Raw genomic sequence first — 57,671 nt, 5'->3', positions numbered from 1 at the left:
CACGATGGTAAAAATCTCTGCAGGGGTGGGTCCGCAATATCCACAAGTCGTCGTTCTGTTCGGCGCCACTGGCGATCTGGCGAGACGCAAACTCTTGCCAGGCCTGTTCCATTTGTCCAGCGCCGGATTCATTCCAGGATGCAGGATCATTGCCGTCGCGCTCGACAACATTCAGGTCGACGAATTTCGCCGCACGGCGCGAGCAGCGCTCGACGAATTTTCATCTCGCAAGGTCGCCGAGAGGGAGTGGGACACGTTCGCCGCCAATCTGGATTACGTGCCGCTGACAGCGGGCGCGGAAGCGCTCAAGACTGCAGTGCTGAACGCCGAGCTGAGCTTCGATGGCGAGTGCCGGCGGCTGCACTACCTGAGCGTGCCACCGAACGCCGCGCTTTCCGCGGTCGGCATGCTCAAGGAAGCGGGCCTCGTGGAGCGCTCCCGGATCATCATGGAAAAACCATTCGGAACGGATCTGAAAAGTTCGGTGTCGCTCAATGCCCGTTTGCATGAAGTCTTCGAAGAAGAACAGATCTTCCGGATCGATCATTTTCTGGGGAAGGAACCCGCCCAGAACATCCTCGCTTTCCGCTTCGCGAACGGCCTGTTCGAGCCGATCTGGAATCGCAACTTCATCGACCACGTTCAGATCGATGTGCCCGAAACGCTGGGCCTCGGCAAGCGCGCCGGCTTCTATGAACAGACCGGCGCATTTCGCGACATGGTCGTCACTCACCTCTTTCAAATTCTCGCGTTCATGGCAATGGAGCCGCCCACGTCGCTGGAACCGTCACCCATCAGCGAGGAAAAGAACAAGGTTTTTCGTAGCATGTTGCCGATTCAACCAACCGATGTCGTCCGCGGGCAATACACCGGTTATCGGTCCGAGGAAGGGGTCGGTCCGGAATCGGAAACCGAAACATTCATTGCGTTGAAATGTTCCATCGACAACTGGCGCTGGGCCGGCGTGCCGTTTTATCTGCGCACGGGAAAGCGGCTGGCCGAGGGGCAACGGATCATTTCCATCGCGTTTCGCGAGCCGCCGAAGAGCATGTTTCCGGCAGGGTCCGGCGTCGGTTCGCAAGGGCCGGATCATCTGACGTTCGACTTGGCCGACGCCTCGAAAATGTCGCTCTCGTTTTATGGCAAACGTCCGGGTCCGGGGATGCGGTTGGACAAACTCAGCTTGCAATTCGCGATGCGCGATACCGGTCTGATCGGTGACGTACTGGAGGCTTACGAGCGCTTGATCCTCGACGCCATGCGCGGAGACCGAACGCTTTTCACGACCGCCGAGGGCATCGAGCGGCTGTGGGAAGTCTCGACTGCCTTGCTTGAATCTCCACCACCGGTTCGCTTCTATGCTCCTGGCTCATGGGGGCCGAATGCCATCCACCAACTCGTCGCCCCACGTGCGTGGCGGCTTCCGTTCGAGCGCGCGTGGCGGGATCCAAACGCGTTGGGCAGTTGAGTTAAACGACTCCGCGTTTTGTTCGATCTTTTCCCTAGCTAAGCGACGAACCATGACCAAACCAATATCGCTGGGATTCGTAAGAAGTGGTGACATCACGAAGTTGATGCTCCGGCGGCTAAATGATCTCAAAGATGTGAGGCAGGAAGCGAAGGGAATATGGACGGCGAGCTACTCAAGAGCCAATCGACTGAAACATTGACATATCATTTACGGAACCTAATTTTCAGGTCTGTTTGCTGGGCGGTTTCAAAGGTGAAGTACAACGAGGGGTTTAGTGCTTGAGCTTGCTTTCGTCGCATTGGAAGGCGGACGCTCGCCGCAATCGAAATTGAGGGGTTCTGTCGCAGTAAGCCGATCTGCTATGGTGATCGTCCCCGAGACGAACGATGTAACGAATGATCAAGACTCCGAATGCCCCCGTGAGCAAAGGCGCTCAAACGGCCGTACTACCCGCTGGACATAATGCTGACATGCGTACGTTGGTACGTTGCCTACCCGCTGAGTCTGCGTCATCTGGAAGAGATGATGTCCGAGCGGGCAGTGTCGGTTGACCATTCGACGGTGCACCGGTGGGCCATCAAGCTGCTGCCCGCGCTCGGAAAGGCGTTCGGACCGCGCAAGCAAGGGATTGGCAGGAGTTGGCGAATGGACGAGACCTACATCAAGGTCAAAGGCGAATGGAAGTACTTGTACCGGGCTGTCGACAAAGCTGGCGACACAATTGACTTCCTGTTCCGCGCCAAGCGGGACAAGGCTGCCGCCCGGCGCTATTTTTAAAAGGCGATCGCTGGAAACGGCGTACCGGAGACGGTGACGAGCGACAAGAGCGGGGCGAATCTTGCAGGGTTAAATGCGATCAATGCTGGTCGCGAAATACCGATCAAAATTCGACAATCGAAGTATCTGAATAACGTGGTGGAGCAGGACCGTCGAGCGATCAAACGCATCGTACGACCAATGCTAGGATTCAAGAGTTTTCGTTGCACCCATGTCATTTTAGACGGTATCGAACTCATGCACATGATAGCGAAAGGACAGATGAAGAGTGACGGTGGACGCCATCGTTCAGTCGCCGAGCTGTTCTACGATCTTGCGAACTAAGCAATCCTCTCCGTTCGGTCTCGACTCTTCCGAATTTCCTTACTGCGACAGAACCGGTTGTTGACCGTCCCGCATTTCATGTTCATCCGGGAAGTCCTCGGGTCGGATCGCATCTTGTTCTCTGTGACTACGTATCTTACTTTGACCGGTGCGCGCGAGTGGACTTGAAACGATGACCCAATACGATATCGTTAAACCCAGCAGCTTAGCAAGCCTTATGATCGGGCCCGTGATCAGGCAACCCAACTCGACATCGACGTGGCGCTATCCTGGTTTGACCAGCTGAACGTCTCACACCCGATATCCGACAACTGGACCACGTGTCCCCGCCTGCTGGCCACAGCAATCGCACTCAATCGATACGGCGGGTACCGGTCGAATTGGATCCAGGCGTTGCCTACGTACTCCGTCGGTTCGACGCTCGTCCCGTCGTCGCTGAATTTCAGCGCGAGAAAGTCGAACGGATTCGGGCCGTTCGGTTTCACCCGGGCGCCGGCGCCCGGTATCTGATTGATATGGACGCCGAATACCCGGTTTCCCCGGGCAATGCTGCGGAAGATTTCATAGCGCACCCATTCTTGCGAAAAGGTTGCAGTGCCGATCAGCACACAGGTTGCCGATGTCCCCTCAAGCCCGTTGTCGATGAGATTCTTGACCGCAAGCTCGCCGCTCTTGCTCGCGTTGTTCCATGTTGCCAGGTCGAAAAATCCGGCCTCGCTGCCGTTCATCGACCGGAAGTGTTGTCGAACGACCGTGGCCCGGGCACTGGCTATATCGTCGTGGTCAAAGCAGAAATACACGCGTCTTGTCATTGGGCCTCACACGCGGGGCGCGGTCGAACGATGTCGGGTTGTCTGAGTTGTTGGTGTTCGCCGACCTTCCGACTTGTCCGGTTCGAGCAATCCGTTCTACGTCTCGGATTTGACGGCGAGCATGCGCGGCAACAGATTCCACTGAAGCTTGAGGCCTGTCGTGCTGAACAGGATCAACAGCCCGCCCGCAATCTGTGTCGCGGTAAGCAGGTGGCCGAAAAACAGGTAATCGCACAGCGCCGCGGACAACGGATAGATAAACGACAACACCGCAATCGATGGCACGCTCAGTTTTTGATAGGCCGAAAACACCAGCGAATACAGCAGGAACGTGTGAACCACGCCGAGCGCAACGAGCCAGCCCCACGCGCCCACGTCCTTAGGTAGATCGTGCAAATGGGCGAACGGCAGGGTCAGCAGCGCGCCCACGCCGGTCTGCACCATGACGATGAACGGCGTTGGCAGGCCCGAGAGCCGCTTCGTCAATAGAACCGTTCCCGAATACATCACCGTCGCCGCGATCACCAGCGCAATGCCGCCAAGCTGCCTGATGTCGAGCGTGGCGACGGCCGAAGCGGGGTTCACCAGAATGACGAAGCCGACGAAGGCAAGGGCGGTCCATCCGACGTCCTTGCGCGTGATTCGCTGCCGCATGAACAGCGCGGCGCCGATCAGGATCAGGAACGGATTGACGTGATACACGATCGTTGCAAAGCCGATCGTCACCAGCGAGAACGCCTTGAACAGCAACACCCAGTTCACCACCATCAGGACGCCTGCCGCGACCGTGATCGCGAGCAGGCGAGGCGCGAAGTAACGCTTGCAGATCATCCGTCGATACCAGCAAAACGGCAGCAGGCACGCGAACCCCGCCGCGCACCGGACGAACACGACGTTTTCCGCGCTTTGACCGGACTTCAGGACGCACACGCCGATCGTGCCTGAAATCGTCATGGCGACGATCATTTCTATCCAGCCCTGATGTCGTTCGATTTCCGGCTTCAACTGTTTTCCCCATTCATTTGATTTGACTCTAGGGCCAACGCACATACACCGACCAACAAATAGATTTGATTGCTATCATTCAGAACGCGCATAGGGAGAACGCCGTGAAACCTCAGGATATTGATATCGACCTGGTACGTGCCTTCATCGCGGTCTCCGAGACCCGCAACTTCACGCAAGCCGCCCAGCGTCTGCACCGGACGCAATCGGCGGTGAGCATGAAGATCAAGCGTCTCGAAGAGCAGGTCGGACAGCGGCTGTTCGAACGCGATACCACGACCGTGACGCTTTCAGCCATCGGCGAGCGCTTCGTGGGCCTCGCGCAACGCCTGATCGAAGTGCACGAGCAGACCTTTTTCGCACTCAATCACGCGCTCGCAGCGGGCAAACTGACCCTCGCGACCTCCGAGACCTACGCGTCGTGCCTGCTGCCGCCAATCCTTGCGGAAGTGAGCGAGACGTTTCCGAACATCGAAATCGAGATCCGCTGCGGTCATAGCTGGAAAATGCTCGAATCGATCGATTCCGCCGATATCGACCTGGTGATCGCGACGCGGTATCCGAAGCGCCAGGACGGGATTCCGCTGACCCGTGAACGGCTGCTGTGGGTGAGCAAGGCCGACAGCGAGGTTCATCTCTCCAATCCGGTGCCGCTCGCCATGTTCCCCGACGGTTGTCTATACCGCCGGGCCGCGCTTGCAGCACTGGATGCGGCCGGCCGTGCCTGGCGTGTCGCGTTCACGAGCCTGAACCACGAAGGCCTGGTGGCCGCCGTGGCTGCGGGAAGCGCTGTGTCCGTGATGATCGAAAGTGCGGTCGGGCGGCAACTGCGCGTCCTGAAGCCGGCGCAAGGCTTTCCGGCTCTCGCACCCACGGAAGTCGAACTGTATTCGCGCGGGTCCGGCATTTCGCCCGTGGCCAAGCACGTCGCGGAAACGATTCGCCGCCATTTCGCCGTCACGCAATCCGCGCGTGAGCTGGCTTCTATCGAGGCGCTCGCAAAATCTCCTGCGCACGCGAAAGCCGTGGCGGGGATCGACTAGCGGACATGACGATCGGATGAGCCGCCGCAATGCCCTCGAACACGTGCCCGATGGCCGTGTGCAAACCCCAGAACTCCTGATAAGGCGGCCAGCGCGGGTCGCCGTGCGCGACGTCCTGTTCGCGCGCATGGGCGGCAGTAGTCCATTGATCGGTCGCCGGATTGCGATGATGAAAATCGTGCTGCGGCAAGTCCCCCGGTAAAACGATCAGCCGGACCGGCAGATGATAGAAAACATGTTCCAGGGTCCACAGCATCCATTGCACGGCGTAATTGATGGTGGATTTTCCCTGGCGAATCGGGACACGGCGTCCGCAAAAACGGCCCCATGAATGCGTGCCATGCACATACTTCGCGCGTAACGTTTTATCCGGCTCGACGAACCATGCATGCTCGCTGATGAATTCGAGCATGACACTGATGTGATAGAAAAACGTGACCGGCAGGAGGGCGCCCACGAGGAGCGCCGTCCACGAATACCAATTCCATGCCGGGCCGCACAGTACCGGAATCCAGCACACGAGCCACAGCCCACGCCGCGACGCGATCGACTTCGCCTGACTCCACAACCGCCCGTGAAGAAACATCAGGTGAAACCTGGGCGCGATCAAGGTCATGGCCAGCCGCGACCATAATCGGCGCGTCGTGCAGCCGGGCTGAAATCCCGCACGATATAAAAACTGCGCCGCCGGGTCGTCGATCGACGTGAACACATCGGACCGGTGATGAAGCAGAAAATGTTCTCGTCTATAGTCCGCCGCCGTCTGTGTCAGCGTCATTGCCACGAATAAATCGGCGACAGCGCGATCAACCTGTCTATTCGACGAAAACTGCGCGTGAATACATTGATGCGCGACCGTGCTGATCATGCGGCGCGCACCGCTCACGGTGAGGGTCCATCCGAGCAGGAGTCCGCCCGCGAAAAGCAGGCCTTTTGCGTGGAATGCCGCCAGCGCAATGGCCAGTCCGGAAACATAGCTCGCGGCGGCACACGCGGCGAAACCCAGCGGGGACGGATGGACGCAGGCGCTTTCGTCCGATAACGGGCGGCCGGTCAGCCAGGTCCAGAAGCCTGACGTCCAGCGCGGAAACACCTGGTAACTTTCGCGGGCGGAATTCATCGTGGCGCGTGCATCAAAGCACGAAGCGTTCGGACAGCCGCCGTTCGGTCTGGAGAAACCGGCTGTAGGCCAATGACTTCTCGTAGAGCGCATCCAGTCCCGAGCGCTGACTGATGGTGATCAGCCAGTCGAAGAAATGACCGATCCCGACATCGCGATAAAAATGCACTTTCGACAACAGCCCGACAATGTCCCGATAGTTGTGCTCCGTGAGGATTCTGGACAAACCCAGAATGCCGTCGAGGAACGCCTGAGACATCGCGGGTCGGTCAATCTTTTCAGATCGTATTGACGGATCAAGACAATTTGGTATCCTAAATATCGAATCGACGTGATCGTTGCCGAGTGCAAAATCGAGGCAAACGTTCAAACGCCGTGCCCGCGAGAAGTTGGTCGCGGAATGCAGGCGCGTTGCATCGAGATGCCAGATTTCACCGGCGCGCATGCGAAACACTTGCTCGTCTTCCGAGTGCAGGCAAGCGTCATTGGTCATGATCGGGACGTGAATGCGCGTCCAGGGGTGACTGCCCGGATCGAACTCCACGAAATCCCGGTGAGGGACCAGGACGCCATCGCCTAGTGAATGAATCCGGACCAGTTTCAGGCGGCGCGTGTCGAACGTGTCCGTGATCCACTGGTTGAGCGTTGGCAGCCCCCGTCCTCGTGATGTCGGTGTTGCGAGCCCGCCGCGATCGGAAACGACGCCGTCGCCATCCGCGCCGGTGTCGTTCCAGATGACGAAGGTCTTCCAGTCGCCTATCCTGAATTCATCATAGTGGGAATCATCCTGAGTAAAATTCAGAATCTTCTGTAATTCGGATTCCGAAATAAATGGCTCAAAGCGTCCAACGATTCGAGAATTCATTGTGTCAGCAGGTCCAGGGAAGCGGTGGAGGGAGGGCGTTCTTGCGTCAGGGTAGTGCAATGGGCCGCCCGACAGAGTCGGTCGGCCCCGGCTCTGGGTACTCAGTCGTTGCGTGGCCGAAGTGCTTCGACTGTGCGTGAGTTCTGAAAACCCACGCCTCTCTCAGGTGCGTCACCTACGCCCTCCAACTGCTCTTTTCGGCCTATCGCACGCATTTCCCGTGCGATGGCGTTCCAGAATTTTTCGAATAACTGCAAGTGCTCGAGAAATCCATTTTGAATGCGCAGCGTTGAATCCGCGTCCGTGCAAAACTGCCGGGCGGCCTGCAATGACTCGATCTTGTGTTCTTTTTCGGTCGCGCCAATATGGGCGTAGAAGTATTCACAGGCCTCGTGGAATTCGTCTTCTTCATTCCAGAGGTGCTTATACAGAGTCGCGCCGTCGTACATGCGGCGCAGCATGGTGAAGGCCTGCCATTCCAGCGCCATCTGGGCGCCTGCGCCCGTGGCGTTGTCGCTGGCGTAGATGCGCTTCTCACCATGGATCAGGGCACGCGTTTCAGGCAACACATCGACATCGCGTTCCACGTTGCGCCAGCTCAGCGCGTCGCCTTCACCCATGACCCGGCCGAGTTCGGCGAGCCAGCCATCGAACAGGACGGAGTGCACCTTGCGAACATCGCCATTGCCCATTTCCGAATAGAGCGTCTTCGCATATTCGGTCTGCGCGTCGACATTGCGCGTGTTGCAGATCATGACTGCGAGCACTTCCGGGAACGCGCGGTTGAATTCGCCGTAATTGCGCGCGAAAACACGGATCTGGCGGACGCTCAGCGGTGCGGCGGTCCATAAGTCGTAGAAGTCGTTATGCAACGCGCCGCTCGCATACACCGTTTTAGCGAGCGTCTGAAGATGATCGGGGGCGACAACGGATTCGTCGGCGGCGTTCAAACCCTGCACATTCCAATCGACCATGACGTGTGACATTACGGGCTCCCAGAGTGGCGAAATGGCGAGGGAATGCATTTCGCTCGATGGCTGAGCGCCAGTTTGTGGATGAATGGTAGGTCTGACTAATGCAAAGTATTGATAGGGCTTATCTGGGATGTGAATCGGCCCGGCCGAGCGCGCGGCGCGGTAGTAGATAGCGCGCTGAATTCATTCAGCCCTGCGTCGTAGCGGGTCGGATTCCCCGGCTTTGCGCCGAGGTCCTCAAACGCCTTGCCCACATCGATAACCCGCCGGCGTGATCGTCACGTTTGCCGGAGGCGACGCCTCCTCACCTTTCGTTTCCGACAGCCAGCCTTCTTGCCGGCCGTATTCCAGGCCGCTGAAGAAATCCTGGCAGATCCAGCCATCGACGGCCCACCATTCTTGAATCGTCTCCGTGGGCAGCACCGCACCGGCCCGGCACTGGTGATGGATGACAAACATGCGGCAGATACGGATGGCGGCTTCGCGGGGCGTAGGGCGGTCGATCATGGGCAAGGGCGTTCATGTTATGACTGCCGGGAGACGGCGGCACTCGGGCGCTTTCCTAGAATACGCGGCGACCAGGCTAACGGATTCCTTTCCATGTACAAAAATTTAACGCGAACGTTTGCGATCGGATGCGCGGCGACGAAATCTGAGCGCAAGCCGCGCGAAGGTCGCTGGTATCGAGGAAAAAACGCGTATTGTCGGCCACCCGCTCGATCATGAAGTCGATGAAAGTCCGCACCCGCATGGGCTGTTCGGTCCGGTGCCCTTAATAGATCGTGATCGTGCCGTATTCGGCAATGTGCTGCGTGAGCAACGCCACGAGCCGGCCGCTGCTTCGCGCAATTGCTGGTGAGGTTGGCTGCTCGGTCAACACGGTGAGGAAGTATCTGGCGGCGCAAGATGCGCCGACATTTAAACCGGCGGCAACGCCTCGGAAATCAATGGTAAAGCCCTTTGAAGGGTATCTGCGCGAGCGGGTCGCGGCTGCGGCACCGGACTGGATCCCGGCCGCGGTGTTGTGGCGTGAGATTCAGTCGATGGGGTTGTTGGCGGCGGCCGAATTGTACGCAAACGTCGTTCGACGGAATTCTGTCAATCCGGAAACCATGTTCAGCAGGGAAGCGCTGATTCGAGTTGACATTGTTAAGCACACTCGGAACGATTTGAAACCGTCAATTCGCGTTTTAAAATTCAAAGCCCGTCCATGAGGTTTTGATCTTATGGAACATTCCCTTCATTCGAGCGCGCCAACCGCGATGATTCGCCCCCGAGGCGCACACCGGTTTGAGGTTTTTAGCCCGAAGCTTAGCCGCAGGCTCACGATCTATCGCCGCGTCGTATTGGATGCGCGGATGCTCATTGAGTCCGATCCATCAGTCGTTACGTTTAGCGAACGTCCGGGGACGGTTTTGATCGGCGAGCGTTACCTTCAAGTCGACTTCTCTGTCCGGTATGCAGACAAAGCCGAGTTATTGATCGCGGCAGATTCGCCTGGAGACGAGGACGCCGATGTTCGTGACACGATTAATACATCGGCATTACCGGCGTTTTATTCCGCACGTGGAACTGGTCGCTGCCCGTATGTGGATCGATAGCTGGCATCGCTTGCTTCCCAGCATCGTAGCGACACGAGGTTTAATCTCGAGGCCCCTTCGCACGGGTATCGAACGGTTCGCAAACAAGCCACAGCAGCTGGTGACGATTGAGCGTGAATTCTCAACGGGTGACCCAACCGTTGCACGCGCAGAAACTTTGTGTAGTTTAGTCCCATGCTCGACAGGTCGCGGCATCCGAAAGTGAAACCGTGAGTAGGTAACGCATCGTCAGGTCTCGACGCATTCGCTGGACGGGTTATATGTCTACGACATTGAAGCATTTTTGACGTGATCCGGTATTAGCAATAACGTTATTTTTTACGCCTGCGTTTAGACGAATGAGGCCGAGGACCGTGGCGCACTGGGAGCTTCGGTTGAGGGGGCGGGGCGCTGTTTGGTGGTTGTTTTGGTTGAGGAGGCGAACTGTTGTTTGTTGGTTGCATGGGGCGAGGCGCAAACTCATGGAACGCTAACCCAATTTTGTGTCCCGCCGCAGAACCACCTAGAACCAGCGCGATAAGGCCAACACACAAGGTCCAAATGTCTTTGTCGCGAGGCGACGATTGACGCGCAAGCACTGGCACATGACCATCCGACCCGCCGTTTGAATTTATTGGAACAGGCGCTTGTACTGTTCCATTCGCGTCGTTCAGTCGCGAGACAGCCGAAACCGGCGGGATTGGAATCGACTCTGACTCCGAAGAGCGGTCGATTGTGGCCGCTATTGACAAGAGCGTCACGACGGCGAGCAGCAGGCTACCTGCCGAGCACAACTCCGCATTGAGTCGAAGTATCGGCCGATATCTCGTCTCACTTTCTTTACTTGCCCGAAGGGTGCGTAGCGAAAACAGAAAGCAAGTTGTCGACGTAACAGCGCAGATGGCAATGCAGATAATCGCCATCGGAACGAAGCCACCGTTACCGTGAATGATCCAAGCCCCGAGCGCTACCAATAGAAGCTTGACGGCATAATAGGATGCGACGAATACTTTGTGCTGCCTGAGTTCGTTGACATAAGACTTGGCATACTTTTTCCATTAGATTCGACATGATTAAGGAGGTTAAATTAAATTCATTATGTTTTAGGGCATGTCCACGCCCCTCTGTTACAGCGCTGCACCCGGTTGAGGGCACGATGAGTTGTCATATCCTGAGTGAGATCATTTTTGAATAACTTTCAGCGAGGCACGTTTCGGTGCTCCTTATTTTCCAATGGATCGCCGTTTGAAATGGCTCGCGCTCATCAATTTGTCTGCGAAGTTAGCATTACACTAGCTCGCCACACCGTTGCGAGTCAGCGCATATACGCTTCTCTTCGTTCATGTTAAGGACCATTTTCACTAGCCGTAGCCGACTTTCGGTTTGCCTAAAGAGTATGCAACTGTTGGAGCGGCTGCCGCGTCCGCAGAAAAGGTGTCGTCGGCGCTATAACCTGACGCGTTCGGTCGCTGAAACACGAACGTATTGACCCCCGACTCGGGCTGATTCTACAAGAGTCTCGGACCGGATGACTGTGGAAAATCCGTTTTACCGTGTCGCGCAGTTTGAATGTCCCGATAAAGCTCCGCGACGTCGCAAATCTGCAACTTTTGTGTATCGGCAACGTCCGCAACTCAACTTAAATGAATCCGCAACCAAAGCGTTCCGGTAGTCGAGAAAGCGTGCATTTCCAAACAAAGCAGGAGTTTTCAGCAACAAGCTTGATCACGGATAATGCAACCGAGCAGTTGCCTGATCACAACCTAAAACTGCGCGCACCGTTCGTACTTTTCGTTCGCTAACCGGATCAATGGCGTTTCGAATGACACTGTTTGACCTGCTCAGTTGATTGATCTGGAAAGGCATGAACGACGCTACCTTCAAAAGTCGGCTTAAACGTCAACGTAGGGACCAAACACTTCCGCTGGGCGTTCTATAAGTTTCAAGTGCTAAGACGGCGCTCGAAAAAAAGCTACCTTGAGCCCCGTTCCAAAGGGAGGATGTTCGACTACGTAAACGATGTCGGCGCAAACGAAGTCCGGCAAAACTCCTCAATTCTCAAGCAACCAAAGGGTCCACTTGGCAACAGGCACTGCCTGACTTGCGCGTTAAGGAAGTGGGAGGTTCACGCGACGGCTCTCGGTAATGCGGTACCAACCTGCGCATTTTAGGGTGATCCACCGTTGGCCTTACTGCTACGCCGACCTCAGGAGATTCGATCATTTAAGAAAGACTGCTCACAAGAATCTCGAGGTACGAGACAAGGAAAGCTATTTCAATGTGTCAATGGACATGGTGCTCCCAAGCCTGCTGCGTCGATTCAGGATGCCGTCACCAGGCGCTTACACTGTTTCTACAGGAACGCCGATGTAAAGGTTGCCATCCCAATCTTGCAAGTATATTCTGAATCGGCCGTTCTAAAACAAACCAATACTGTCGAAAACCGCATTTCAGTGACTCGGCCGAACAAAATGATTAATGCGAAACCGCCGAACCACCTCTATATGAGTAGACACCGTCGAAGCTTGGAATGCAGTTAGCAGACATCTTGGTCGTCAACTAAGCGAAAGGGAACTTAAGAACATGAGAAACGACATCGTACCTGGAGCTCGTTTTCCTGATTACGAGCTGACCGACCACACAGCGACACGGCGCAAGTTGTCCGAACTTCAAGGAACGGACCCCATGATTGTCATACTTAGCCGTGGAGGCTTCTGCCCTAAGGATCGGCGACAGGCCGAAGGACTTATCGACCTGCACCGCGAAATGGAAGTAGGCTATTGCCAACTTGTCACCGTCAGCACGGATAACCTTACTGAGACAAACGAATACCGTAGTGGGGTGGGCGCGCACTGGCCTTTTCTATCCGACGCGGGCCGTATTGTGCAAAAAGACCTCGACATCGCCGAATACACGGACCCGTTGCACGATCCGATGATCCCGCACGTTGTTGTCCTTGAGCCGGATCTCATCGTCTACAAAATCTACAGCGGGTACTGGTTTTTTGGAAGGCCGACGATGGAGGAATTGCGTCAAGATTTGCGCGTTGTTACCAAGAAATGCAGGCCGGATTGGGACATTACGACACCCGAAATGAAACGCGCGTGGCAGGAAGGCCGCAAGGAAAAGTTCTATCCATACGGCAAGACGTACGTCCAAACGCTTCGCGAGCAGGATTGATGTATACACGGGACGCCGTGCGCGCTGCAAAGCAAAGTAGGTTATCTCGCCTCTCCGTTTCCAGGTCACTCTCGATTAAGGGAACACGAAGGAAAAAAACGAGATGACAACCGAGCAAAGGTCATCGTTTTCGGCGATTGAAAAGACGCCGTTCCCCGCAACAATCGACGCGCCGTCACGCCTGCGTTACGCGTTACAGCGGTCGAAGAGACCGAGCAAACGGCATAATGTCATCTCGATGCTAAGAGTGATGCGTGCGAGGCGGGTTCGGTATGGTCGAGGCCAATCGAGATTCGCGATCCAATGGCATTCGTCTCTTCGAAGTACCGCCCCTAGGTCTTACTTCTCTGCGACCACTTGAAGCCGATGAACCTTCACTTCGGAAAACAGCCGTTCGGAATTTGCCACGAGCTCCTGTCCAGCCTCGCCGTTCAAATGCGCTTCACGGGCAACTTCGTCATTGAAGGTATCGAAGACTACATATAAGCCGGGCTCGCCTTCGTCTTTCGCCGCGTGCCACGTCAACGTTCCAGCTTCTCCTCTTACCAGCTTGGCTTCCCCGTTTAGAAACGCCTCGACTTCCGATTCCTGTCCTGGTTTAGCCTTCAGTTCAACAAACAACGCAAAATTAGCCATTTGGATATATCCTCTTTTGTAGTGAATGTTAAGTACATTCGAAGTTACACAATGCATTTATACTGCTCGCACCAGCCACGCTCATTGAGTAGCATCGTGGAGCAAGAGATCCGAAGGATTATACGAAGCAATGGTTCCTCAGATGATCTGCAATGGATCTTATGCTCTGTTTTGCCAAAGATACATCCGCCAAAGCGAGAAGCCGGTTTAACATCTTTGGAGATAATTCACGTTTCTCTCTTATCCCGCTTGCCCGAGATAATGGTTGAGCCGGGACGGTACAAGAACTGAACGAAAGCCCGTCACCAAGGACCACGTATCCAGCCGACACACCGTGCCTATTGAGTGAGTGTTTCTTTCAATATTCTCATGGCGAGATCGCTGCGCTTGCGCATTAACTGTCAATGCTGACCGCTTGTCCCGGTTGCTCTCAGACTGAATCACATCGTCGGGTTGCATTTTAGTCAACGTTGGCACGTCCACAGAAACTAGGGAAACGGCACTACGAATGCCGGCAAGTCTGGCTCCGGCAACACAGCAAGAACCTTCAGCCGCTGCAATGTACGTGTTTGGCCGTTTTTTAAATGCTGGCACAATGCGGACGTGGCATGATCAACATCTCCGGCCATTAGACAACGCAAAACCACCCGGTGCTCTTCGAGCGTGCCAGCCTCGGGATGAAGATTAAATGCTTGAAAAAAAGCATGGTTCACTGTGAGCGGCATGTGTGCATGCCGAACCGTATCAAGAAGCTTGCGATTGCGCGCATACGCTAGACAGTCAACATGCAAAGTGGTTTCAATATGCTGAAGCCTGTCAGCGTCGACTGAATCTGGGCGATTAATTGCTTCTTCAATATCAGCGATGGCTGCGGCCAGCATTTCATGCTGTAGAAACGGCTGGCTCGACCGGAGCGCGGCAGGCTCAAGCAACATGCGCAACTCGTAATCTTGGGCGACTGATCTTGCCGTCAGCGGACCGCATAGCCAGTGGGAATAGGTTGATTTCTCAATCAGTCCGCGATCGCGAAGTCGTGCCAGCGTTTCGCGCACCACGTCCCGGCTTACGTGTAACGTTTCGGCGGCTAGAGTCTCGTCTATCCGAAAATGACCGAAGACAATTGCGACCGAGACCGCCTCCTCCAGTGCCCGATAGATCCGCTCCCCTGTAGTGGGTAAATCTAGAGGTTCGGGCGGAGCATCAAAGCCAAGCGCAGTTTCCGACAATGGCGCGCGAAGCGGTTCGGGCGCCGAGCCGTTCTCATTGGCGACTAGATAGCCGCGTCCATCGAAAGTGAGAAGTAGGCCATCAGAATGCAAAAGCTCGAATGCCTTTCGGACTGGTACGCGACTTGTACCAAAAAGTCGTGCTACCGGTCCTTCAAGCAATACGAGTCCGGGTACGATACGGCCCGCGAGAATCGCCTGCTGAAGGTGGTTTTGGATCAGCCTGTAGCGGTGCCGATTGTCTATATCCGTTGTGCGATTCGACTCGGTGGCGTCGGAAGACGAGTGAACGAAAGGTGTCCGTCTATTCATTGCGTGACATTGTAATTATTGTGCTCGGAGGAACTCGCCCCATCGCCGCACCAGATAGTTTTGTTCGTCCATTACTGAATCCCAGACAGCAATACGGCCCATCCGCGCCGCGTAGTCTCCGCCGTCCCGGAGTTGTCCGGCTAGACTTCGTTGCTGGCCGGTTGGCCCTACGAGGACAGCAGCACGTTTTCCATTGTACCAATACGCCCATTCACCCTCGCTCATATATTGACGAGCACGTTCTGGATTTGAAATGTAATAACCCTGTCTCGCCATCGTCGCGCCTGCCCATCCGTCGAGCCACCAATTCAGATAGTCGTACGCAGCATCCCGTGCACGCCCTTCTACTAACCTGGAGAGGGCAAGCCCACCGAACCAAGCGCGATATCCCTCACGAGGACTGGCCAATTGTGGCTTGAGTCCGGCCCGCTCGAGCTCGAGGATGGCTGGAGACCATATGCTCTGTATGACGACTTGCTTGCGAAGCATTAACTGAGCGGCCTCAGCAAATGTCGACCAGAAGCCGGCAAAGTGCCCGCGTTGTCGATACTGGATCAAAATCTCGATTAGCCCATCGATCTCTTCTATCGAGAGGTTGCCAATGTCTTGGAATTCCATCAGTCCGCTTGCCCGCACGGCGAGCGCCGCGTCTATAGCTCCTATTGCAGGGTCGGCTTGCAGCGCAACGCGCCCTGCGAGTTCGGGAGCAAGAAGCCAAGACCAACTCTCACCTTGATCGATTAGTCTGGAAGGTATCTCGTCAGCAAGGTATGCGAAGCTATCCGCGTTGTGAGTAAGAGGCAGCATACTGATGCGCGCGGAAGCAGTCCGCCCGAGTGTATTGTCGCGTTGCACGTAGAGTCGATCTGCCGGAACGCTACCGGCGGTCGTCCCTGCTCGTCCGGCCAGGTGCCCGGTTCGAGGTAGCGCGTTTACTTCGTCCCATCGATTGATGCGACGAACGTCAATAGGTTGAAGAGCGTGAGCAGGCCAAAGACAGTCAAGACTGTGAAACCACTGATCGTAAACATCGTAGGTCTCGGGGTGCATAACGCCTTCACGTTGCGCAAGCGGTCCGTCAAGCACAATGAAGTTCAGCTTGATTCCGAGGTCCCGCTCCGCCTTTTCGCGGATATGTTCCTGCAACGTGACGGAAGTGCCAATCACACGTAGTTCGACCTTGCTTCCTATGATTGCGGGTGCGCCAATTGAAGCGGATTGACTTTGCGGTGCATGAGCGACGATCAACGGCTGCAATCCTCAAGTTGATGCTGAAAGCGTCGATACGACGCGACGAGGGGGCTAGCTCGAGACCTTCCGCAATAAACACAAGTTGTGACTTTTTGTCGCCGGTCCAATCAGCATCGACGTTTTCTGGGTGTAGCACCGGATATACAATGTGACGAATCGCGTGAAGGACCGCTGGTCTGCCGGACCCTCTTATCCAGAGTAGGCCTTTAACTCGCAAGATGCTATTGCCGTGTCGATTGAGCAGCATGGTAAGCCACAGCGTAAAAACTTCCCAGTCAAGCGGTACATCGAACGTCATACAAAAAGACCTGACTTGTGAAGCGATAAGACCCTCGCGATGTTTATATGGAGCCCGAGACCTCGACGGGGCGGTGCTGCGCGTTGCTTTCCCGATATTTCGGATCATATTCTGGATGTCGCCTGGCTCAAACAAGGACGCGCGTAATACGTCAGCTTTGATGCCCGCCCGTTTGACAACAACGCTTGCGGTCGGATTAAGCTCGGCGAGCATGGCTAAAAGGTCCTCTATGCGTTCCTGGTCAACCAAGTCTGCTTTTCCGACGAGCAGTCGGTCGGCAGCGCTAACCTGATCTAGCCATTCGGGGTGATCTCGTTGTTGCCATCCAAAATTTGAAGCATCGACCACCGTAAGTGTCCCTGCGACGACGAAATGGCTACGAATGACCGGATCGCCGAGTAACGTAGCGACTATCGGCGCTGGGGTCGCAAGTCCACTAGTCTCCAGCACGACTCGAGAGAACGCTGGTACCTCGCCACGCGCGCGGCGAGAAAACAATGTAGCGAGTGCTTCCCGTAATTCACCACGCACAGCACAGCAGAGACAACCGTTGTCCAAAAGGATTGTTTGGGCATCTATCGCACCTACGAGTAGGTGGTCTAAGCCGACTTCTCCGAATTCATTGACGAGTACCGCGGTGTCTCGCGCGGCGTCGCCTTGAAGCAGATCAGCAAGTAGCGTCGATTTGCCGCTACCGAGGAAGCCGGTGACGAGCGTTACTGGGATAACGTCGTAAGCGACGCTCATTTGTCTGCCTCGTCGTCAAAAAGCAAGAGAGGGTCAAGCGATCTGCCAAGCATTTTTTCAGCGACTTTCCATATTTCTGAAAAATCGGCAACCAATTCCGCAGCCTCTGTTGGTGACCGCAGGATAAAAGATTGCCCCTGGAAATCATCCAAGCTCAGCCGAAACGTCGTTAAAATTCTGTTTGCAAGAGAAACTTGCAAATGTCTGCGACGGCGCACATTTGCGCTATCCGCGGGCAGGCCACTGTTTGACCAATGATTGCCGCCTCCCAGCAAACCGCACATGCCGCACATTTTTGACGAGTCCCCTCTAAGGCCTACTTATATACGTACAGGTCTTGTGATCGTTCACGGCATTACATCACCAGAATTTGGCCCCAGCGTCTGGCCGACAAACAGATTACCGCCAGGATCCGAAGCGAGCAACACCGCAGTGGGAGCGACTTCCTCGGCACGTCCGAAGCGACGCAGCGGTAGTTCAGTTGCCTTTGCAGATTTCCAAGCGTCGCTGATACCATCGACAAGAGGCGTCTCGATCGGTCCAGGTGCAATCGCGTTGACAAGTACGTTACCGGGCGCCGCCTCCAGCGCGAGTGACTTGGTAAAGCCGATCACGCCGGCCTTCGCAGCGGCGTAGTGAGTGAGTTCCGCGCCCCCTTTAATGCCAAGTTGCGACGCGATATTTATGATTCGTCCCCAACGCTGGGCGCTCATATCCGGTAGTGCGCGTCTGGAACACAAAAAAACGCTCCTTAAATCGACGCGCAGCATCTCGTCCCACATGGACGTCGTGAGTTCAGTGCAGCGCGCCTGAGTAAGCATCCCTGCATTGTTCACAAGCACGTCGATTCCGCCATATGCGGCGATACAGTGGTCAACAATCGTATTTGCACCATTTTCCTCACCCACGTCTGCGACGACCGTTTCTACCTGAACGCCGAAGCTGCGGCATGCCTCTGCCTGCTTTACCAAGGAGGTCTCGTTGATATCTGCGAGTACTAGACGGGCTCCCGCTTCCGCGTAAGCGCGTGCAATGGCCGCCCCGATACCACTCGCCGCGCCAGTGACAACAGCTCAGCGTCCATCAAGTGAAATGGATAAAGACATATTTTCGCACCCTCTTTTGGGATCAGGTTGGCCACCGCACGGTTAACCCGCCATCGGCGATGATCGATTGCCCAGTAATGTACGAAGCTTCGTCGCTGGTCAGGAAACGAATCAGTGCTGCGATTTCCTGTGGCCTGCCCACTCGTCGAAGCGGGATCGCTTTTGCCACTTCACGCAAGCCCTCCGGTCCTAAAGAATTAACGGAATCGAGCGATTGGGGGGGTTCAATTAGACCGGGAATCACTGCGTTGCAGCGAATGGCACGCGGCGCAAGTTCCATCGCTACAGCGCGGCACAAGCCTGGCACGCCAGACTTGGCCGCGGAATAGTGCGTGTGATTCTCCCAACCGTAGACCCCGCCCGCAATGGATGAGATGGCAACCATTGCGCCTCCATCGGTCATATGGCGTGAAGCAGCGCGGAATGTTCGCATCACTCCAGACAGGTCGACATCCAGCATTTGATGCCACTGCTCGTCGCTCATTTCTGTAAGCGGGGACGACCGCAACAAACCCGCATTCGCGACCGCGTAGTCAATCCGTCCAAAGCGCTCAACCGCCGTGTTGGCAAAGGCTTCGACTTGTTCGGCTGAAGTGACATCGACAGGATACATTACGCAGCGACCTCCGATTTCCTCAACTGATTTAACAGTCAGCTGTGGGTCGTGTGGGTCACCCGGGAAGAAGCCGCCAACGACAGCTACGCCAATTTCAGCATAGGATTTTGCCAAGGCTTGTCCAATGCCACTGGCGGCTCCCGTCACCAATGCAACTTTCATGGTTTTCTCCTGATGAACATTTGGTTTGGACGGGTCGCACGAAGGTCGGTGTCGTCAATTCTGGTTGGCCGAATTGTCCGACCGTAGCAAAGCGAGTCTCACGCTAGACCGGCTATCATCGACTGCCGGCGCACGTCGCTAAAAGCTCAACATGATGGGAGAACGAACGGATGTTGCTACGCGCGCATGCGCTCAACATCGGCCTTTAAAATTTGCGAGGATACCGCCGCAAAAAATCGTCAGCGATTTCATCGCAAGTGCAGAAACGGACGCCATCATGGCTTCGGAAATGCGCGATGAGCCTTTCGAGCATGAGCAATACCTGCGGGCGTCCGGAAACGTCAGGGTGAATGGTGATCGGGAAAACTGCGTATTCGTGCTCTCTGTAGACCCAATCGAATTGGTCACGCCACATCTGCTCGACGTCTCGCGGATTAACGAACCCATGGCTATTCGGCGCCTTCTTGATGAACATCATCGGCGGCAGATCGTCGAGATACCAGTTGGCCGGAACCTCGACAAGATCAGTTTCCTGACCGCGTACAAGCGGCTTCATCCACACGTCGGGGTGCTTGCTATATTTGATCTTTGTCCACGAATCGCCGACTCTAACGTAATAGGGATGGAAGTCGTTATGCATCAGGCTATGATCGTATTTGATACCTTTTTTGATGAGCAGCTCATTGGTGACATTGCTAAATTCCCACCACGGCGCAACGTATCCCGTGGGTCTGCGCCCAGCGAGTTTCGTCACGAGCTCGATGCTACGATCAAGCACAGCTTCTTCCTGTTCGGGTGTCATAGCGATAGGATTTTCATGGCTGTAACCGTGAATGCCGATCTCATGACCTGCATCTGCTACTGCTTTCATTTGCTCGGGAAACGTCTCGATCGAATGCCCCGGAATGAACCACGTCGACTTAATTCTTTCGCGCTCAAACAATTTGAGAATACGCATTGAGCCGACTTCGCCGGCGAACATGCCGCGCGATATATCGTCAGGAGAGTCGTCGCCTCCGTATGAACCGAGCCAACCGGCAACGGCATCGACGTCAACACCGAACGCGACCAAGATTTCTTTTTTAACTACTCTCAACGGCGCTGTAGCCTGTTCCACTAGTCCGCGCATGCAGCGATTCCTCGCCAAGCGGCCAATTTAACTCCGACTATGTTGTCCGTAAGGGAGGCGGTACAGCGGCGCTAATTTGACGCTTTGAAGAACGACGGGTCACGACAGATTCAGCATTGCTCGTTGATCTAAAGCGGGCAACCTGCCCATGCGAGAAAGGATATTGACGGTGCGCAGGTAGGTGGATCCTTTTCAGAAAATTCATCTGGCGTGTTGGTGGGGTTAACCGCCCTTAAACAAATTCGCTGAACAAACGCCCCCAGCTTGCCAAGCGCGACGTGTCATATCCGGCGAGCTGCAAGGACTTCCACACGGCGGTCGCGATCGTGTCGTAGACAGGAATCCCGATTTCCTGTTCAAGTTCGGATACGATGCGAACGGCGTTCAGGTTGGTGCAGAATATTGAAATAGCGCCGGGCCGCGACGTCGCGACTTCGCGGACCATTGTGCGAATTGTGTCGATCGGGACTTCGGCAAAGGAGAAGTTTACCTGCAGATTCAGATGCCGATCGTTCACAAAAGTGACGCCGGTACGATGATAGTTGTCGACGATTTTCTTTTGTACGCCATCGACATACGGCGTCACCAGACCGAGTTCGCGTACATTGGTCTTCCTTAAGATCTCGTTGAGTGCCAGCACCGATGTGGTTGCTGGAATACCAGTAATCTCGGTAATCCGACGACACAGGCGCTCGTCGGTTTCAAAGCCGAGCCATCCTGCGGATGTACCGTTCCACGCAATTACGTCGACTCTCGCGTCAGCTAGCATCTGCGCAGCATGAGTGATCGCCGACTCGTCGAACTGTCCGAGGGAATGATCGCTAAGCGAAATCTCTGAGACGGGGAAGCGCGCGAAGTGAGCCGTAACATCCGGCAAGCTTGCAAGCATCGCGCTTGTCAGCGGTTCGAGCCATGTGTTGGACGACGGGGTCAACATGCCAAGCAAAGTGCGATTCTTTGTCATTGGGATCTCGAATGGAAAAAAGACGTCGGCAAACCTTTGGACGTAAACCTCGCATTGTCTGCCGCTCGAAACCTGCAGAAAGCATCTTCCTTTGGTTGAGATTTATTGGCAGCCGCCTTTGACTCTTACTCCTCTCAATTGCCGAGCTAAATCACGTCGGTGGTTGCGACCGAAGACCGACGGGCGACGCGAACGTGAGCGAGGTCGACTGCATTTCGAACGCTCGCACCACCTGCCGAGTCAATACTCGGTTCAGACAAGCAAGAGCTGCACCGCTTTCCGTGCGTCCCGCCGAAGCTCTCCGAGATCCATACCGGGGATCTCACCGTCGTCGACGACAACACGGCCGCCCACGACGCTGTATCGAACGGTCGTTGGTTCGCCCGCCGCAACCGGTGCGATCGCTAAATCGTGGAAACCGTTGAAACGCAGTGCGTCGACATCGTACAGCACCAAGTCGGCCGCATTGCCGACTTCGAGCGTGCCTACCGCGTCAAGACCGAGGACGCTTGCGCCGCCAGCAGTCCCCCAATGAATCGTTTCTTCGACGGTTGTAGCAGAAGCCCCCTGCGACGCGCGATGCAACAGCCACGCAAAATGCGCTTCGTTGGTCATGCTCCCCGACTCGTTCGAGGCCACGCCGTCCACGCCCAGTGACATGGGCACGCCTGCTGCCGCCATCTGCGGCGCGAGCGCAATACCGCTGCCAAGCCGCGCATTGCTGACCGGGCAATGCGAGCAACCGGACCCCGTTTCCGCGAGCATGGCGATCTCGCCGGGTTCCAGATGAACCAAATGGGCGAACCATACATCTGGGCCAAGCCATTCATGCTCGGCGACAAACTCAACGGGCAGCATGTCGAATTTCTCCCGGCAGAAGTCGACGTAGCGACGCGTCTCGGACAGATGCGTATGCAGACGCAAGCCCATGCTGCGCGCTGCGCGTGCGATTTCCGGCAACAGCGCGGGCGGCAACGAAAAGGTCGGCGTGGTGGGCGCGACCACGACCCGGCGCATGGAGTCGGGGCGGGCATCGTGATAGCGGGACTTCAGGCGCTCGATGTCGCCGAGCATTTGGTCAAGTGACTCAGGCTGCAACACGCTGTTCGCAAACCCCGGATGGTCCCCCGCCGCCTGAAGTGCTCCACCGCGGCACAGCACGAAACGCATGCCGAATGCAGCCGCTTCCTCGAACAGAAGGTCGCCGGTTTCTGTCGTGCCTTTTGCGTGGTAAAGATAATGATGATCGGCGCAGGTGGTCACACCCGAAAGCAGGAGTTCCGCCAGCCCCAGCCGGGCGGCGATGCGAGCGAGGTCCGGTGTAAAGCGCGCGAGCCGAGGGTACGGCACCGCAGCCAGCCATTCCTGAAGATCGGCGTTTATACCGGCGGGGACCGCCTTCAGCAAGTTCTGGAACAGGTGATGATGCGTGTTGACCCACCCCGGATAGACGACGCAGGAACTGGCGTCGATGACTCTTTCATTTTCTCTCGCCACGAGTTGCGGACCGATTTCCTCGATCCGTCCCGCGCGAACGCGCACGTCGACGTGACCGAGCCGGGCGCGTTCGCCGCGCAGGCCGCTCATGACAGCAATCGGATTCTTGATCAACAGGGCTTCGCTTTGGGTGCTCACGTTTGTTTCTCCTTGCAACGCATTTCCTGCAGCGGCGCATAGACGGCCGCCGCACGATTCGATTTGACTTATTCCCGGACCAGTTGATGTGTCTCGGCCACGACCTCGTCGTGCGCGCCGTTAAGCAATGCATTGAGCGCCACGGAGACGAGACAGGCGAGCACGACGCCGCTATGCAGGAACGGCTGGGTCCACTCGGGCATCTGCTTGAATACCTCGGGTGCCATCACGGGAATCAGCGCTGTCGCGATCGTGAAGCCCACGATCAGCACGTTGTATCGATTGCTTTCGAAGTCGACCTTCGAGAGCGTCTGCACGCCCGCTGCCACGACCACGCCGAACATGGCGATCCCCGCTCCGCCGAGCGCGGCGGCAGGCGTTGCTGCGACGACCGCGCCAATCTTCGGCACCAGGGCCACGATGCACATCAGCGCTCCGCTGGTGGCAACCACCCAGCGGCTTCGCACGCCCGTGAGGATCACGAGCCCGACGTTCTCCATGAACGCGATAAACGGAAACGCCGCGAACATGCCTGCAATGGCGCTGGCAAGCCCGTTAGCGCGCAGGCCGCGCACGACGTCTTCCTCGGTGACCTGCTTGTCGACAATCCCGCCGATCGCGATGAAGAGTCCCATTGACTCGACCATCTGCACCACCATGACAACGATCATGGTCAGCACCGGCACGACGGCGAATACCGGTGTGCCGAAGTGGAACGGATAAGGGATGGTGAACCACGGCGAGCTCCTGACACCGCTGTAATTCCCCATTCCGAGCAGACACGCGACAATCCCGCCGGCAATGAGCCCGATCAACACTGACAGGTTGCGCAGGAACGGCGAGCCGAAGCGATTGACCGCGAGTATCACGAGGGCGACGAACAGCGCGACCAGCAGGAATGGCGATGCGCCGAATTGGGGGTTCTGCCGTCCGCCCGCTGCCCACTCGTAAGCCACCGGAAACAACTGCAAGCCGATCACTGTCACGATGCAACCGGTCACGACTGGAGGAAAGAAGCGTCGCAGCCGGCCGATCAGGGGGGCGGCGAACAGCGTGAACAAACCCGCCCCGATCACGGCGCCGCACACGCCCGCGAAGCCGACATTCGGATTCGAGCCAATGGCGATCACCGGTCCGACACTGCTGAACGCAACGCCTTGCAGGATTGGCAAGCGCACGCCGAATTTCCAGAAGCCAATGGTCTGAAGCAGGGTCGAGATACCCGAGCAAAAAAGCGCGGTGCTGATCAGGATGGTCGTGTCGGCGGACGACATCTTGAGCGCCGACGCGACGATGAGCGGCACGGCAATCGCGCCGATATAAGCAACCAGCATGTGCTGCAGTCCGAGCGTAATTACCTGGCGCTTCGGCAGGCGCTGATCGACAGGGTGTGGGGCGGTGTTCATCGAATGTCTCCTGAATTTCGTTATTGACCAGCCCGCGGTCCGCGGCACAAGTGCGCGTTTGCACGCGTCGTTTTGGCAGCAGTCGCGCCACGAGTCATCCGCGGGCCGGCTGTTCAACCCGTCAGGCCGTTATAGGTGCGCCGAGACAGGCATGGAAGCGGTCGGTCAGCTCGGCACGATCGAGATCGCGGCCGATAAAAACAACGCGGCTAGTCCGAGGCTCGCAACCCCAAGCCTGCGCCGCGCGCAGCTCGATCACGTTGTGCACGCCTTGCAGCACGTAGCGGCAGGGTTGCCCTTGTACGGCAAGAATGCCCTTCATGCGAAACAGCTTGCTCGCATCCGATACGCGTAGTTGGGCGAGCCAGTCCTGCAATGCGTCGAGGTCGACCTCGGCGGATACCTCGATACCTACCGACGAGACACTGGCGTCGTGTTCGTGTTCGTGTTCGTGCTCATTTGCGTGTTCGTGGTGATCGTGATCCTCATGCTCATGCCCGGAAAGTCCGCCCGTTTCGACCAGTTGCTGTGAGAACTCGGAGGCGCCGACGCCAAGGATCTTTCCCAGGTCGATCAGTGCGTAGCTCGACGGGACAATGTCGGCGGTGGCGTTCAATGCGCGAATCCGTGTGGTCAGGGTGGCCACTTCCTGCTCGCTCACGAGGTCTACCTTGTTGATCACAATGCGATCCGCGCATACGATCTGGTCTACTGCCTGATTGTCAGAACCGTCGAGGAGGATGTCGTCCAGATGTGCCGCTATATGCTTCGCGTCAACCATCGTCACGACTGCGTCGAGTGTGACCTGTTTAGCGATTGGATCGTCGAGGAAGAAGGTTTGCGCGACCGGATACGGATCGGCAAGACCGCTCGTCTCCACAATGATGTGATCGAGCCGCTCGGGCCTGTCGATCAGTGTGCGGACGATGCGCACCAGATCCTCGCGCACCGCGCCGACACAGCAGACACAGCCGTTCGTCATCTCGTAGATTTCTTCGGTCGATTCAAGCACGAGACCGCCGTCGATACCTATTTCGCCGAACTCGTTTTCGATCACGGCAATCTTGCGGCCGTGGTTTTCGCGCAGGATGTAGTTCAACAGTGTTGTTTTGCCCGCGCCAAGGAAGCCGGCCAAAATGGTGACCGGAATTTTCTCGGCTTCGTGATGGGTCATGTGGATGGTGTTCATCGATCGTCTCCTGGTGGTCGTACGGACTGCTGATGCCTGGCTAATCTTCATGCGGAAAGCGGTTCTTCGACGGCCTCCCGCCAGCGCGTAACGGTGCCTGTCTCGAGCCCGAACAAGTCGAGCACCCGGCCGAGCGTGTGATCTATCATTTGTCCGAGCGATTGCGGCCGGGCATAGAACGCGGGAACGGGGGGGGCCACGATGGCGCCCATCTCGGTGACGGCGGTCATGTTGCGCAGATGCGCCAGCGTGAGCGGTGTCTCGCGCGCGAGCAGGACAAGCGGGCGGCGTTCTTTAAGCGTCACGTCGGCTGCTCTTGAAATCAGGCCGAGCGACATGCCGTTAGCAATTTCGGCGAGCGTCTTCATCGAGCAGGGGGCGACAATCATCCCCATCGTGCGGAACGAGCCGCTTGCGATACTGGCTGCAAGGTCGTCGCAGCGATGTGTCGTGGTAGCGAGCGCGCTGACGTCGGCGAGTTTGTAATGGGTCTCGTGCGTCATCGTAAGAAGGGCCGCGCGCGAAACTATCAGGTGCGTTTCCACATCCAGTCCTCGCAGTAATTCAAGCAAGCGCACGCCATAGATGAATCCTGATGCACCGCTGATGCCGACCACCATGCGACGGTTTTTATCGATTGTCATGCCGGCACTCCGCGCTCGAGACCAGCAAGCAGAGAACGCGCTTGATCGATCGCACGTTCGCCGATGCGCGCGCGAATGCCCTCGAATGCGGAGCCGCGAGTCGCATCGATACCCATGCGCGAGGTCGTGCCTGACGCCGAAGACGAAGGATCGAGCGGACTGCCCGGCAAGCCGTCGATCACGAACAGGTCGCGATGCGGCTGGAAATGCGTAGCGACCGCCCATAACACTTGTGAGTCGTCGCTGATGTCGATGTCGCTGTCCACCGCGATCACATTCTTCAGATAAGGGTCCCAGCCGAGCAACGCGAGCATGATCTGGCGCGCTTCACCGTCGCGCGACTGGTTCAGTGCGACATAACAATGGAAGTGCGTGCCGGAGTTCGGGTAATGAAGCGCGGTCACGGAGGGAAAACGCGCCTTCAACTTCTCGCTCATTTCCGCCTCGCGCGGCAAACGCGCGAGCGTCAGGTGCTCGGCATACGGACCACCGACCACGTCGACGAGCCATGCATCGCGACGGCGCATCATGGTGTCGATGCGCAGCACATTGTTGGTCGAGCGATCCGACGAATAACCGGAGAACTCCCCGAACGGACCTTCTTCAGCGCGCTCGGCTGGATCGATCGTGCCTTCGAGCACGAACTCCGCAGCAGCGGGTGCGCCTATGCCGTAACGCGGCGTGCGCACGAGTTCAAGCGGCGCGTTGAACAGGCCACCGGCAATCAAACGCTCGTCCGTCCCGAACGGTACCCGCGCGGAAGCTGCGAGCATGAAGAGCGGATGAGCGCCGATCACCATTGCAACGCGGAGCACGTCGCCGCGTTGCTGCGCGCTTTGTAGCATCCGCCAAAGGTGTCCGCGTGAGTGCAGGCTGGTGGCGAGTGCATTGCGCGCGTGGCACATGGAACGGTGGTAGCTGAGGTTGGCGATGCCCGTCACCGGATCTTCGGCGACGATCACCGCGTTGGTAATGTAAGGGCCGCGGTCGGTATCGAAATGCCGGATCATTGGCAGGTGATCGAGGTTGACTGCATCGCCTTCGGTGACCTGATCGAGCACTGGACCGTTCGCTACGAAACGCGGCGCAAGCGGCGCATTCGCACGGCTTTGATAGGCTTCAAACAAGTGCGGCGGTTCGACATCGAACAGCCGCGCAATGCGTCTGCGGGACGCAAAGACGTTAGTGACGAGCGGTGTGTCCAGACCATCGACCTGCTCGCAGACCAGCATCTCATGCCGGCCTCGCGCCGCCAGTTCCGCGACCAGCGCAGTCACATCCTGATCGGCGGACAACGGGTGCCTGATCGTCAGCACGTCATCGGGAAAGAGGTCGCGATAGGTGGACACGAATGCGTGAAAGTCCTGCGTTCCCGCGAGTTCGTGCAAGCGTGCATCGGCCATGGTGGGCTCCGGCGTGTGGACAAAAAAGAGGCGCGACGACCACGGGCGCACGCTTGGATACGCATGCAGATACGGCGCCCGTGGTCCTCCATCAACTACACATAGCTCGCCTTGAGGCGCTTCTCAGCCTCGGCCAGATCCTTCGGCGGTTTGCTCGGCTCGATGCCGACCAGCCTCGCGATGTTGTTGCCCATGTAGTCTTCGAGTCCGTCCTCGTCCAGGTCCATGCCTTGCGGCGCCGGCGAACACAGCATTTCCAGTTCACGCAACCACATGCCCGGCTCGTTCGGCGGCGAGTCCGTGCCGAACACGATCTTGTTGCGCGGCAACTCTTTCGCGAACTCAACAATGCGCGACTGATAGCACCAGCCCGACTCGCAATACACGTTCGGCGTATCCATTGCCATCCAGAAGGATTCGAACGAATAGTTGCCGCCGGTCTGGATCCCGAAGTGACCGATGATGAAATTCACCATCGGAAATTCGCGGATGATCGGATAGAACTGCGTCGGGATGGTGTACGGCCCGTCGCCTGTATGAATCAACACGACCACGCCCAGTTCCGCGCATTTCTTCATCGCGGGACGCAACCAGTCGAGCGCGCGATCAGGCCGGTAGCCATGCATGTTGGCGTGCAGCTTCAGCATCTTGAAGCCGTACTCCTTCACATGGAACTCGAGTTCGGCCGCGCCGTTTTCCGGGCCCCAGCGCGGGTTGTAGGTGAAGTTGCCGATAAACCTGTCGGGGTATTTCTGCGTCAGTTCGGCGATGTACGCCATGTAGTCGCGAATGCCCTCGCGGCCACGCCGGTTACCGTCGCGATAACCCGTGTTGCCGGGCGGCGGCTGGATGAACCCCATGTCGATACGGCGCGGCTTGCCGTTGATCATGTACGGGCCGTCCATCATCTTGAGCAGGCGCTCGCCGGTGAACGGCTCGCCGGTATGGCGCCAGGCTTCGTCGACGAGATTGGTCGGGTGCAGATGGGTATCGATGATCATGCGCGGGCTCCGGCAAACTGGTTCAGATAGTCGTGTGCTTGCTCCACACTGCGCGGCGGCGGACTCGGTTCGAGGCCGATCATTCGCGCGAGGTTGTTGCCGAGATAATCCTCGAGCGTGTCCTCATCAAGATTCAGACCTTGCGGTGGCTCGTGGCACAGGACTTCGAGCAGGCGCAGCCACATGCCCGGTTCGTTCGGCGGCGTGTCGGAGCCGTACAGGATCTTGTGCGTGGGCAGCACCTTCGCAAATTCGACAATGCGCGATTGCAGGCACCAGCTCGATTCGCAATAGACGTTGGGGGTATCCATGGCCATCTGGAATGGCTCGAAGCAATACACGCCACCGGTCTGCACGCCGAAGTGCGCCATGATGAAATTCACCGACGGAAATTCCCGGATCAGCGGATACCACTCGGTCGGAATGCTGTATGGACCATCGCCGGTATGAAGCTTGACGATGAGCCCCAGCTCCGCGCATTTGCGCAGTGCCGGCCTTAACCAGTCGAGTGCGCGGTCCGGTCGGTAGGCGTGCATGTTGGCCTGCAACTGAACCATCTTGAAACCGTGTTCCTTCGCGTAGAACTCAATCGCCTTGGCCCCGTTCTCCGGACCGCAGCGCGGGTTGTAGACAAAGCAACCTATCAGGCGGTCGGGGTAACGTTGTGTCAGCTCGACGGTGTAGGCCATGTAGTCGTCGATCGACTCGCGGCCTGAGCGCTCGCCGTCGGTCCACGTATAGATTGTGTTGCCCTGGGGCGGCTGGATAAAAGCCTTGTCGATGCGGCGCGGTTTGCCGTTGATGATGTACGGCCCGTCGAGCGTCTTGAGGAGGCGTTCGCCCGTGAACGGTTCGCCGTCGTGGCGCCAGGCGAGGTCGACCAGGTTGGTCGGGTAACAGCTTGTGTCGATGATCATGTACTCGATCTCCCATAACAGAGGAACTGGCATTAACCAGTTGCCGGATCGCTGGCAGGCGCATCTGCGGATGTGCATTGCGGCCCTTGTCAAAGCACTATTTTTTAGCGCTTTCCCCTCGCCGGCATCGAGTGTCACACTGATGTGCACTGCTGCTTGATTCGCAGTCTCTTCAAACAAAAGCGCTCTGTACAATATTTTTTAACGTGACTCTTGATACGTAGGCGATATGGACATCCGGCTGTTGCGTTACTTCGCGGTGCTTGCCGACGAGTTGCATTTCGGCCGCGCAGCCGCGCGCCTGCACATTTCCCAGCCCCCTTTGAGCCAGCAGATCAGGCTGCTTGAAGAAGAGCTGGGCACGGCTCTTTTCACGCGCTCGCAACATCGTGTCGAGCTTACGGAGGCAGGGAAAACACTGAAGGAACAAGTGCCCCTGGTGTTCGCGCAGTTCGAACGGGCGATCGATCTGGCGCGCTGCGCGGGGCGAGGGGAAGTAGGGAACCTTGAGATAGGCATCATCAGTTCTGCCATGGTCGACGCCATTCCACTCGCGCTGCGCGCGTTCGACGAGCGTTATCCGGCCGTACGCTGGACGCTGCACGAAATGACGCCTGCCGCGCAGATACAAGCGCTGAAGGAGCACCGCCTGGACGTGTGTTTCTTTCGTATGACCCATGACGACCCGGAGATCCAGAGCGAGGTGGTCGTGAGGGAATGTGCAATGGCCGTGCTGCCGCCGGGACATCGGTTCGCACAGAGACAGGAGATCGCGTTGAAGGAGTTGCACGCGGAGCGCTTCGTGTCGTTCGGCCTGACGCATTCGAAGCTTGCGAGGTTCTTACGGGACTGTTGTATTGAAGCCGGGTTTACGCCGAAGATCGAGCAGGAGGTGGTCGAAGTGCAGACGTTGCTGTGCCTGGTGAGGCAAGGGCTTGGCGTGGCACTGGTGCCGTCCTCGGCGCAGCAGTTGACAACCGGCGGTGTAGTGTTCATGCCGTTGAGCGGACAACCGCCGGAGGTGTCGCTCTATGCGCGCTTCCGGACCGGCGATACGTCGCCGGTGCTACGGCTGTTTCTCGATACCGTGCGCCAATGCGCGGAAGCACTTTCTACTGACGCACCTTTCACTCAAGGCTCTGCGCCACCAGCGCCTTGAGCGTCTCCACCACGTCCGCCACCCTCTCGCGTTTGCCCTGCGGCCACACTGCGTACAAGTTGTAGTGGGTTGGAATGGCGACCTCGGTCAGCGTCACCAGTTGCCCTGCACGTAGTGCATCCGCCGCGAGCAAACCCCGTGCGAGCCCGACGCCTACGCCCGCTGCCATGGCTTCAATCAGGCTAGCCGCGTTGTCGAACACGGCGAGCGTGTTCGAGGGTTCGAGCGCCGCCAGGCCGGCCGCTTCGAGCCATGGAATCCATGATCGCTTGGTATAACCGAGCAGCGGCAACTCGAGCACCGCCTCAGGCGCGAGCGGCAAACTCAGGCCGAATTTTTTCACCAGCGCGGGTGAGGCCATGACCGTCAACCGGTCGCTGCACATCAACTTATTTTCATAACCCTCCCATTCGCCGTAGCCGTATCGCAATGCTATGTCGACGCGTTCGAACGCCGTGCGCTCGTGGCGAGGCGTCGACAGCACAGTCAGCGCACGCCCGTCCAACGCTTCGATCAACCCGGCCAGTCGGGAGCTAAGCCAGTGTTGTGACAACTCTGGATCGACGTCGAGCGTAAGGGAGTGTGAGGCCGGCCGCTCCTGCACGGAGGACAACGCACGGTCGATCTGCTCGAAGCCGTCGCCAAGCAGGTTGGCGAACAGGACGCCGGCGTCGTTAAGCATCACGCGCCCATTCTTGCGTTCGAACAACGGTTGCCCGACGAATTCCTCCAGCGTCCGGATTTGTTGACTGATCGCGCTATGCGTGAGGTCGAGCTGCCTTGCCGCGCTCGAGAAGCTGCCGCCGCGCGCCGCGTTGAGGAAAGCTTGCATCGACTGGATGGAAGGGTAGCGTTTGAACATACCTGTTAGTCGGACTGACGGCCGTTAGAAGAAATTGTCGCTGGCGCGGGATTTAACGGCTTTCAATAATCGGCGCGACGGCTGGACAACAAGCGACAAGCGAAAGGAGACACCCATGATCGAGATCATCGTCAACGACGAGCGGCATACGCTCGACAATGTACCGGAAGACATGCCGCTGTTGTGGGTGTTGCGCGACAGCCTGAAACTCACCGGCACGAAGTTCGGTTGCGGCGGCGGTTTTTGCGGCGCGTGCACCGTGCACCTAGACGGTAACGCGATGCGCTCCTGTGTGCTGCCGGTGGGGGCGGTAGCGGGGCATCGCATTACGACTATCGAAGGTTTGTCGAAGACCGGCGAGCATCCGTTGCAGCGTGCATGGGTTGAAGAGGACGTGCCGCAATGCGGTTATTGCCAACCCGGGCAGTTAATGTCAGCCGCGGCGTTCCTCAACGGCAAGCCCGAAGTCAACGACGAAACGATCACCGCGGCCATGTCGGGCAACGTGTGTCGCTGCGGCACTTATGCGCGTATTCGAAGGGCGATCAAACGCGCCGCTCCCGAACTCTTGTCGCCAAAGAAGGAGGCATGATGCGCGACGCAAGCAAACCGGCCGTGACGCTGGTCGAGTCTCGAGAGGTTTCCCGCCGACGCTTCCTGAAGCAGGGTTCGGCGTTGGTCGCCGCAGGGGTTGCTGTCGGTTTTCGTCTGCCTGACGCGCGGGCGAGCGAAGCATCGGGCACCGCTGCGTCAACGAGCGCGACCAACGAATTCGAACCCAACGCATGGGTCCGCGTATTACCCGACGACACGATCAAACTCGTAGTCCACAAACATGACTCGGGCACCGGAACGCGGACCGCGCTGGCAGCGATCGTGGTGGAGGAACTCGATGTCGACCCGTTCGCGGTCGACGTGATCACGCCCGAAAATCCGTTCTACGCGGTCTACATTCATCCATTGTGGAAGGTTTTCTCAACGGGGGGCAGTACCAGCGTCTCGCTCGAATACGATCGCCTTCGAATGGCAGGAGCAACCGCAAGGGCGATGCTCGTCGCGGCTGCTGCCAACCAGTGGAACGTACCCGTTGCATCGTGCTCGACGGCGAACGGTTATGTTGAACATGCAGCGAGTGGCCGGCGGGCGAACTACGGATCGCTAGCTGAAGCTGCGGCACGCGTTCCTGCGCCGAAGGATGTCGCGCTCAAGGACCCCACGCAGTTCAAGTACATCGGCAAGCTGCAGAAAAAGCGCGGGGCCGCGCAGAAGGTCGCGGGGACGTTTCAATACAGCATCGACGTCGATCTGCCCGGCATGCTGGTTGCCGTGATCACGCGCGCGCCGGTGATCGACGCGCGCGTGCGCAGCGTCGATTCGTCCACCGCACTCAAAGTGCCGGGCGTGCGCGGCGTGATCGAGATTCCAGGGCGGCCGGATGTGCTGGGCGGCAATCAGGCAGGCGTCGCGATTCTTGCGGATGACTACTGGTCAGCGCATCAAGGACAGGCGACGTTGCAGATCGAGTGGGACGACAGCCTCTTCGAAAGCTTCAACAGCGACGCGCTCGCAGGTCATCAGGCCGCGTGGCTCGACAGCCCGGCGGCGCATGTCGTGCCGACCATTCAATCGGGTGACGCGAAGGCCGCGTGGACGCATCCGGCGCGCGTGATAGAAGCATCGTATTCGATGCCGTACAAAGCCCAGAATCCGATGGAACCCGTCAACGTCACCGCATGGGCAAGCAAGGATGCAATAGCCTACTGGGGCGGTATCCAGGTCCCTTCAACGGCGCAGGAGGCCGCCGAAGTGATCGGCGGATTCAAGGGAGATCAGGTCACAGTGCACGAGCTTGTATCGGGCGGCAGCTTCGGCGCGCGCGAATCCAAATACTGGCTGTTCGAAGTTACCTACCTCGCGGTAAAGACCGGCAAACCAGTCAAGCTGATGAACAGCCGCGAGACGGAAATGGGCGCGCTGTTTCATCACGCGGCTACGTACCATCGCGCGAAGGCGGCGCTCGACGAGCACGGCCGCCTGGCCGCGTTGCAACTGCGTGCCGTCTCGCCGGCGTCGCCGGAGCAATGGGAGCCGGGTTATTTCGATCGCGCGGATCGCATGGACTACAGCACCACCGAGGCCATAAACGCGCGCGAGTTCACGTACCGCGCGCCGCATCTGGACATTGGCTGGGTGCGCCATGAAACGGGTGTCCCGACGGGTTGGTATCGGGCGGTCAGCTACATCTCTAATGTGTTCGCGGTCGAGTCGATCATCGATGAAGCGGCCCATCTCGGCAACCGCGACCCGTTGCAGTTCCGGCTGGCGAACATGCATGATGAGCCGCGCCATGCGGCGGTCATGAAACGAGCCGCGCAGCGCGCGGGATGGCATGAGCCGCTGCCCGCAGGCGTGTCGCTGGGCATTGCGACCAATCAGGCGTATGGCAGTTATGTCGCGGTCGTCGCCCGTGTCGCGAAGAAGGAAGGAGCGATCGTCATAGAGAAGCTCACTTGCGTGGCGGATTGCGGTCTGGCGGTGTCTCCCGGTGGCGTGGAGGAGCAACTCTATGGTGGCCTGATGTGGGGCCTCGGACACGCGCTCTTCGACCAGATCAACATCCGCGACGGCCGCGTCATGCAACGCAACTTCGATACGTATCGGGTGGCGCGAATGAGCGACATGCCCGCCGTCGATATCGAGATCGTGCAGGGAGACCTCACCAAACCGGGGGGCGTAGGCGAGCTATCGAGCCCGGCAGTGACACCGGCTGTTGCCAATGCCATTTATCGTCTGACCGGAGAACGCAAGCGGTCCACACCGTTCGACATGCTAATAAAGCGCGCTGGCCAAAAAACTTCATGATCGTTGACCCGATTGAAGGCAGTGCGTGGTGCGGTAACGTGCGAATTCTTTGCGGACGATGAGGCAGCTCCGGTGGAGAGCGTTGCAAACATGTGTTGTTTGCGACAATCCTGCTCGAAAATAAATCGCGTTGGCGCACCAAGATCGTAAGTGCGCGGATTTTCGGCAAACGCGATGGCTATAACGTGCGCAACGCCAGACACCCTAGGCTGACATAATTGTTCCAACTCCATCGCTGTTAATTTAGGAAACCTAAAATAATTGACATAAATAGAATGATCGTGTTTTAATTTGTCAGGAATGCGAATTAATTAATTTGCGCTGGTTGAAATGAAAGACCGCAAAAGTAGCCTGAGTCTGCAAGTCACATAACACAGCGGTGTACGAACTCACCAAAAGGGCGGCAGTACGGGGCTTTGACGGTTAAGGATTATGGACATCGCAGATCAATGCTTACGCGCAACGCTGAGTGTCCTCAGTGCCGCTGATGTCTGCACTTTTGCCAATTCACCTACTAGACTGATCACTGACGCCTCCGTTCAGTAGGCGCCGAAAATCCGATCGACTGCAGCCAAGATGGCATCGCGGCGATCCGCAAGGGAGCCAATGCGTTTGCCGAGCGCGTTCTGCGGAACAGCACTCATGGCAGGCGTGTCGAGAAAGTGCTTTTCTCCATTGATTTCGAAGACTGGCAGCAAATCGGACGGCTTGCCTGAGAATCCGAGGTCCGGGGTAGGTCTCAAAGGAATCACAATGCGCGTCGGCAAGATTCCGACATGCGTGCTCTGCACGTCGAGCAGGTAAGGTGCAAGGCGCCGCGTCTCGTCGTCGGGATTATCGTAAAGATCAAAACGCGCCATCAAAACGTCCTGTATTTCGAGAGCGGGAGCCCGTCGCGTTCGACCATCGCAGTGTATGCCGCGACCAACTCGGCATTGTCATCAGCCCAACGACGAGCCTCGGTCTCCTGGATTTCTTCGCGTACACCACGCTCGCTTGCGCGCGAAAGGTTGATCCCGAGCTCCTTGGCCCGATCCAGAACTTCAGGCGGCAGCGTGACATTCGTTGATTTGCGTGCCCGGACTTCGAGTGCCTTACCCATGCACATCTCCATGTTGGAAAACATGTGCATTATAGTCCACACGTGCTTTGGTGGTATGCAATGAGGCTTTTTTACCGCCACTGAATGTGGCTTTGAGCGACGTTTGTTAAGCGTTTTACGAATAGGTGATAATTAACATTATGTCAAATGACGTTGTCGGCGGTATCGATTCATCTCTGGACTCATTAACCGCAGCGATTTTAAGTGATTGTCGGACCGGAAAGGAGCCCACTTGACCGTTTGAAGTGTCGCCCGCGGCCACGCGCCCGTGCTGACATTTGCGATCGCCTGCTCTTGGAGCCAATCTGTCACACTATCGGCAGCAGATGCTTGAAATGCTTGTCCTAACAAGACCAACTGACTCAAATTCATCCGTCCGCATGGACTGTTTCCCGACCTCGAAACATGCTAATTTACTAAGTAAATCCTGAAAGACATACCCCTTCCGGCAAATCCAAGCATGAATATTTCAAGAATAAAGGTTTCGGGATATCGGTCGCTTCGCTCAATCGATTTTCCTCTCGGCGGCCTCAATATATTCGTTGGCGAAAACGGTACTGGAAAGACCAATTTGTATCGATCATTGCAACTTATTCAGTCGGCTGCAAACGGATCCCTAGCGCAGGATCTGGTAAGGGAGGGGGGCATGCCATCTGCCATCTGGGCCGGAGTATCGAAGCTGGCTGGCAAATCACGAATTATTTTAACTGTGGAACTTTCAGAAAGAGAAACGAATCAACGCTGTTTTAGGTACGAATGCGAGATAGGTTTTGTCGCTCCGCCTCCTAGTCCTGCATTTCCACTAGAGCCACAGATAAGAACCGAATCGCCTATCAACTTGCAATGCCGGCGACCATTAACCCTTCTTCACCGACGCAACGCGTTTATGTCCGCAGTCGACAATGAAGGAGTCGAACAAGACAAGATGAATTTCTTGCTCTCGTCGGAAACAGCGCTCGCATCGCTAAGGGATACCCGGCGTTATCCCGACCTCGACGCCGTACGCGCTACTCTGCAAGCTTGGAGGTTTTACCATGAGTTTCGAACCGACCGTGATGCCCCGTTGCGGCGGCCCTCCCTTCCAATCACAAGCTCTGCGCTGGATTCCGACGGCGGTAATTTAGCAGCGGTGTTTGCTACTTTACGACATATTAGACAAGAAACTGTTGACTTGGACATAGCAGTCGCCGACGCATTTCCCGGCGCCCGACTGATCGTACCTTTCCCTGAGAAGTCGGCTACGTTTGGCCTCGAATACTTGGAATATCCCGGACGCTTATTTGATGCATCTGAATTATCTGATGGAACGGTCCGGTTTTTGGCGCTTGCAGGAGCACTTAATGCATATCGTTTGCCGCCCTTTATTGCACTAAACGAGCCCGAAAGTAGCTTACATCCTAATCTTTTACGCCCGCTCGCTAAGATGATTCAAAAAGCTGCTACAAAAACGCAGGTTTGGGTTGTGACACATTCCGAGGTGCTTTCCAACGAAATATCCAATCAGACATCTGTTCCATCGGTGAATGTCTTCAAGAAGGATGGGCAAACATGGTTGGAAGGATTAAGCATGCTCGGGCACTATAAATAGATAAACGCTATCGTTCCCGTGTGGCTTTGATGAATGCTGCATTCTGCCATTCTTCGTATCCTAGAAGAGAACCCTGCATTCTGTCATACAATTCTCCATAGCCTGCAGTCATACCACTGAACAGCAAGAGAATGTACGCATCAATGCGCCATTCTTCGCTCATGGTTGAAAATAAAATGTATCGGGTTCTTACATTCCTGTTGGCAGGGTTTATTTTCGACATGGAAATATCGTGTTCGATAAATTCGCGTTTAATCAATTTTCCTGCCGCAACTAACTCGTCGAATGCCGATTCAGGAAAAAGTTTCCTTACTAATCCCTCTGGATAATGCTCCGAAAATACCGCGAGTGGTTTTAATCCGGAAACCATAAGTTGTAATTCGCGATTTGTGTGAACAGCATAAGGTAAAGTGTCCGCGAAACATTGTGGGCGAACCGACGCCCGGCAAAACGGTTTTTTGATCGATATCTTAAATTTGGATTCAATATTTGAGACTTGAGATGATTCAAGTTCAATCCCAAAAACATCAATAATATTGGTCTCAAGTGTTTGAGCGACCTCTTCTACCGTTGCATGTATCACGTGGTCTTCGATCAAGCACCCAAGCCAGTCATATGTCGAAATGTACACGGTCATTTAGTCTTCCTACTGTGAAATTTCATAACGAGGCATTTGCAGACAACTTGCATTTTACGCTCTGCCGCAGGGCTACGACGCTTGGTCACTGATTTACGAATGTTAAAGTTTGCAACGCGCCATGAGGGATGAACCACCTGGCGCGAAGCAATACCCGTGTTCATCCGGGACACATCTTGCCGTCGGGCGGCTCTGGTGATTCATGTTCCGGAATCAGCGGCAAATACGGTACCCCCCCGTTGGGGTCATTTGATTTGCCGTAACAGCTGTCACAGTAAGGATTCGGATAATTCTTGTTGCCATTCGGCGCACCACATTCAGGACACCAAGACGTAGGTGAACGCGCAGTCCCATTAGGATCCTCGAAGTTGATCGGGTCGCTATCTACATATTGATACAAACTATTTTGACCGCTCGCAAATCCAATGGGATCCGCGCTGATGAAACGGCCTTGTGCAGGGTTGTAATAACGCGATCGATAAAAATACAAACCAGTACCGTCATTCTCCCTTGAGGTGTATAAGCTTATGTCAAATTAATACGTCATGAATTGACCAAACGTACGGTCGAACACCGCGCGCACGGTCGCATATCCGTTTCTTTGTTCGCCCGACGTTAACTACCGTTCATAGTCTATGCGAACCAAAGCCGTAGCAGTCACTCTGTATCAGCCGCCCCTACCTCTAGCACTGACGCTCTGCCACTCGTTCCCATTGCATGAACTACGAGCCCGGTCACAAGGGAGGATCGGTTGGCGTTCGAAGAGTGCACTTTGGCCCAGGGCTTCCCGATTTCTCGACGGTTCCAATGGTGATATTCGGTATCAGCAGCATTGGATTTGCTCAAACATCTCAACGAGCACTAAAGCGACATCCCCGGCGAACGCTTTCGCTCAGCAAGGGAAATCGCTCGCTGAGACCAACTTCCATCAATGCGACTGCGTCCTCATCAGTTCGCTAGCGCTGCTCAGCATACCGCTAGCGATATTGCCCGAATCGATCCTATAGGTGCCGTCGCGAAGTGTGGCCTTGATCGATTCGACCTTCGCCGTGTCGATGTCCGTCGCGCCCGTCGCGCCCAGATCCGACAAGGACGACAAGCTCACCGTCGAGCTTGTTACATCGGCTGCGCTGGACTGCTGCACCGCGCCCGCGCTCTGCACCTTGCTTCTGGCGGCGACACGCGGTTGGTTGGTCTGAAGTGCTGCGGGGACGTTGCTGGAATTGATCTTCATGGTGCGCTCCTTGTTCTGTTGAATCCTTTAACGGATCTTGGCTCGAAGTCTTAACCATGGCGAAGGGCGCGGCCTCACCCTAAACCGCCGCAAACACATACGTGGCGAGCTTCCCGACGAAATGCAACAAATTGAAACAAAGTGTGAGAAATCCCACATTAAGGCAGTTAGCCTTGTAAAAGGTACAATTTTACCAGAGTGCACTCTCGGTTCGGCACTTTTTGCTTCGTATCGAGATGAGCGTTTATTTGCAACTCGAAGGGCTGAGTGCCGCTAGTTATAGACCGGTTCGACCTTAGCCCGGTATCAACTAAAGCCATGCAGCCAAGCATCGCGCACTGTACGGGTGCCTCGACTCGAAAGGTGCCCGAGCCACACAAAGACCAGCTTTACCTATGTCAAATATGGCCCTGCAAATGTCGAGGTCGACTTTGCAAAGCTCACGCGATCAATGAAAAGAAATTGCTGTTAGATCCCGTAGTTCAGGGCCAACACATGCCCATTGCTTGCCTTCGGAAGCAGCGCGAGACTGCGAAGTTGTGCTAGTATTGTGCAAAATAAGTGCACAAGGCGACGCTATGAACTCAAATGCAGATGCGACCGTTCCCGGCGCAGATGTTGGTTTTGATCGATTTATGGCGTCGTTGCGTGACCCAAACGACCCCGCACCGATTGTGTCGGCCCGTCGATTCGGCGAGGCTTTGCATATTGACTTGCAGACCCTGGCGCAGCAAGCGCACGTGCACCGAAATACGATCAGCAGGCAACCTGCGTCCGAAAGCGTACAACGGTTTCTTCGCGATGCCCTAAGGGTGATCCGCGCCGCGACTGATCTTGCAGGCGACGTCTCGAAGGCGCTTTTTTGGTACAGAAACGAACCCCTCCCCGTGTTCGACTATAAAACCGCCGAACAATTGGTATCCGAAGGTCGGGCCGACGATATCATCCGTTTCGTTGCATCCCTCGAAACGGGCGCGGCGGGATGATTTTTGCGAACCTGTTTAACGTAACCGTATATCGGATGCTCGTCCCGAAGTGGGCAGTCGCGCCGATGAGCGGCGCTGGAGCAGGAACGCATGGCGGTCGTGCGAATCGTGTCGGACTCAACGCGCTTTACCTCGCATTGGATCACGACACTGCCGTCAGAGAGTATCAGCAACTCTCGTCCTTGATGCCACCAGGGACGCTGGTTAGCTACAGCCTCACGGCCACCCCTATAGTCGATTTCACCGGTGGATACGAGAGTGGCAAGTGGTCTCCTTTGTGGGAGGATTTTTATTGCGATTGGCGCCACTGCTGGTTCAATGAACGGATCGAGCCACCCAGTTGGATCATCGGCGATGAGGTCGTCTTGAGCGGCGCCAAAGGTATCCTCTTCAAATCACGACTAACACCTAACGGCACGAATCTCGTTCTGTACACAGAGAATTTCGACCCAACCGATCGTCTCGACGTTTTCGATCCGCACAATGCACTACCGAAGAATCAGTCGTCGTGGGGTTGAACTTCGTACAGCATCAGAAACGTCCATCGTGCGCCCTAGCCTCTTATGAGTTGAGGGTAGATCCCTTAACGTCGAGAGGCCTGCGGCAATTTGATGGCAGCTGCCCATGGCTGCTTAGTCCGCTAGGGCTGATACGCACTCCCGATGATCATAAGGTTATGTAAGATGAATCGGCATGAATTGACCAAACGTACGGTCGAACACCGCGCGCACGGTCGCATATCCGGTTCTTTGTTCGCCCGACGCTAACTACCGATCACAATCTATGCGCACCAAAGCCGTAGCAGTCACTTTGTATCGGCCGCCTCATAATACCGCATTACTTTGGCAAAATTTGCCAAAGCGTGCTAGAGTTGTTTAATGACGACCATGAACATTTCCCTACCGGATTCGCTGAAGGTCTACGTCGACGAACAGGTTGGCGAGGGCGGGTACGGCACGAGTAGCGAATACGTCCGCGAACTGATCCGAAAAGACCAAGATCGCAAGCGTCTGCGCGCAATAATCCTGCAGGGCGCATCGTCTGGCCTCGCCGCCCCTGTTGACGCCGACTACTTCGAATCACTGCGCGCTCGCGTGCGTACTTCTCGCAAATGAGGGCTAAGCCCGTCATACCGACAAGGCTAGCCAGGCAGGACATGGAGGACGAGGTGACGTACTACCTCGTAGACGAAGGCTCGGAGCAGGCTGCGCTCGGATTCATCGCGGAGATCGAGCAGGCTTACGAGCGTCTCTCCAAGCACCCGAACATCGGGTCTCCCCGTTACGCGTACGAGCTGGGTATCCCAGACCTGCGGTCGTGGCCACTGGATCGCTATCCGCACCTAATCTTCTATATTGAGCGCGAGGCTCATGTGGAAGTCTGGCGCGTGCTCAACGGCGAGCGTTATATTCCGGCTTGGCTGGAGAGCAACGACGATAAGACTCATTGACCGCCTCTGCACGACACCAGGTCCGTGAGGAGCATTCACGCACTTCCCCCTTTTGACGCCCCATCGTGCACGGACATTGCATCTAGCCAGCAGCCCTCCCCGCCATGCGCAAACTGTCACCTCGCACCTTGGAGGCACCATATATCCGAATTTGTGCAACGGCCCACTGCACAAATTGATAATCCGCTCGCCTTAATACGCATAGGAATGCGAACTAAATTTCGATCATTCTATTTATGTAAACTCGCTTAGGTTGCCTAATCTAATTAAGCCTAATCATATTGAACCAAACGCTTCCATAGCTTCGATAGGCTGCGGTAAAACTTCCGAAGCGAAAGCCCACAGGAGCTGCCCTGCGTCAATTAAAGCCGCTCGCTCTAGCGCCTAGATGAAACCGTAAGCAAGTCAGTCAGCTCTGATACAGGCGAACTTGAGAAGGCCGCTGAACTCGGTTCAAGGCAGAATTCAGGCGAGCCAGTCCGGATACGTACAAAGGCACTTAAGCCTTCCAATACGCCACCGCCGTCATTTCGCTGAGCGGCGTCGCTGCCCGGCGCGTCGATCATTTTTAGGAACCTCGTTCTTGGGGACCGCCGCAGTACCGGCGTATGAGAAGCCTCCTTTTCGTTACGTAGTGTCGCGCGCGTTCCAAGCAAGGCCAAGTCGTTGTGAGGCCCCTAGCCGGGACGTCCAGCGGAACGAAACTTTGAATAGCCAGCCGGTTGAGCTACCGTCGCGTTCTTCGGCCGGTCCACGTCCGCTGTGGGGAACTCAGGTTCCGTGTTAGCGGACAATCTGCTCACCACTGCCTTCACCCAGGCCACTCGCCAGCTTGCCTTCTCAAGGCTAGCCCATACTCATTTACGGACAAATTCACATGACTCCACGGATCTGGCAGGATACGCGTACAAAGCACCGGTCAGGACGAGTGCTAGTCGACCCGACCTGCGACAGGACGAATATATCCAGGTATGTTCAGCCTGACGGAAGATTGCGGAGAGGAGAAATTGGCCGTGCTACGCATGCGAGAACGAGCGATCAAGAGCCATCCTGATGAAGATCCATCGTTCGACTACCCCCATTTGGATTGCTATGCAGAACAGCCCTCGCGAGACTGAAGCGGAAAATCCAGGCCATTGGCGTGAGTCGGAAATGTTGCTTTTGCAGCAGGTGATGGCGCTCATTGGCAAGAACCTTTCGCCCGTTCCGGTGCTTCGTGAAATGCTTCACCTCCTGTCCGAACTGCTTGGTTTGAACCGTGGCCGGGTTGTGTTGCGCGACGAGGGCGCTCAATCCGCTTGTATCAGGCATGCATACGGGCTCACGGCGCAGGAAGTCGAGCGCGGGCGCTATGACGAGGGCGAAGGGATCACGGGTCAGGTCTTACGCGACGGGCATTTGATCATCGTGCAGGATATCGACGCAGAACCCGGTTTCCTTGCCCGGGCGGTCGAACGCTCGAAGCTGCCGCCAGGGCCTGTTTCCTTTATCGCGTTGCCCATCATGAGGGGACAGACGACGGTGGGGGTGCTGGCGTGCCACCGCATCAGGACGCGCAGCCGAGCCCTTGCCGACGACGTGACGCTCCTTCGTATTCTCGCCACGCTGGTCGGCCAGCTCCTGCAACTCGAAGCCAACCTGGAAGAGAAGACTCGCGCGCTTGAACAGCGCAACGCCGTCCTGGCGCAGGCGCTAGCGTCGAGCAGCGCGCGCTATGGAATCATCGGAACCTCGCCGAGATTGTTACGGGCTATTTCCGAACTGGAGCGCGTCTCGGATTCATCGGCGAGCGTGTTACTGCTGGGCGAATCCGGTACTGGCAAGGAGCTGTTCGCCCGTGCATTACATCTGGCGAGTCCACGTCGCGACAAAGCGTTTATCAAGATCAATTGCGCGGCTATTCCCGAAACCCTGTTTGAGTCAGAGCTCTTTGGCTACGAGCGCGGCGCGTTTACGGGCGCGGCCACCGCGCGCGCCGGCTGGTTTGAACAGGCCGACGCTGGCACGATCTTCCTCGATGAAATCGGCGAGATGCCGCTGACCCTTCAAACGAAACTGCTGCGCACGCTTCAGGAGGGCACGCTTACGCGCCTCGGCGGCAAACGCGAGATTCGCGTCGACGTGCGGTTGGTCGCGGCAACGCATCGAGACCTGTTGAGCGGCGTGGCGAGCGGCACGTTCCGGCAGGACCTGTACTACCGGCTCAACGTCATTCCGATCAGCCTGCCTTCACTCGCCGAGCGTCACGAGGACATCCGCGAGCTCGCACTGCATTTCATCAGTCACGTGAATCAAGTGAACCAGCGTAACGTCAACCTCACGGCGGCCGCGCTCGTGCGGCTGCAAGACTATTCGTGGCCCGGCAACATTCGTGAGTTGGCCAACCTGATCGAACGAATCGTGTTGCTCGCGGAGCAGCCCTTGCTGGACGCGGCGGATATAGATCGCTTCCTGCCGCTCGAGTCCGGCGTGGTCGAGAAGACCGTAAAGGTTGCACCCACGCTGGCTTCGCACCAGTTGTCATTGCGCCCTTACGGCAGCGTGAATTCGCATTCCGTCGATACCCTGCTTCATGCCCTTCAGCAATGCGGCGGCAACAAGTCCAGGGCAGCGCAAATGCTCGGGATGACGGCGCGACAGTTCGACTATCGATGGAAAAAGCTAGGCCAAGGCGCCCTATGACCTTTAAACAATGTTGACATTGCTAACAATGTCAACATTTCCAAGGCCCGCTTCATTTGTCACGGCATCGTTACCGGGGCACGGAAATTCGGCGCAGAGCCTCTCCCGACAAGGCTGGACACGATTCACCAACCTACTGGCATATCTGTTGCATTGGAATAGTCGCAACCGCATGGCATGGATGCCTCAGGCGGTTAGCGACACTTTCCTATCAGGAGCCAGCCTTGACCACGAACACTTCCTCAATCGTTACCGCGTTCCTCAGCCCGATCGATCGCGACGGCCTCATGACCTTCGCGGAAAAAGGCCGCAACAACCCCGGCTCACGCGGCAAGAACAATGTCCGCACCGTCTTGCAAGGCAAGTACCGTTCACTGAGCTATGTTGGCAAGCACGAGCCGGTCGTCGTCGACGAACCGCTTCACCTGTTTGGCGACGACACCGCACCCGCGCCGGGCGAAGTTGCGCTGTCCGGACTGGGCGGTTGCCTTGCAGTCGGCATCACGGCCGTTGCCACATGGAAGCAGGTGAAGCTCACGAAACTTGAACTCTCGCTGGAAGCAGATATTGGCAATCCGGCCGCATGGGGCGCCGGTGGCGCTGAGATGCAACCCTCTCAAATGGGCTTCCAGGATATCCGCGTGAAAGTACTGATCGAGGGCGACGCTTCGCGCGACGTGCTCGACGACATCGTGCGGCAGGCCAACTTCTACTCGCCCGTCGCCAACTCGGTTCGCAACCCGATCCCCATGACGGTCACGCTGGCCGACTAGTCACGGCGTTCGTAACGAGCCGGATCGCACCCTGCAACGCCCCTCGAATGCCAAGGAAAACATGATGGAAAGCGCAATGCTTGCCGACCGCGCGCGCGTCGGACGCTGGACCGACGACGCCGTCATGGCGGATGTAGAACGCATTTCGGATGGACCGCTGAAGGATGCGGCGGTGCGCATCGACGAAGGGCATTATCCGCTCGAGATCCTGGCGGCGCTTGGACGGGCCGGCGCGCTTGGGGTGCATCTGGATCGCTACGGCGCGCGCGTGGGTGTGTCTGTGGATGCCATGCAGCGCGCGAGCCGTGCGTGCGGTGCGACCGGTTTCCTGATGTGGTCGCACGATGTCTGCGGGCTGTACATGGAGCAATCCGGCAATCCGGCGCTGAGGGGCGCGCGGCTCGATGCGCACGCCGAAGGCCGGACGTTCGGCGGTACCGCCCTGTCGAATCCGATGAAAGCGTTTTCCGGCATCGAACCCATGATGCTGCGTGCGACGCGTGTCCCCGGTGGTTACCGGATCAACGGCGCGTTGCCATGGGTCAGCCATATCGCGGCCGGACAATATTGTGGCGCCATTGCCGGCGTGCAGCGCGACGATGGCACGGTGACGCATGAAGTGATGTTCATGCTCGATTGCGACGCGCGGGTCGAACTACGTCCCTGCCCCGTGTTCTCGGGCATGGAAGGCACCAGCACATGGGGCGTGAGACTCAACGATTACTTTGTTGGCGAAGCCCAGATCATTGCGGACCCGGCGAGGCCGTTCATCGCACGGATCCGGCCGGCATTCATCCTGCTGCAGGTCGGCATGGCGCTCGGCGTGGCCCAGGGTGCTATTGACTCGATCCTCGAAGTCGAGCCGATGCTTGGCCACGTCAACCGTTTCCTAAGCGACCGCCCGAACGAACTGCGCGCCGAACTCGACGACACCGCCCAGCAGGCGCAACGCCTCGCCAGAACGCCGTATGACGGCAGCAGGGACTATTTGCTCGAAGTCCTGGATGTCCGCGCGCGCGGCTCCGAACTGGCATTGCGAGCCGCGCAGGCGTCGCTGCTGCATCAGGGCGCACGCGGTTACCTGATGAGCGCCGCGCCTCAACGGCGCATCCGTGAATCGCATTTCGTGGCGATCGTCACACCCGCACTCAAGCACCTGCGTTTTGAAATGGCACGGCTCTGCAAAGAGGAGTTCCCGGCATGAACGCCATCATCAGCGACTGGAGGCAATACATCTGCCGCGCGTGCGGCGTGATCTACGACGAGCAAGCGGGCGACCCCGACAGCGGCCTCGCACCCGGCACGCGTTTCGCCGATATCCCCGATAGCTGGGTGTGCCCGCTATGCGGCGTCCAGAAGAGCGATTTCGCGCCTTATGAGCCGGTGGTGGTATCGCGTGAAGAACGCGAAGCGGTGGTTACGCGTGAAACGGGTGTTGTAATCGTGGGTGGCGGCACGGCGGGATGGGCGGTTGCTGAAGCACTACGCGCGCTCGATGCCGACGTGCCCATCACGCTGGTGACTGCCTGCGAAGGCGACCGATATCGCAAGCCTGAGCTATCGGTTGCGTTGAGCCAGAAGAAGACCACCCAGTCGATGATCGCAGAAGCCGCGACCGCTGCTGCCACGCGCCTGAAAGTAAGCCTGCTGCGCAACACCTTTGCGATCGGACTTTCTCCGTCGCTGCATCAGTTGCGCACCACCGCAGGCGCCGTCACCTACACGCAGCTGGTGCTGGCCCAAGGCGCGTGCCCGGTCATGCCGGACGCCTTGCCCAAGGACTTATGCTGGCGCATCAATGATCTCGCCATGTGGGGCGGCGTGCAGCGCGCGGTTGCGTCAGGTCCGAAACGGATTGCCGTGATCGGGGCGGGATTGATCGGTTGCGAACTGGCGGAGGACTTTGCGCGCGCCGGTCATCACGTCACCGTACTCGATGTGCACACGGCACCGCTCACAGGTCTCTTGCCCGAGAAGGCATCGGCACGACTTTTGAGTAGCTGGGCAACGGCGGGCGTGCAGTACAAGGCGAGCCGCATGGTCGCAAGCGTCACGCAGAACTACCAGGGTGAGCGCATCATACAGACGACGAATGGCGAGACCTTGCGCGCCGACCTCGTGCTGTCTGCAACCGGCCTCGCCACTGAACCAAGACTCGCGCGAGCAGCCGGATTGAGCTTTGAAAATGGCATCGTGGTCGATTCGCATACCTTGCGAACCAGCGCGCCGGATATTTATGCGCTCGGCGATTGCATCAGCCTGGAAGGTGCGCCCTGCCGGTATATCGAACCGATAGCGGGGCAAGCAGAAGCCATTGCTCACGCCGTGCTCAAGCGCCCTCACCCGGGCTATCAACACCAGCCGCCCGTACTGCGCGTGAAGACGCGGTCACTGCCTATTTTGATGCGCGGTGTGCCGTCTCGTGATTTGCAATGGGAAGTAGTCGACGAGGATGATCAATACCTGTCCATGGCGCAGTATTGCGACGGCGTGGTCACTGCCTCATTGAAAGTCGGTCAGCGCAGCCTCGAGCTCGCGGAGTAAGCCTTTGCCTTCAACGCGTGGATCATTCAGGGGAAACAGATGGAGAGCCACAACCGTTACGGTCCTTTCGACGGTCACACGGCGCTAGGCGGCTGCGCATGCGGACGGCATCCAAGTCAGGCGGAGCACGTCCGAGCCAGCGCGACCGACGCTGACTCGCTCTCAAGGGACTTTGTAGAGGCGGCTGCAGTGCGCGCGTTGTTCCCCCGCGATACCGCGCGGCGCGCGTTTATCCGTGCGGTCGGCAAGAGCGCCGCGATAGCCGCGGTGTACAGCGTGCTGCCCATATCAGCGATGCAGGAAGCTTTTGCCGAAGACAAGAGCGGCAACCTCGAGAAGCGCGACCTGAACGTCGGCTTCCTGCCGGTCACGTGCGCGACGCCGCTCATTGCCGCCGAACCGCTTGGCTACTACAAAGAGCAGGGACTCAACGTCACCTTACGCAAAGTCGGCGGTTGGGCACTCGTCCGGGACCAGATGCTGAACCATGAGCTTGCCGCGTCCCACATGCTTGCGCCTATGCCGCTGGCGATATCGATGGGAATTGGTTCGCAGCCCTCCCCAACCCGGGTGGCAACCATTCAGAACGTCAATGGCCAGGCCATCGTACTCGCGCTGAAGCACAAGGACAATCGCGATCCGCGCAACTGGAAAGGCTTCAGGTTTGCGATTCCCTTCGATTTTTCGATGCACAACTTCCTGCTGCGTTATTACCTGGCGGAGCATGGCATCGACCCGGATCGCGACGTGCAATTACGCGTGACGCCACCCGCTGAGATGATCGCAAATTTGCGGGCGGGCAACATCGACGGATTTCTTGGACCGGACCCGTTCAACCAGCGTGCTGTGTTCGATGAAGTGGGATTTATTCACGTGTTGTCGCGAGACATCTGGGCGGGTCATCCGTGCTGTTCGTTCAGCGTGCCCGAGGCGTTTATCCGGCAGAATCCGAACACGTTTGCCGCCCTTTACCGTGCGAATCTGAAGGCGGCCGCGTTCGCCCACGAGTCTTCGAATCGCCCTGCGCTCGCGAAAATGATCTCGGCGCCGGCCTATCTGAACCAACCGGAACTCGTCGTGCGCCAAGTGTTGACAGGAACCTTCGCCGACGGCCTCGGCCACGTTCAACGCGTGCCCGATCGCGTCGATTTCGACCCGTTGCCATGGTATTCCATGGCGGTCTGGATGATGACGCAGATGAAGCGATGGGGTTACGTCAAGGGCGAGGTGGACTATCAGGCGCTCGCTGAAAAAGTCTTCCTGATGACCGATGCCCGCAACGCGATGCGTCAGGTCGGCGAGCCGATCCCCGCTGCTGCAAATGCCGGCGGTTACAGGCCTATCACCGTCATGGGCCACCCGTTCGATTCGAGCCGTCCTGACGACTACCTTCATAGTTTCGCCATCAAGCGCGCGTGAGCGCAGGAGGAGTGATCATGTCGCTATCAACGCGTTTAACGCTCAGGCATAGGGCCGCGCTGTGCTCGCTGGCGGTGCTGGCGCTGCTGGTCATCGTCTGGGAGGCGGCAACGTTGCCTGACGTACCAACCGCCAAAATACAGACAACAGCAAGCGCCGAAGCCACTGAATACGCCATGCTGATGGGCAAGATTCCGGAGACGGGTGCAGCGGATTCAGCGCCAGCGAAGGTGACCGGTTTTCCGACTCCGGCGCAGTTCGTCGAGGAAGCATCGACGCAGATCGCGCATCCCTTCCATGACGACGGTCCGAACGATAAAGGGATTGGCATTCAGCTCGGCTTTTCGCTTGTCCGCGTAGCGACCGGTTATATCCTGGCGCTGCTTGTGGCCGTGCCGCTTGGCTTCCTGATCGGCATGTCAGAGCTCGCGTTCCTGACATTCAATCCCTTTATCCAGGTACTCAAGCCCATCTCGCCCCTTGCCTGGATGCCAATCGCGCTTTACACCATCAAGAGTTCATCGGCCTCCGCCGTGTTCGTGATCTTTATCTGCTCCGTCTGGCCCATGCTGGTCAACACCGTGTTCGGTGTAGCGGCGGTCCGCCGTGACTGGCTAAATGTTGCGCGCACACTCGAAGTGCCGCCGCTGCGACGGGCGCTGACCGTGATCTTGCCGGCTGCCGCACCTACTATCGTGACCGGCATGCGCATCTCAATGGGTATCGCATGGCTTGTGATCGTCGCGGCCGAGATGCTAGTGGGCGGCACGGGCATCGGCTATTTCCTGTGGAACGAATGGAACAACCTGTCGCTGTCCAACGTGCTGTTTTCGGTGCTGCTAATCGGGCTGGTCGGCATGGGCCTCGATTTCCTCTTTGCTCAACTTCAACGCAAGGTGACGTATGTTGACTGACACGGCTAGCCAGACGGGACAGACGGCGAATGCGGCCCCTTTCATCCGCGTTGAAGGCCTTTCCAAGCGATACAAGAAAGACGCGCCACCCGTCTTCGAGAACGTCAGTTTTGCCATTGGGCAAGGCGAATTTGTCTGCGTAATCGGACATTCCGGCTGCGGGAAAAGTACGATCCTTAACGTAGTTGCCGGGCTTGAAGAAGCAAGCAGCGGCCACGTCATCATGGGCAACCGGGAGATATCAGGGCCGGGGCTTGACCGCGGCGTGGTGTTCCAGGGACACGCGCTTCTGCCGTGGCTCACGGTGGAAGCGAACATTGCGTTCGCCGTGCGGTCGCGGCATCCAACATGGACGCGCGCGCAGATAGCGGAGCACGGCATGCGGTTCATCGACATGGTGGGATTGAAGGGCTCGGAAAAGAAAAAACCGTCCGAGTTGTCAGGGGGCATGAAACAGCGCGTCGGCATTGCGCGGGCCTTTGCCCTCGAACCCAAAATGCTGTTACTCGACGAACCGTTCGGCGCGCTCGACGCCCTCACCCGTGGCGTCATTCAAGACGAGTTGCTGAAGATCTGCGCGGCAACGCGGCAGACCGTCTTCATGATCACGCACGACGTGGACGAAGCCATCCTGCTTTCCAGCAAGATCATGCTGATGAACAACGGGCCCCGTGCGCGAATTGCAGAGATTGTCGTGAACACGCTGCCGGCTGATCGCCAGCGCGAAACCATTCATCACGACCCGCAGTTTTATCGGATACGCAATCACTTGGTCGACTTCCTCGTGCGTCGTTCGCGTGAGTTCGGGCCGTCCGATGAAGACGAGCAAACCCAGCCGCGTCTCGTGCGTCCAGGCCTGGACAACGACGGCGCGTCCGCAGGACATTCCGGCGCGCTCATCCGGGCCATCGCTTGAGATTTCATTTTTTCATTAAAGGAGCACTATCATGATTTCCGGTCGCACTGAAGTAACACAAATGATCGTATCCGCCAAAGTCGCCAAGGGTTTGAAATGGAGCGATATTGCCGAAAAAATCGGGCAGAGCAAGGAGTGGACGACCGCCGCGTGTCTGGGTCAGATGACACTGAACAAGGCTCAGGCAGAAATGATGGGGGAGATTTTCGGATTGTCCGAAGAAGCCGTGGCGTGGCTGCAAATCGTCCCTTACAAGGGCTCGTTGCCCAGTGCTGTGCCGACCGACCCGCTGATCTATCGCTGGTATGAAATCGTCAGCGTGTATGGCACCACGATCAAGGAATTAATCCACGAAGAATTTGGCGACGGCATCATGAGCGCCATCGACTTTTCGATGGACATCCAGCGCGAAGCGGACCCGAAGGGCGACCGTGTAAAAGTTGTTTTATCCGGAAAATTCCTGCCGTACAAGAGCTATTAAGCGGCCTTCCAAAATGATCTTCCGACAGTTCTTCGATCCAGCGTCAAGCACATTCACGTACCTTTTGGTATCGCGCGAAAATGGCGAGGCGCTGATCATCGATCCCGTCAAATCGCAGTCGGAGACCTACGTGGCGGCGATTAACGCCATGGGTGCGCGACTCGTTCACGCGATTGATACCCATACGCACGCCGATCACATCACAGCACTAGGTGACTTGCGTGATGCAACGGGTTGCGTGACGATCATGGGCGACATGTCCAAAGCGCTGTGTGTGTCGCAACGTGTGCGTGAGGGCGATCTGCTGAAGGTGGATGGGATTGAACTGAAGGCGATCTATACGCCGGGCCATACCGATGAATCGTTCAGTTTTGTACTGAATCCGGCAAAGCCGCAAGCCGTTTTTAGCGGCGACGTATTGCTGATTCGCGGCAGCGGCCGCACCGACTTCCAGGGCGGGGATGCCCGCCGCTCCTGGGATTCAATCGTCAATAAGCTCTTTACGTTGCCCGACGAAACCGTGCTCTACCCGGCGCATGACTATAAAGGCTGCACAGCGTCGACCATAGGCGATGAGCGTCGGCTTAATCCTCGTCTGGCCGGCAGGACTGAAAGCGAATATGTCGCCACTATGGAAGGGCTTCGTCTGCCGAATCCCGCGATGATGGACATCGCCGTTCCTGCAAACCTGGCGTGTGGACAATAGCCGGTAGGGCCATTTTCCCTTTGCTGACGACATTCATCGGCGTCGATATAATTAACTTCGACGAAACCAAGGGGTGCTTTTCGGCTCGAAGGTGTCGAATTTAAGGGGTTTCGCTTTTATAAGGCTCAACTCAATTAACATGAGGGCCAACAAGAGATAGTACGCCCGCGCCACGGCACTCCGTTACCGCGTCGGCACGATGTTGACGACTTATCCCGAACGCCAGAGCCCAAGCTAGCTCGACGGATTTGTAGCAAGGCTTGTCGACTCGTCCAATCAAACACGCGTTTGCCGGAATAGCCCTGGGCCTACCCCGAAGGCGTCCTTAAATTTTTTGCTAAACGCGGATTCTGACTGGTAACCAACATCATCCGCTATTTCGGCGATGGGTTTTAAGGTTCGAGAAAGAAGCATACCGGCGAGTTGCATCCGTATGCGAGCGAGCAGGACCATCGGCGAATCGACGCTCAAAGCGGAAAAAGCACGAGTGTACGTGGCGCGTGACATCGCTGAGCGTTCCGCAAGCAGTTCGATCGTCCATTTTTCCGCAGGGCGCTCAAGCATGGCGATGACGGAGGCCCCAATACGCGGGCTGGCAAGCAATGTCAATATGTCCACCGATGCCGGTTGAAGCGCGACATGTGCCCGTAGCATCATGGCAAACAACGCGGTACATAGCGCGGACACAATTGAAAGTGCGCCAGGCCCAGCCTGGTCGGCTTCCCTTCGCATAATTCCTACAATACTTGCCAGATCGCTTACATTACCGCTCAAAAAGGGCGCGACAACAATATCAGGTAGGACAGCGATCAAGAGCGCATTCGGCAAATAGTCAAACCTTCCGCATAACAGGTCAATGTCCGGATCATTCGTTTGACTGTTTGTGCTTACTGTGACCGCGCCATTGAAGTGACTTGTCAAGGCGGAAGTGTGGACGTCGGCGCCTACCCGACGATGCACAGATAACACGTGTGCATCGCCGCGCGGCAGCATGGCGATGTGACCAGCACGTAGCACAGTTTCGGGACCGTCGCGTAGTCGAAGAACGCACTCCCCGCTGACAACGACGTGAAACAGCGCTTCGCCGTCGGGCATCCGGGCGTGGTCGAGGGACCAGTCTCCGCCTAAAAGGCAGCGCTTTTGCAGCGACCCTCTAAGACGGCTTAGCTCGATCAACCGGTCAAGTGCATCCATCGAATCGCTCGCTTATCTGCGCGGAAACCGGAGCATAACACCTAGGCCATGCAAAAATGGCTTGCGCCAATTTCTGCAAGGGCGTCCTGACCGCGCTGAACGATCGTTACTGTTCTTAACAATTGCACCGAAGCCTCCTACGGAAGCAGCAATATTCCCTCCACGCAGAATTTGCGTTGAAAACGAACCTCACGCAAGTGCGACCATGATCTGGACGTCCCGCGCCGGGAGTGCGCGCCAGCGGAGCGAAGTTTTCATCGCTTGCGTTAGCGATCTTTCAAGCAGACCAGTCGCCCCTTTCACACTATCCCTTGAGCTCGTTAGTGTTGAACGTTTGACGGCGGTGGATCCAACCGGAGACGAACCAGCTAAAGATAAACACACCTATGATCACATAACCTAAAGTGCCGAAATTCTCGTTCAAAGCACCCACGATATCCCACAATTGACCCTGTGGCTTAAACCTATCAGCGATCAACCCAAGCGCTTCGACGCCGCCTACAATGATCGCCACCGCGACAGAGATAAGCGTTATCGTTGCATTGTAGTAAATTTTTCGAAGCGGTTGTAGATAAGCCCAACCATAGGCGCCGAGCATCAGGTGGCCATCAACTGTGTCAACGAGCGACATACCTGCGCTGAAAAGAAGCGGAAATACCATAATCGCCCAAGGTGACAGCCCGTGCGCTGCCTGGTCCGCAGACAGGCCGAGCAACGATATCTCGCTTGAGGTATCGAATCCCAACCCGAAGAGGAAGCCAAGCGGAAACATATGCCAGCTTGCGCTGACAAAACGAAACACCCGCCGGAGTATCCGGGAGATAAGACCGCGCTTTGAAAGTAGTGCGTCAAATTCGTCGTCGACGTAGGCGCCTCCACCCCTCACCCTACGCAAAGTTTTCAGGATCGAAATAAGAATAAGCACGTTCATCAAGGCAACCGTGAGCAGGAAAAGCGTCGATACTGACGTGCTAACTATTGCCCCGATCGCCTTATACTGCGCGAAACGACCCGTCATCGCGGTGGCTATAACAGCGACCGCTACGGAAACCAAAATAACGACGCTTGAATGTCCGAGGGAAAAGAACAAACCAACAGTGACCGGGCGTTTGCCATCTTGCATCAATTTGCGCGTCACATTATCAATCGCCGCGATGTGGTCCGCGTCTACCGCATGGCGTAAGCCAAAGCCATAAGCGAGCAAAGCGGTGCCCAGTAGAACTGGATGTAACCGGAATGCAATGAAGGCCCATAGCCACGCTACAATGTTTAAGCCGATTAGGAAGCCGTATGTGCCAACTAACTTGCGACGAATTGGCTTGTTGGATTGACTAAAAATGGCAATGACCTGCGCAAACATAATATCCCGCTTGAGAGTGTGAGCATCGCTATCAGATTAACAAGTCAGTCTGTGTCTCATGCCGCCGGCCTAACGAAGTGCGCCGGTAATGCACGCTTGATGCGCGATCGATCGTTGTTTTGTGCCAGACCCAGCCATGTGCAACCAAGCCTGGATTGCGCAGGCGCGTTATCCACGGTTGCTGAAGGAATGTCGAATAGCAGCACCGACTCGGCGACTGTTACCTAGTTTCTACAGCCGCCGATATCCGGTCCATCAACCCGGTCACAAGACACCGCACGCCGATGTCGAGTCTCAGAGTTCCGAAACATTGAGACTAAACTGGGACACCGAGGCGGACGGAAACTTCCTTGGTCTTACGTCCAATTTCATCGGGTGTCAGCACGCCTTTTTGCAGTAGGCAGTGCGATGCGGACACGATCCACTTTTCGTAGTACGTCAGCTTCGCTGCCATCTCAGCTCCGATTTCTTCTGTACCGCGGCGCTTCTCTTCGGTGTTCACAATCTTGTGAAAATCAAGAACGTCCAGGAGTGCATGGCAGCGTTTTTCCCATGGCAAAAGCTCGTGCTCAGCCATGGGAACAGGCTCGTGGGCGCCCGTCCCGCCAAAGTCGTTGACAAGCTTTTTGACAAGCATCGATGTATCGATCACTTTCACTCTCCTATTAAGCGTGCGGGACGGAAACACCAATCATGGTGTCGCGCGTAACCAGTTTAGCCAACTGTGCTTCCGTGTAGTGCTCGGTACCCTTAGGTCTGACGGGCAACACTAAGTAACGCAGATTTGATGTCGAGTCGTTGACACGCACTTCGACGTTGTCAGCGATATGAGTGCCAAACTCTGCGAGAACGGAACGCGGTTCTCGTACGGCTCTCGAGCGATACGGCTTACTTTTATACCAATCTGGGGGCAAGCCCAATACTGGGCGGGGGTAACAAGAACAAAGCGTACAGACAATGAGGTTGTGAACCGAATCGGTGTTTTCAAGAACAGTGAACTGCGTGTCGTCGTAGATTGAGATTCCCATTTCTTCGGAGGCTGAATTCCCATTCGCAAGAAGCCTTTCCTTGAACTTGGGGTCCGTCCACGCGCGAGCAACTAGTTTCGCGCCAAGCGTGGGCGATCTCGAGTCGAGAACCTCAATCTGGTGACGTACCTCATCGGCGGTGATCAAGCCTCGCTCAATGAGCAGTTCGCGAATCGACAATTCGAGGATCGCATAGTAGCTAGGCATATCGTCATGCTCAATCGCCGCATGCTCCGAATGATCGTGTACGTGTTCTTCAGCCATTTTTTAGCTCCTAAGCCTTTTCAAGCCAGTTTTCAAAAGTTTCAAGTTGGAGATGGTCTTCGCTCGCGCCCGTATAGTCGGGCCACAAATCCCTTTGAGAGAATCGGACCTGATAAACCCAAAGCGGGCTACCTGCATTCCGCCCGAATGCCTCTTCCTCTGGATTGACGTGCTGGTCGACTACCCGGACGACCAATCCCTGCTTGCCGCGAAGATAGAAAGGCGTCCGGTAGTGCCCGATCGGATAGCGCATAGAAACCGCGACTTGATCGCCGACTTTAAAGGGGGAAACGCGCCCGTCTCGGTTGACGACTCCGGAAATGGGTAGCTCAAGAGCTCTTGCCGAGGCAAAGGCACTGTAGCCCATCGCAACGGCGGCGCCACTAGCAGCTAACGCCTTTAGCCATGACCGCCGGGAAAGCGTCTGTTGCGATGACGCACCTTGTGCGCGACTCAAATGAGGGAAACCAGGTGTTGTCATAGCTGCCTTTTGTTAGTCCTGCTTGGAGCGATGTCAAGTTCAAAGCTTGACCGAGATTCAAAGTCGACCTGCGTGACCGAAGACTACATGTAGACGTCTTAACTAGGACTGCTGTTCCGGCTCAAATTCATGTTCAAGAAGCTCATTCGAATATCCGCTGTCTTTTTAAGGCTCTGTACGACTAAACCGGGCTGCGCATGACGATTCCATAGAAAGAACTTTAGAACTGTTGCGGCTTAAACTCCAATCGAATCACGCCACTTTCGCGACGGAAGGTAGAAATCACCGTGTGGCACTCTTCCGGGGACGCACACAAAAAAATGTATCGGCGGTTCTGGCGCGGCCGTTCGCCCGACAATCGCTAGGCGGGACACGAACGACCGGACGGCATGGCTGGGGTGGACTATCACGCCATCTTGCATTTAAGCGCCGGTCGAAGGTTTGACGGCCGAACTCTTTCGGTCCGATCCTCTTATCGGAGACATTTTCCGGTTCTATGCAACAAGCCAGCACTCGATCGCATGATCGGTTACAGGTGGACTCGCGCACAGCGCGCATAACAGCAACGCTGGCGTCGAATAAACATATTGAGCGGAACGAGCAGCCGGATGATTCGCCGCCGCATTCCCATCTGCTTCATACGTGCGTACATTCGTTCTGCGATGACCTCCTACATCGGGGGACTTTTTGTCGAGCAATTTGTGACGCGCTACTCGGGTCCATTACACCGCAATCTCAAAGGTCAGCGTGAGCGTTTCTGCGCGCCAAACAGGAGTTCGTACGATATGCTTAACGTCGTTGGACCAGTCATATTCGTCCTCATGTGGTCCACGGGACTTGTCGTTGCACGTGCAATTGTGTCGCACGCGTCCTTGGGCACGTTTTTGTTCGTTCGGATGATGTTGAGTGCGGGTCTGCTCGGTGGGATCGCCCTTCTGATGAAGGAAAAGTGGCCATCTCCCAAGCAGTTACTACTCCATCTGAGCGCCGGTGCGCTGCTACACGGCGTCTATCTATGCGCGGCTTACTGGACGGTGGCCCGTGGAATGCCGGCAGGAATAATGTCTTTGATGGGTAGCATGCAGCCGTTGGTAACCGCGGCGGCGCTTTTCTTTATCGACCGCGAGGTACCGCCGACTCGTACGTTGGCCGGTCTGGCGACGGCCTTTGCCGGCGTCGTTTGTGTGCTCGCTCCAGCGCTCAGCAATAACGGCTATGGTCATATTGGCGTTTCTA

Annotated in this window: 55 protein-coding genes and 2 pseudogenes (1 of these 57 only partly in view); 24 read left to right on the top strand and 33 right to left on the bottom strand. The window is 56.9% G+C overall.

Annotated features, from left to right (window positions below; all coding sequences use genetic code 11):
* Positions 1-4 precede the first annotated feature (4 nt).
* Positions 5-1,468, top strand: a complete 1,464-nt coding sequence (zwf, locus tag AXG89_RS24520) for a glucose-6-phosphate dehydrogenase (protein ID WP_062173406.1) — start codon at positions 5-7, stop codon at positions 1,466-1,468.
* Between the two features lie 429 nt (positions 1,469-1,897).
* Positions 1,898-2,572 (top strand): annotated as a pseudogene (locus AXG89_RS24515) (IS6 family transposase); the annotation flags it as partial.
* 233 nt (positions 2,573-2,805) lie between these two features.
* On the opposite strand, the gene AXG89_RS24510 reads toward AXG89_RS24515, so the two are convergent.
* Positions 2,806-3,384, bottom strand: coding sequence for a TIR domain-containing protein (locus tag AXG89_RS24510; RefSeq protein WP_062173404.1), 579 nt, complete (start codon positions 3,382-3,384; stop codon positions 2,806-2,808).
* Between the two features lie 96 nt (positions 3,385-3,480).
* Positions 3,481-4,389: a DMT family transporter gene (locus tag AXG89_RS24505; RefSeq protein ID WP_062173402.1), complete on the bottom strand. Its 909-nt coding sequence runs from the start codon at positions 4,387-4,389 to the stop codon at positions 3,481-3,483.
* Positions 4,390-4,493: 104 nt separating this feature from the next.
* Here AXG89_RS24505 and AXG89_RS24500 point away from each other — a divergent pair, with 104 nt between their 5' ends.
* Positions 4,494-5,432: a LysR family transcriptional regulator gene (locus AXG89_RS24500; RefSeq protein WP_144029396.1), complete on the top strand. Its 939-nt coding sequence runs from the start codon at positions 4,494-4,496 to the stop codon at positions 5,430-5,432.
* On the opposite strand, the gene AXG89_RS24495 is transcribed toward AXG89_RS24500, so the two are convergent.
* The 4 genes from AXG89_RS24495 to AXG89_RS24480 all read right to left on the bottom strand — a co-directional run bounded on the left by AXG89_RS24495 (position 5,374) and on the right by AXG89_RS24480 (position 8,898).
* Complete coding sequence (locus AXG89_RS24495) at positions 5,374-6,552, bottom strand: hypothetical protein (protein ID WP_062173398.1); 1,179 nt, start codon at positions 6,550-6,552, stop codon at positions 5,374-5,376. The two genes, AXG89_RS24500 and AXG89_RS24495, sit on opposite strands and share 59 nt — an antisense overlap.
* Before the next feature lie 13 nt (positions 6,553-6,565).
* The gene (locus AXG89_RS24490; RefSeq protein WP_062173396.1) at positions 6,566-7,417 is read right to left on the bottom strand and encodes an aspartyl/asparaginyl beta-hydroxylase domain-containing protein; all 852 of its coding nucleotides are present in this window, start codon (positions 7,415-7,417) and stop codon (positions 6,566-6,568) included.
* Between the two features lie 101 nt (positions 7,418-7,518).
* Entirely contained in the window at positions 7,519-8,403 is an 885-nt protein-coding gene (locus AXG89_RS24485) for an iron-containing redox enzyme family protein (protein WP_162916121.1), read from the bottom strand.
* A gap of 225 nt (positions 8,404-8,628) precedes the next feature.
* Entirely contained in the window at positions 8,629-8,898 is a 270-nt protein-coding gene (locus AXG89_RS24480; RefSeq protein ID WP_062173392.1) for a hypothetical protein, read from the bottom strand.
* A gap of 305 nt (positions 8,899-9,203) precedes the next feature.
* On the opposite strand from AXG89_RS24480, the gene AXG89_RS43200 reads away from it, so the two are divergent.
* The 3 genes from AXG89_RS43200 to AXG89_RS24465 all read left to right on the top strand — a co-directional run bounded on the left by AXG89_RS43200 (position 9,204) and on the right by AXG89_RS24465 (position 13,151).
* Complete coding sequence (locus tag AXG89_RS43200) at positions 9,204-9,605, top strand: hypothetical protein (protein ID WP_236873551.1); 402 nt, start codon at positions 9,204-9,206, stop codon at positions 9,603-9,605.
* A 12-nt stretch (positions 9,606-9,617) separates the two neighbouring features.
* Positions 9,618-9,992 (top strand): hypothetical protein, encoded by a 375-nt coding sequence (locus AXG89_RS24470; protein ID WP_144029397.1) that lies wholly within the window; start codon positions 9,618-9,620, stop codon positions 9,990-9,992.
* A gap of 2,562 nt (positions 9,993-12,554) precedes the next feature.
* Complete coding sequence (locus tag AXG89_RS24465; protein ID WP_082771599.1) at positions 12,555-13,151, top strand: redoxin domain-containing protein; 597 nt, start codon at positions 12,555-12,557, stop codon at positions 13,149-13,151.
* Between the two features lie 339 nt (positions 13,152-13,490).
* Here the strand turns inward: AXG89_RS24465 and AXG89_RS24460 are convergent, their stop codons facing one another.
* From AXG89_RS24460 to AXG89_RS24385, 16 genes and pseudogenes are all read right to left on the bottom strand, one after another.
* Positions 13,491-13,787, bottom strand: coding sequence for a putative quinol monooxygenase (locus AXG89_RS24460; protein ID WP_062173387.1), 297 nt, complete (start codon positions 13,785-13,787; stop codon positions 13,491-13,493).
* A 488-nt stretch (positions 13,788-14,275) separates the two neighbouring features.
* On the bottom strand, positions 14,276-15,325 hold the full coding sequence (locus AXG89_RS24455; RefSeq protein ID WP_082771598.1) for a GntR family transcriptional regulator: 1,050 nt from the start codon (positions 15,323-15,325) through the stop codon (positions 14,276-14,278).
* Between the two features lie 15 nt (positions 15,326-15,340).
* The gene (locus AXG89_RS24450) at positions 15,341-16,492 is read right to left on the bottom strand and encodes an ABC transporter substrate-binding protein (protein WP_082771597.1); all 1,152 of its coding nucleotides are present in this window, start codon (positions 16,490-16,492) and stop codon (positions 15,341-15,343) included.
* Positions 16,404-17,621, bottom strand: coding sequence for a CobW family GTP-binding protein (locus AXG89_RS24445; protein ID WP_236873550.1), 1,218 nt, complete (start codon positions 17,619-17,621; stop codon positions 16,404-16,406). The genes AXG89_RS24450 and AXG89_RS24445 overlap by 89 nt, the downstream gene beginning before the upstream one ends.
* The gene (locus tag AXG89_RS24440) at positions 17,618-17,905 is read right to left on the bottom strand and encodes a hypothetical protein (RefSeq protein WP_256936050.1); all 288 of its coding nucleotides are present in this window, start codon (positions 17,903-17,905) and stop codon (positions 17,618-17,620) included. The genes AXG89_RS24445 and AXG89_RS24440 overlap by 4 nt, the downstream gene beginning before the upstream one ends.
* 63 nt (positions 17,906-17,968) lie before the next feature.
* Positions 17,969-18,727: pseudogene (locus AXG89_RS24435) on the bottom strand (SDR family NAD(P)-dependent oxidoreductase).
* 22 nt (positions 18,728-18,749) lie between these two features.
* Complete coding sequence (locus AXG89_RS24430; RefSeq protein ID WP_062173385.1) at positions 18,750-19,505, bottom strand: SDR family NAD(P)-dependent oxidoreductase; 756 nt, start codon at positions 19,503-19,505, stop codon at positions 18,750-18,752.
* 205 nt (positions 19,506-19,710) lie between these two features.
* Positions 19,711-20,634 (bottom strand): polysaccharide deacetylase family protein, encoded by a 924-nt coding sequence (locus tag AXG89_RS24425; protein ID WP_062173383.1) that lies wholly within the window; start codon positions 20,632-20,634, stop codon positions 19,711-19,713.
* A 232-nt stretch (positions 20,635-20,866) separates the two neighbouring features.
* Entirely contained in the window at positions 20,867-21,598 is a 732-nt protein-coding gene (locus AXG89_RS24420) for a maleate cis-trans isomerase family protein (RefSeq protein WP_062173381.1), read from the bottom strand.
* A 252-nt stretch (positions 21,599-21,850) separates the two neighbouring features.
* Positions 21,851-23,233, bottom strand: a complete 1,383-nt coding sequence (locus AXG89_RS24415) for an amidohydrolase family protein (protein WP_062173380.1) — start codon at positions 23,231-23,233, stop codon at positions 21,851-21,853.
* Between the two features lie 68 nt (positions 23,234-23,301).
* Positions 23,302-24,639, bottom strand: coding sequence for a nucleobase:cation symporter-2 family protein (locus AXG89_RS24410; RefSeq protein ID WP_062173378.1), 1,338 nt, complete (start codon positions 24,637-24,639; stop codon positions 23,302-23,304).
* A 121-nt stretch (positions 24,640-24,760) separates the two neighbouring features.
* Positions 24,761-25,828 (bottom strand): CobW family GTP-binding protein, encoded by a 1,068-nt coding sequence (locus AXG89_RS24405; RefSeq protein ID WP_062173376.1) that lies wholly within the window; start codon positions 25,826-25,828, stop codon positions 24,761-24,763.
* Positions 25,829-25,875: 47 nt separating this feature from the next.
* Positions 25,876-26,448, bottom strand: coding sequence for a UbiX family flavin prenyltransferase (locus tag AXG89_RS24400; protein WP_062174084.1), 573 nt, complete (start codon positions 26,446-26,448; stop codon positions 25,876-25,878).
* Between the two features lie 20 nt (positions 26,449-26,468).
* The gene (locus AXG89_RS24395) at positions 26,469-27,875 is read right to left on the bottom strand and encodes a UbiD family decarboxylase (protein WP_062173374.1); all 1,407 of its coding nucleotides are present in this window, start codon (positions 27,873-27,875) and stop codon (positions 26,469-26,471) included.
* Positions 27,876-27,970: 95 nt separating this feature from the next.
* On the bottom strand, positions 27,971-28,876 hold the full coding sequence (locus AXG89_RS24390) for an amidohydrolase family protein (RefSeq protein ID WP_062173372.1): 906 nt from the start codon (positions 28,874-28,876) through the stop codon (positions 27,971-27,973).
* The gene (locus AXG89_RS24385) at positions 28,873-29,793 is read right to left on the bottom strand and encodes an amidohydrolase family protein (protein ID WP_062173371.1); all 921 of its coding nucleotides are present in this window, start codon (positions 29,791-29,793) and stop codon (positions 28,873-28,875) included. The genes AXG89_RS24390 and AXG89_RS24385 overlap by 4 nt, the downstream gene beginning before the upstream one ends.
* A 229-nt stretch (positions 29,794-30,022) precedes the next feature.
* Here AXG89_RS24385 and AXG89_RS24380 point away from each other — a divergent pair, with 229 nt between their 5' ends.
* Entirely contained in the window at positions 30,023-30,952 is a 930-nt protein-coding gene (locus AXG89_RS24380) for a LysR substrate-binding domain-containing protein (RefSeq protein ID WP_062173369.1), read from the top strand.
* Here AXG89_RS24380 and AXG89_RS24375 read toward each other — a convergent pair.
* Positions 30,921-31,814: a LysR substrate-binding domain-containing protein gene (locus AXG89_RS24375; protein WP_062173367.1), complete on the bottom strand. Its 894-nt coding sequence runs from the start codon at positions 31,812-31,814 to the stop codon at positions 30,921-30,923. The genes AXG89_RS24380 and AXG89_RS24375 overlap by 32 nt on opposite strands.
* A 115-nt stretch (positions 31,815-31,929) precedes the next feature.
* Between AXG89_RS24375 and AXG89_RS24370 the strand changes: the two genes are divergently transcribed.
* Complete coding sequence (locus AXG89_RS24370) at positions 31,930-32,406, top strand: (2Fe-2S)-binding protein (protein WP_062173365.1); 477 nt, start codon at positions 31,930-31,932, stop codon at positions 32,404-32,406.
* A complete protein-coding gene (locus AXG89_RS24365) occupies positions 32,403-34,676 on the top strand; it encodes a xanthine dehydrogenase family protein molybdopterin-binding subunit (protein ID WP_062173363.1) in 2,274 nt (757 codons plus the stop codon). The genes AXG89_RS24370 and AXG89_RS24365 overlap by 4 nt, the downstream gene beginning before the upstream one ends.
* A gap of 539 nt (positions 34,677-35,215) precedes the next feature.
* Here the strand turns inward: AXG89_RS24365 and AXG89_RS24360 are convergent.
* Both AXG89_RS24360 and AXG89_RS24355 read right to left on the bottom strand, forming a co-directional pair.
* On the bottom strand, positions 35,216-35,536 hold the full coding sequence (locus AXG89_RS24360) for a CcdB family protein (RefSeq protein WP_062173360.1): 321 nt from the start codon (positions 35,534-35,536) through the stop codon (positions 35,216-35,218).
* Positions 35,536-35,778, bottom strand: a complete 243-nt coding sequence (locus tag AXG89_RS24355; RefSeq protein ID WP_047846543.1) for a type II toxin-antitoxin system CcdA family antitoxin — start codon at positions 35,776-35,778, stop codon at positions 35,536-35,538. Before AXG89_RS24355 ends, AXG89_RS24360 begins: the two co-directional genes overlap by 1 nt.
* Positions 35,779-36,238: 460 nt before the next feature.
* Between AXG89_RS24355 and AXG89_RS24350 the strand changes: the two genes are divergently transcribed.
* Positions 36,239-37,366, top strand: a complete 1,128-nt coding sequence (locus AXG89_RS24350) for an AAA family ATPase (protein ID WP_062173358.1) — start codon at positions 36,239-36,241, stop codon at positions 37,364-37,366.
* Positions 37,367-37,373: 7 nt separating this feature from the next.
* Here the strand turns inward: AXG89_RS24350 and AXG89_RS24345 are convergent, their stop codons facing one another.
* The 3 genes from AXG89_RS24345 to flgM form a co-directional block, all read right to left on the bottom strand.
* Entirely contained in the window at positions 37,374-38,003 is a 630-nt protein-coding gene (locus tag AXG89_RS24345; RefSeq protein WP_062173356.1) for a hypothetical protein, read from the bottom strand.
* A gap of 160 nt (positions 38,004-38,163) precedes the next feature.
* A complete protein-coding gene (locus AXG89_RS24340) occupies positions 38,164-38,532 on the bottom strand; it encodes an RHS repeat-associated core domain-containing protein (protein ID WP_082771594.1) in 369 nt (122 codons plus the stop codon).
* A 399-nt stretch (positions 38,533-38,931) separates the two neighbouring features.
* Complete coding sequence (flgM, locus tag AXG89_RS24335; RefSeq protein WP_062173354.1) at positions 38,932-39,237, bottom strand: flagellar biosynthesis anti-sigma factor FlgM; 306 nt, start codon at positions 39,235-39,237, stop codon at positions 38,932-38,934.
* A gap of 578 nt (positions 39,238-39,815) precedes the next feature.
* Between flgM and AXG89_RS24330 the strand changes: the two genes are divergently transcribed.
* The 13 genes from AXG89_RS24330 (at position 39,816) to AXG89_RS24270 (ending at position 52,108) form a co-directional block, all read left to right on the top strand.
* Entirely contained in the window at positions 39,816-40,223 is a 408-nt protein-coding gene (locus AXG89_RS24330) for a hypothetical protein (RefSeq protein WP_062173352.1), read from the top strand.
* A complete protein-coding gene (locus AXG89_RS24325) occupies positions 40,220-40,741 on the top strand; it encodes an RES family NAD+ phosphorylase (protein WP_062173350.1) in 522 nt (173 codons plus the stop codon). Before AXG89_RS24330 ends, AXG89_RS24325 begins: the two co-directional genes overlap by 4 nt.
* Before the next feature lie 360 nt (positions 40,742-41,101).
* Positions 41,102-41,338, top strand: coding sequence for a type II toxin-antitoxin system ParD family antitoxin (locus AXG89_RS24320; protein WP_062173348.1), 237 nt, complete (start codon positions 41,102-41,104; stop codon positions 41,336-41,338).
* Complete coding sequence (locus tag AXG89_RS24315) at positions 41,335-41,673, top strand: type II toxin-antitoxin system RelE/ParE family toxin (RefSeq protein WP_062173346.1); 339 nt, start codon at positions 41,335-41,337, stop codon at positions 41,671-41,673. Before AXG89_RS24320 ends, AXG89_RS24315 begins: the two co-directional genes overlap by 4 nt.
* Positions 41,674-42,825: 1,152 nt before the next feature.
* Positions 42,826-44,355 carry a sigma-54 interaction domain-containing protein gene (locus tag AXG89_RS24310; protein ID WP_236873549.1) on the top strand — a complete coding sequence of 510 codons (1,530 nt, stop codon included), beginning with the start codon at positions 42,826-42,828 and terminating at the stop codon, positions 44,353-44,355.
* 287 nt (positions 44,356-44,642) lie between these two features.
* On the top strand, positions 44,643-45,128 hold the full coding sequence (locus tag AXG89_RS24305) for an OsmC family protein (protein ID WP_082771651.1): 486 nt from the start codon (positions 44,643-44,645) through the stop codon (positions 45,126-45,128).
* A gap of 76 nt (positions 45,129-45,204) precedes the next feature.
* Positions 45,205-46,332: an acyl-CoA dehydrogenase family protein gene (locus tag AXG89_RS24300; protein ID WP_236873548.1), complete on the top strand. Its 1,128-nt coding sequence runs from the start codon at positions 45,205-45,207 to the stop codon at positions 46,330-46,332.
* Positions 46,329-47,672: an FAD-dependent oxidoreductase gene (locus AXG89_RS24295; RefSeq protein ID WP_062173340.1), complete on the top strand. Its 1,344-nt coding sequence runs from the start codon at positions 46,329-46,331 to the stop codon at positions 47,670-47,672. The genes AXG89_RS24300 and AXG89_RS24295 overlap by 4 nt, the downstream gene beginning before the upstream one ends.
* Before the next feature lie 39 nt (positions 47,673-47,711).
* Entirely contained in the window at positions 47,712-49,091 is a 1,380-nt protein-coding gene (locus tag AXG89_RS24290) for a CmpA/NrtA family ABC transporter substrate-binding protein (RefSeq protein ID WP_062173338.1), read from the top strand.
* A 17-nt stretch (positions 49,092-49,108) separates the two neighbouring features.
* The gene (locus AXG89_RS24285; RefSeq protein WP_062173336.1) at positions 49,109-50,005 is read left to right on the top strand and encodes an ABC transporter permease; all 897 of its coding nucleotides are present in this window, start codon (positions 49,109-49,111) and stop codon (positions 50,003-50,005) included.
* Entirely contained in the window at positions 49,995-50,921 is a 927-nt protein-coding gene (locus AXG89_RS24280) for an ABC transporter ATP-binding protein (RefSeq protein WP_062173334.1), read from the top strand. The genes AXG89_RS24285 and AXG89_RS24280 overlap by 11 nt, the downstream gene beginning before the upstream one ends.
* Before the next feature lie 31 nt (positions 50,922-50,952).
* The gene (gene cynS, locus AXG89_RS24275) at positions 50,953-51,402 is read left to right on the top strand and encodes a cyanase (protein ID WP_062173332.1); all 450 of its coding nucleotides are present in this window, start codon (positions 50,953-50,955) and stop codon (positions 51,400-51,402) included.
* Positions 51,403-51,415: 13 nt separating this feature from the next.
* Entirely contained in the window at positions 51,416-52,108 is a 693-nt protein-coding gene (locus AXG89_RS24270; RefSeq protein ID WP_062173330.1) for an MBL fold metallo-hydrolase, read from the top strand.
* 276 nt (positions 52,109-52,384) lie between these two features.
* Here the strand turns inward: AXG89_RS24270 and AXG89_RS24265 are convergent, their stop codons facing one another.
* From AXG89_RS24265 to AXG89_RS24245, 5 genes are all read right to left on the bottom strand, one after another.
* Positions 52,385-53,302 (bottom strand): AraC family transcriptional regulator, encoded by a 918-nt coding sequence (locus AXG89_RS24265; protein ID WP_062173327.1) that lies wholly within the window; start codon positions 53,300-53,302, stop codon positions 52,385-52,387.
* A gap of 304 nt (positions 53,303-53,606) precedes the next feature.
* Positions 53,607-54,662: a HoxN/HupN/NixA family nickel/cobalt transporter gene (locus tag AXG89_RS24260; RefSeq protein WP_062173325.1), complete on the bottom strand. Its 1,056-nt coding sequence runs from the start codon at positions 54,660-54,662 to the stop codon at positions 53,607-53,609.
* Between the two features lie 316 nt (positions 54,663-54,978).
* Positions 54,979-55,314, bottom strand: a complete 336-nt coding sequence (locus AXG89_RS24255; protein WP_218778169.1) for an SH3-like domain-containing protein — start codon at positions 55,312-55,314, stop codon at positions 54,979-54,981.
* Between the two features lie 13 nt (positions 55,315-55,327).
* Positions 55,328-55,954 carry a nitrile hydratase subunit alpha gene (gene nthA, locus AXG89_RS24250; RefSeq protein WP_062173323.1) on the bottom strand — a complete coding sequence of 209 codons (627 nt, stop codon included), beginning with the start codon at positions 55,952-55,954 and terminating at the stop codon, positions 55,328-55,330.
* A 10-nt stretch (positions 55,955-55,964) separates the two neighbouring features.
* A complete protein-coding gene (locus AXG89_RS24245) occupies positions 55,965-56,435 on the bottom strand; it encodes an SH3-like domain-containing protein (RefSeq protein WP_082771592.1) in 471 nt (156 codons plus the stop codon).
* A gap of 608 nt (positions 56,436-57,043) precedes the next feature.
* Here AXG89_RS24245 and AXG89_RS24240 point away from each other — a divergent pair.
* Positions 57,044-57,671, top strand: partial view of a DMT family transporter gene (locus AXG89_RS24240; RefSeq protein ID WP_236873547.1) — the 5' portion only. 461 nt of this gene lie beyond the right edge of the window; 628 of the gene's 1,089 nt are visible here — the first part of the coding sequence; its start codon is at positions 57,044-57,046; its stop codon lies beyond the right edge, outside the window.

This window comes from Burkholderia sp. PAMC 26561 (assembly GCF_001557535.2).
Classification (GTDB): domain Bacteria; phylum Pseudomonadota; class Gammaproteobacteria; order Burkholderiales; family Burkholderiaceae; genus Caballeronia.
This window is presented reverse-complemented; position numbering and strand designations above follow the sequence as displayed.

Excerpts from the sequence above, each read along its gene's own strand:
- AXG89_RS24290 (WP_062173338.1), top strand. The coding sequence starts at position 47,712 with ATGGAGAGCCACAACCGTTACGGTCCTTTCGACGGTCACACGGCGCTA.
- AXG89_RS24510 (WP_062173404.1), bottom strand. The coding sequence starts at position 3,384 with ATGACAAGACGCGTGTATTTCTGCTTTGACCACGACGATATAGCCAGT.
- AXG89_RS24245 (WP_082771592.1), bottom strand. The coding sequence starts at position 56,435 with ATGACAACACCTGGTTTCCCTCATTTGAGTCGCGCACAAGGTGCGTCA.
- AXG89_RS24370 (WP_062173365.1), top strand. The coding sequence starts at position 31,930 with ATGATCGAGATCATCGTCAACGACGAGCGGCATACGCTCGACAATGTA.
- AXG89_RS24465 (WP_082771599.1), top strand. The coding sequence starts at position 12,555 with ATGAGAAACGACATCGTACCTGGAGCTCGTTTTCCTGATTACGAGCTG.
- AXG89_RS24445 (WP_236873550.1), bottom strand. The coding sequence starts at position 17,621 with ATGAGCGTCGCTTACGACGTTATCCCAGTAACGCTCGTCACCGGCTTC.
- AXG89_RS24280 (WP_062173334.1), top strand. The coding sequence starts at position 49,995 with ATGTTGACTGACACGGCTAGCCAGACGGGACAGACGGCGAATGCGGCC.
- AXG89_RS24410 (WP_062173378.1), bottom strand. The coding sequence starts at position 24,639 with ATGAACACCGCCCCACACCCTGTCGATCAGCGCCTGCCGAAGCGCCAG.
- AXG89_RS24485 (WP_162916121.1), bottom strand. The coding sequence starts at position 8,403 with ATGTCACACGTCATGGTCGATTGGAATGTGCAGGGTTTGAACGCCGCC.
- flgM (WP_062173354.1), bottom strand. The coding sequence starts at position 39,237 with ATGAAGATCAATTCCAGCAACGTCCCCGCAGCACTTCAGACCAACCAA.
- AXG89_RS24300 (WP_236873548.1), top strand. The coding sequence starts at position 45,205 with ATGCTTGCCGACCGCGCGCGCGTCGGACGCTGGACCGACGACGCCGTC.
- AXG89_RS24420 (WP_062173381.1), bottom strand. The coding sequence starts at position 21,598 with ATGACAAAGAATCGCACTTTGCTTGGCATGTTGACCCCGTCGTCCAAC.
- AXG89_RS24460 (WP_062173387.1), bottom strand. The coding sequence starts at position 13,787 with ATGGCTAATTTTGCGTTGTTTGTTGAACTGAAGGCTAAACCAGGACAG.
- AXG89_RS24455 (WP_082771598.1), bottom strand. The coding sequence starts at position 15,325 with ATGAATAGACGGACACCTTTCGTTCACTCGTCTTCCGACGCCACCGAG.
- AXG89_RS24390 (WP_062173372.1), bottom strand. The coding sequence starts at position 28,876 with ATGATCATCGATACCCATCTGCACCCGACCAATCTCGTCGACGAAGCC.
- AXG89_RS24440 (WP_256936050.1), bottom strand. The coding sequence starts at position 17,905 with ATGTGCGGTTTGCTGGGAGGCGGCAATCATTGGTCAAACAGTGGCCTG.
- AXG89_RS24315 (WP_062173346.1), top strand. The coding sequence starts at position 41,335 with ATGAGGGCTAAGCCCGTCATACCGACAAGGCTAGCCAGGCAGGACATG.
- AXG89_RS24405 (WP_062173376.1), bottom strand. The coding sequence starts at position 25,828 with ATGAACACCATCCACATGACCCATCACGAAGCCGAGAAAATTCCGGTC.
- AXG89_RS24380 (WP_062173369.1), top strand. The coding sequence starts at position 30,023 with ATGGACATCCGGCTGTTGCGTTACTTCGCGGTGCTTGCCGACGAGTTG.
- AXG89_RS24270 (WP_062173330.1), top strand. The coding sequence starts at position 51,416 with ATGATCTTCCGACAGTTCTTCGATCCAGCGTCAAGCACATTCACGTAC.
- AXG89_RS24395 (WP_062173374.1), bottom strand. The coding sequence starts at position 27,875 with ATGGCCGATGCACGCTTGCACGAACTCGCGGGAACGCAGGACTTTCAC.
- AXG89_RS24365 (WP_062173363.1), top strand. The coding sequence starts at position 32,403 with ATGATGCGCGACGCAAGCAAACCGGCCGTGACGCTGGTCGAGTCTCGA.
- AXG89_RS24265 (WP_062173327.1), bottom strand. The coding sequence starts at position 53,302 with ATGGATGCACTTGACCGGTTGATCGAGCTAAGCCGTCTTAGAGGGTCG.
- AXG89_RS24425 (WP_062173383.1), bottom strand. The coding sequence starts at position 20,634 with ATGCGCGGACTAGTGGAACAGGCTACAGCGCCGTTGAGAGTAGTTAAA.
- AXG89_RS24310 (WP_236873549.1), top strand. The coding sequence starts at position 42,826 with ATGTTGCTTTTGCAGCAGGTGATGGCGCTCATTGGCAAGAACCTTTCG.
- nthA (WP_062173323.1), bottom strand. The coding sequence starts at position 55,954 with ATGGCTGAAGAACACGTACACGATCATTCGGAGCATGCGGCGATTGAG.
- AXG89_RS24490 (WP_062173396.1), bottom strand. The coding sequence starts at position 7,417 with ATGAATTCTCGAATCGTTGGACGCTTTGAGCCATTTATTTCGGAATCC.
- AXG89_RS24345 (WP_062173356.1), bottom strand. The coding sequence starts at position 38,003 with ATGACCGTGTACATTTCGACATATGACTGGCTTGGGTGCTTGATCGAA.
- AXG89_RS24320 (WP_062173348.1), top strand. The coding sequence starts at position 41,102 with ATGACGACCATGAACATTTCCCTACCGGATTCGCTGAAGGTCTACGTC.
- AXG89_RS24330 (WP_062173352.1), top strand. The coding sequence starts at position 39,816 with ATGAACTCAAATGCAGATGCGACCGTTCCCGGCGCAGATGTTGGTTTT.
- AXG89_RS24350 (WP_062173358.1), top strand. The coding sequence starts at position 36,239 with ATGAATATTTCAAGAATAAAGGTTTCGGGATATCGGTCGCTTCGCTCA.
- AXG89_RS24470 (WP_144029397.1), top strand. The coding sequence starts at position 9,618 with ATGGAACATTCCCTTCATTCGAGCGCGCCAACCGCGATGATTCGCCCC.
- AXG89_RS24430 (WP_062173385.1), bottom strand. The coding sequence starts at position 19,505 with ATGAAAGTTGCATTGGTGACGGGAGCCGCCAGTGGCATTGGACAAGCC.
- AXG89_RS24325 (WP_062173350.1), top strand. The coding sequence starts at position 40,220 with ATGATTTTTGCGAACCTGTTTAACGTAACCGTATATCGGATGCTCGTC.
- AXG89_RS24495 (WP_062173398.1), bottom strand. The coding sequence starts at position 6,552 with ATGAATTCCGCCCGCGAAAGTTACCAGGTGTTTCCGCGCTGGACGTCA.
- zwf (WP_062173406.1), top strand. The coding sequence starts at position 5 with ATGGTAAAAATCTCTGCAGGGGTGGGTCCGCAATATCCACAAGTCGTC.
- AXG89_RS24480 (WP_062173392.1), bottom strand. The coding sequence starts at position 8,898 with ATGATCGACCGCCCTACGCCCCGCGAAGCCGCCATCCGTATCTGCCGC.
- AXG89_RS24400 (WP_062174084.1), bottom strand. The coding sequence starts at position 26,448 with ATGGTGGTCGGCATCAGCGGTGCATCAGGATTCATCTATGGCGTGCGC.
- AXG89_RS24305 (WP_082771651.1), top strand. The coding sequence starts at position 44,643 with ATGACCTTCGCGGAAAAAGGCCGCAACAACCCCGGCTCACGCGGCAAG.
- AXG89_RS24360 (WP_062173360.1), bottom strand. The coding sequence starts at position 35,536 with ATGGCGCGTTTTGATCTTTACGATAATCCCGACGACGAGACGCGGCGC.
- AXG89_RS24295 (WP_062173340.1), top strand. The coding sequence starts at position 46,329 with ATGAACGCCATCATCAGCGACTGGAGGCAATACATCTGCCGCGCGTGC.
- AXG89_RS24285 (WP_062173336.1), top strand. The coding sequence starts at position 49,109 with ATGTCGCTATCAACGCGTTTAACGCTCAGGCATAGGGCCGCGCTGTGC.
- AXG89_RS24260 (WP_062173325.1), bottom strand. The coding sequence starts at position 54,662 with ATGTTTGCGCAGGTCATTGCCATTTTTAGTCAATCCAACAAGCCAATT.
- cynS (WP_062173332.1), top strand. The coding sequence starts at position 50,953 with ATGATTTCCGGTCGCACTGAAGTAACACAAATGATCGTATCCGCCAAA.
- AXG89_RS24385 (WP_062173371.1), bottom strand. The coding sequence starts at position 29,793 with ATGATCATCGACACAAGCTGTTACCCGACCAACCTGGTCGACCTCGCC.
- AXG89_RS24355 (WP_047846543.1), bottom strand. The coding sequence starts at position 35,778 with ATGGGTAAGGCACTCGAAGTCCGGGCACGCAAATCAACGAATGTCACG.
- AXG89_RS24375 (WP_062173367.1), bottom strand. The coding sequence starts at position 31,814 with ATGTTCAAACGCTACCCTTCCATCCAGTCGATGCAAGCTTTCCTCAAC.